Genomic DNA, 57671 nt, shown 5'->3' with positions numbered 1-57671 from the left:
TTCTAATTCCGGGTAATAGCTTTTCGCAGCCTTGGCAATGGCCTCAATGCGCTCTTTTCTGATGGTACCATTAATTCCAGAGAATTCCATAGTTCCGGAAAAACGGGTAAATCCCAGCATAGGTGTTACCGCTGCTTTGGCTTCCAAAAGTACGGCCGGAATGCTAATCCCTGTAGATTTTTTAACATTAATTGAATACCCTTTCCCGGCCTGCAATGGAATTTTAACAGCCAATTGTTTGGATATCTTGCCACTCCAGGAACCGGCCGCCAAAACAACTTCGTCGGCATTATAGGATGTTTTGGAGGTCCTTATTTCTGTGATTTTGCTGCCGGAAGTTGAAATCTCCTGCACTTCTTCATTGGTTTTTAGAATCACCCCGGCATCCTTGAGATGTTTTACCATTTTAGGCATAAATTCAGTTGGGGTTGTATGCCGGTCACATTCATAATGAATGGCCCCTTTTACATCTAATTTTACATTGGGTTCCAGTTTCTTCAATTCTGCCAGGTCCAGGGCTTTTACTTCCAGTTCGAGAGAACGAACTTTCTGTGCCACTTCCAATTCTTCTTCCCCGGCTTTATCTGTTTTGTAAAGCATTAGCAGACCTTTTCTTTCCAGTTGAAATTCACCTAAATCACCAGAAGCATGGAGTTCTTCGAATAGGCCACGGCTTAAAATATTAATATCCTTGATCACCGGAATGGCCATTGCCACTTTGGCTTGAGTGGAAGACTTGTGAAAATACCAGGACCATCTGAAAAAATCGGGGTCCCAACGTGGTTTCATATAAAACGGACTTGCCGAATTAAACATCCATTTAATGCCTTTAGTAATCATACCCGGAGAAGCCAATGGAATAATATGGCTGGGTATAATATAACCAGCGTTCACAAAAGAAGCCCCGGCAGTTATGTCTGATTTATCTATAACGGTCACCTGATGACCTGCCTTATTTAGATAATATGCAGAACTCAAACCGACAATCCCACCGCCAATAATAACTATGTGCTTACTCATATTAAATTACCTGAAACCCCTCTGCAAAAGGGTCGTCATCGTCAATGTTTATTTTATTGTATCCATAGACCCTTGCCCATCCTTTAATGCTGGGGATAATGGCTGTTTTGTTCCCTAAAGTAGTAACTTCTTCAATACGTCCTATAAACTGAGACCCGATAAAACTCTCGTGGATAAAATCTTCACCCAGTTTCAAGAGGCCTTTTGCATGCCATTGAGCCATGCGGGCTGAGGTGCCTGTGCCACATGGCGAACGATCAATAGCATTATCCCCATAAAAAACGGCATTCCGTGCCGAGGCATTTGACGCTATGGTCTTACCGGTCCACAGAATATGACTCACATCTCTGATAGTCTTATTTTTCGGATGTATAAATTCATCGGAGTATTTTGTATTGATAGCCTCCCGTATTTCCCGGCTAAAATGGATGAGCTCAGCGGCATTATAATCTTGTATCCCACTAAAGTTTTCCTGAGGATCTATGATGGCGTAAAAATTGCCTCCGTAAGAAACATCAAAAACTAAAGTGCCTAAATTAGCGCTTTCAATACTTAAATCACTGGCTGCAAGAAACGATTTTACGTTATTGAATTTTACCCAGTCTACTTTTTTATCCGTTTGCTGATATTCAACTTCCACCAAACCTGCAGGGGTTTCCAAACGTATTTTTCCCGGGATTTTTGGGTGTATTAATCCTTCTTCAATACCTATAGTGATGGAACCTATTGTACCATGTCCGCACATAGGTAAACAGCCACTGGTTTCAATAAATAAAATCCCCAGGTCGTTTGAAGGATCTGCCGGGGGGTAAAAAATACTACCGCTCATCATGTCATGGCCACGAGGCTCATACATAAGACCTTTGCGAATCCAATCATAGGACTCCAAAAAATGCTGCCTCTTTTCACTCATGTTGCGGCCATTCAAATCGGGGCCACCCTGAACAACAACCCGTACCGGATTGCCGCAAGTATGAGCATCAATACACTTAAAGGTAGTTATAGCCATTGGCCTGTGGTCTGTTAAATCGCAGCATTCGTGTAAACTCCATTTACCAATCGTAAAATTTGAAGGGGATTCTCATCTTTAAGGGCATCAGGCAGAAAATCCTGTGGCCAGCTCTGAAAGGCCACTGGCCTTACCCAACGTTTTATAGAATAAGGGCCCACTGCCGTAAACCTGCTATCTGTAGAAGCGGGGAAAGGTCCTCCATGCACCATTGAAGGGCAAACTTCCACCCCGGTAGGAACGCCGTTAAAAATAATCCGGCCCACCCGACTTCCAAGGGCAGCGACTACATTTGCATGTTCACCTATTTCTTGCTCGCTTCCTAAAATGGTGCCGGTAAGCTGACCTTCCAAATGATCGAGTATTGTGGTAAGCTCAAGGGCATCCTCACATTCAACAACAATAGAAAAGGGGCCAAATACTTCCTGGTGTAGTTTTGGGTTCTCCAGAAAATTTTTCCCTTCAGTAGTAAGTACAAGTTGTTGGGCAAAATAGGGTTGTGGTTCTGTTTCAAAACTTGTTATTGGGCTGGTACCGGCTTGGGCAGCAGCTGTTTGCTTACCTTTTTCGTAATTTCCGTAAATATTGGGATGCAACATACAGCTGGGTTCCAGCTTCGCAATTTCTTTTCCCAGGGAACTGATAAAAGTGTCTAAAGCTTCGCTTTTCAGACCTAAAATAAGTCCGGGATTAGTACAAAATTGCCCTGCGCCCAGCATAATGGATCCCGCGTATTGTTCTGACCAATAATTTCCCTTTTCTTCGAGGGCAGAAGGCAATACCACCACGGGGTTAATGCTTCCCATTTCTGCGAAAACTGGAATTGGTTCTGTACGTTCATTGGCTAATTTGTACAAGGCGGTTCCACCCCTGATACTTCCGGTAAATCCAACCGCTTTTATCACCGGATGTTTAACAAGTTGCTGACCCACTTCTATTCCGCTGCTATTCAAGTTAGAAAAGACCCCATTGGGCATATCTGTTTTTTTTGCTGCTTTTAGAATTGCTGAGGCTACCAGTTCCCCGGTTCCTGCATGCATGGGATGACTCTTTACAATAACCGGACAGCCTGCTGCAAGTGCACTGGCAGTATCACCACCTGCGGTGGAATAGGCTAGCGGAAAATTACTGGAGCCGAATACCGCAACTGGTCCCATAGGGAAAAGCATCTTTCTTATATCCGGTTTTGGAACAGGTGTTCTGTCTGGCAAGGCAGTATCAATACTGGCCTCTACCCAGGAACCATCTTCCAAAGTGCCGGCAAAAGTTCTTAACTGGCCCATGGTGCGTCCCCGTTCCCCTTTCGCCCTGCCTTCAGGCAGACCGCTTTCCTTGCAATAGGTTTCGATAAGTAAATCACCCAGGGCTTCTATCTCATCAGCAATAACTCTTAAAAATCCAGCTTTGCGTTCAGCGGTGAAATTTCTATAACTTTCAAAAGCTTCTGAGGCCAATTTTGTTGCTTCATTAAGTTCCTCTTTTGTGGCTTCATGAAAAGTCCATTCGTTCTCCAGATTTAGTTTGGGGTTAAAAGTTTTATAGGTCTTGCTACCATTGGCAGAGAGTTTATTTCCAATATAATTTTTTCCTGTGATCATAGTTTTGTTTGTTATGCAGAATGATAAGATGTTTTGTTCAAGGCCTTATAATCGGGTAATGTTGGTCTGGATTTCATTCCTTCTCCGATAATCTTTAGAACCCTTTTTCGTTCGTCTCCTTGCAGTTTCAGTCTGGGAGCTCTCACATTTTCTGTACCTATTCCGGTGGCAAGTTCGGCCAATTTAATATTCTGAACCAACTGTGGGCTAATATCCAGTTCCAATAGTGGTAAAAACCAGCGGTAAATTTGGAGAGCCTCGTCAGTTCTGCCAGCTTTAGCCAGTTCGTAAATGGCAACGGTTTCCTGTGGAAAAGCACAGACCAGACCGGCCACCCATCCATCGGCCCCCATTAATATACTTTCAAGTCCAAGGGTATCTACACCAGTAAGTACTTTTAACCGATCTCCAAATCTGTTTTTTATCCGGGTGATATTGGAAATATCACGGGTAGATTCTTTTACGGCTTGTATGTTATCGCATTGCAACATTTCCTCAAACATATCTAAAGTAACTTCAATTCCATAGTCTACGGGATTATTGTAGATCATGATGGGCAGGTCTGTACTTTGAGCAATAGCCTTAAAATAAGTAACCGTTTCAAAATCATTTGCTTTGTAACGCATTGGGGGTAGCATCATAAGTCCGCTCGCACCGTACTTCGCAGCATTATTTACAGCCTTAATAGCCCCTTTGGTGGATTGTTCTGCAATGTTTATGATAACAGGAATTTTCCCATCTACAATGCCAACAGTAGTCTCGATCAGGATTCTTTTTTCATCATCAGAAAGCGTACTGGCTTCACCCAGAGTGCCTCCCAGAATAATTCCGCTAACTCCTGCCTGGAGCTGTGCATTTATATTTACCTCAAACATCTTTAAATCCAAAGTATCGGACTCTGTGAATTTCGTTGTTACAGCGGGCATAACTCCCTTCCATTGTACTTGCATAATTATCAGGCTTTAGTTGTAAAATATAAAATTACTTATTTTACCACATCGAATTTATAAATAGTTGTGGATTTGTATTTATCTCCCGGTTCTAATAAAGTACTAGGGAAGTTTGATTGGTTTGGAGAATCTGGATAATGTTGTGTTTCCAGGCAAAAAGCGTTTCTTTTCATATAAGGATTTCCACTTTTACCAATACTGCTCCCATTTAAAAAATTACCACCGTAAAGTTGAACACCCGGTTCGGAGGTATATACTTCCATTATTCTACCACTTATGGGTTCTGTAACCCTGGCCGCCAGGACAAGTCCTTCACTATTTTTAGGAGATTCATTGAGTACAAAATTATGATCATAACCTCCTCCTATAACCATTTGAGCATTATTGCTATCCAGGTCTGTGAGAATTGTTTTCGGGCTGGTAAAATCAAAGGGTGTGCCTTTAACACTCTCAAGGGTACCGATAGGGATAAGTCCGGCATCTACCGGGGTATAAGCAGAGGCGTTGATCATCATTAGATGATCATTAACATCCCCCTTGCCTTCACCTTTAAGGTTAAAATAGGAGTGGTTGGTTAAATTAATAATAGTGGTTTTATCTGTGATGGCCTCGTAGCTGATTTTTAGTTCATTGTTATCTGAAAGAATGTAGGTAACCTTTACATCCAGGTTGCCGGGGTAACCTTCCTCCATATCCGAAGAAACACGGGTAAATTCAATTTTGTTGGGTGCGGTTTGTCTGGCTTTCCAGATCACAGCATCAAAACCAATATTGCCGCCGTGCAAATGGTTTTCCCCATTGTTTTTTGCCAGTTTATACTTAGTGTTTTTAATAGAAAATTTACCTTTAGCAATTCGGTTTCCATACCGGCCAATTACAGCTCCGAAGTTGTTTTTGGGCCCATTCATATATCCGTCGAGCGTAGGTAACCCAAGAACTATATCCCCCATTTTTCCATCTTTATCAGGCACATGTAAAGCTATTAATCGCTGCCCGTAATTTGTAAAGTCTGCTCTTAATCCGTTTTTATTAGTTAGAGTATATAGGTTAATACTATCACCATCAATAACTGCCTTAAAATCATCCGGATTTATTGTATTGGCATAGGAAATCTTCTGTTCTTCCATCCCGGGTTTTTTATTGCTATTATTATCCTTACAGCCAAAAAATACCAGGGAAATAAGAATAAAAGAAATTAAGGAATTGATCTTCATAAATGAATTACTTTTTGGGCCAATAAAAGTAGGGAAAAGTAATCAGGAAAAAGAGATACAGGAAATATTATTACGGCAATAAAGTATTTAATTCAAGAGAACAATATGTATTAGGCAAAAGGCACATTGTATTAAATAAAATATTTATATTTTAGGCTAATGAGACCAGTTTTCTCCGGAATTTTTGTGTTATTACTATTTATGCAATTTACCTTAAGAGGCCAAATTGAAGAAGACAAGGCCCTTCATTTTGCTGCCGGCGCAGTTTCGGGGGCAGCCGGGGCTTTAATAGCTTCAAAAATAAGTAAAAGAAATCGTTTTTGGACAGTTACCGGCTCTGTTGCAGCCAGCCTAATAGCGGGCCTAGCCAAGGAGGCTATTGATAAGGGTAATGGAGGTAAATGGGATAATGGCGATTTGGCAGCAACAGTCTTAGGAGGGGTAACCGTTGGAGTTAGTATAGAATTGTTTTCCAAAAAAAGTGGGAAGTACTATGTTAAAAGAAAAAAGTCTGCCAAAAAGAGGAAAAAGAATGATAAGTTAATGGCACTCTATTAATTGAATAATCTATTGGATTAGTATCTGCATTTTAAAGCCACTCTCTGCGTTTAAAGTAGTAGAGCATACCTAAAAATACTACAACCATAACTCCCAATAGCACAAAATACCCGTATTGAAATTTAAGTTCTGGAATATTTTCGAAATTCATTCCATAGACCCCGGCAATAAAAGTAAGTGGGATAAATATGGTAGCCATAATGGTTAGCACTTTCATTACTTCATTCATCCGGTTACTAATGGTGGTCATATACATATCCATCAGACTCCAGATCAATTCTCTCTGAATATCTATGCTTTCTGAGACCTGAATAACGTGGTCATACAAATCTCTTAAGTACAATTGGGTTTTTTCAGTAATAAGTGAGGTCTCAACTTTATCCATTCGGTTTACGACTTCTCTAAGTGGATAAACAGCACGACGTATTTTTAATATTTCTCTTTTAAGACTGTGAATTTCCTGAATCAGATCATTATTTGGTTTTTCTTCAAATAAATTTTCCTCCAATTCTTCTATTTTTTCACCCAATACTTCCATGAGATTAAAATAATTATCCACTATGGCATCCATGAGTGTATAAAGAAGGTAGTCTGCACCCTGGCTCCTAACTCTGCCTTTGCTATTGCGCAATCGCTCCCTGACCGAATCAAAAACATCACCATCCGATTCCTGAAAAGACAATAGATAATTAGAGCCCTGAACGAAACTTATATTTTCAAATATCAGATTCTGTTCCTTATCATAATAAAGCATTTTTAGGACTACGAAGACATATTCCTCATGTTCCTCCAATTTGGGTCTTTGTTTGGTATTTGCGATGTCTTCGATTATTAGTGGATGCAGTTCAAAGTTTTTTCCCAATTTTTCAATTTCATTAACGTGATTAAGCCCGTTGACATTGATCCAGGTTGTAGTCTCCTTATCTTCATAGGTAAAAGCTTCTTCTATATTTTTAAGTTGTTTTTCATCGAGACTATCCTTGTTGTAATCAAAGACATCTATAAACAAATCTTTTTTGGCCTTGTTCCCAACATAAACGATAGTACCGGGGGCTAATCCTGTTTTTATTGCGGTTTGTGAAGAGCTGGCTTTTTTCATGTTCTAAGCTTAGAATATTACAATGTAAGTTATTTAAAAAAGCTTTACAACTGAATGTTTGATCCCCCATGTATGAGTGACCATCTACAATTCAACCACAAGTTTCCCTTTGGCTGAATTACTTTCCATATAAACGTGGGCTTCAACGATTTGGTCGAGACTGAAAACCTTATCAATATTAAGGGTAATCTCCCCATCCGCAACTGCATCAATAAAATCTTGTAATAAGTCTTTCTTTAGATTGACCGCGTCTCCCATATAAACCGTCAATCGTCCCAAAGAAGGAATGTCGCCCATGGGCGTAAATTCTTTAAGTGTCCATTCGCCACCCAGTATTCCTGTCATACATACTATCCCCCGCCGTTTTATACACTTTAAAGAATCCTTTAATGTTTTTATACCAATTAATTCCAACACCTTGTTTACACCTTCGGGGAACAATTCTTTAAGTTCCACGGAAATTGTTCCATTATCAATAAGGACATAGTCTGCCCCATTTTCTATTAAGAACTTCTTTTTCGACTCGTTCCTGGTGGTAGATATAACTGTTAATCCCAAGTGCTTTGCTAACTGGCAGGAGAGCATTCCTATAGAAGATGTTCCACCTCTGATAAGTAAGGTCTCTCCATTTCTGACTTCCAACGCCTGAGTTAAAGACCCTGAAACAGTTTGAAACATTTCCGGGATGGCTCCAAGGGTACTCCAGGGCAAATTGCTCTCAAAAGGAAATACAATCTGCAAAGGCACTATGGTATACTCAGCATAACTTCCGTCAAAAACCCTACCCATACCACCCATAATAGCAGCAACTTTCTGGCTTATACGGTAGGTGCCGGACGGGTCTTCCTCTATGGTTCCTACACATTCTATTCCCTGGATTCTGGGAAAAACAACATTGGGGGAATGACCTTGGCGAGTAAATAATTCAGATCTGTTTAATCCAAAAGCTTTTATTTTAATTAATACCCACCCCTCTTTTATCTCGGGGATAGCTCTTTTTTGTATCTCAATGACCTCAGGTGAACCCGATTGTAAAGTTACCGCTGCTTTCATGTATTCCCTTTTATATAAACTTAATGATATTATCTGATTTGAAACTCAATACACAGTTAAAAAAAAGGAACACATATCCGTTAAACCTCGGGAATATAATCGTTGAAGACGTGTTCGTTGAATTTTATCATGCAAATGGAACGCTTGTTAGTAAAGGAAATTCTCTATTTGTATGGAAAAAAGAGGAGGATGAGTGGAGAATTTTCCGTGATGTATATATGCCAATTAAATAATAGAAAGAATCCGACTTACACAAATAAAAAGGAATTTAAAGAACAGCTTACAATAATGGCTCCTCTGAAAAGCCCTAGACCATCCCGATAGCTTCTCCTTCGTAATACTATGGAGAAGGAGCTATCGGGACTCTAAAGTTAATCAATAAGTTCTTTTTTACTTAAACCACCTTTTTTTATTTTAATATAACTTGAATGCTAAGAACAGTAAGCAACGTATCATTGTTTAAAACCCTGCTCGTAAAGATCAACCCAGAAGATTTTGGGTGTCGCTTAATAGTTTTTTTGTTTTTAGTAAATTAGAAAATGGTGCGGCTACTTCAATACACTTTTCGTGCATCTTTGTTTTCCAGTCTTCTTTAATAGCTTTGATAACTGCATCTGCCAGATTTTTACTAAAGATATGTATGTCATCACTTTCAGGCACTAAATAACCCACTTCTTCAGTCATAAAATCCCTTGGTCCACCAGAATCAGCACCAATTACAGGAACACCGCATGCCAAAGCCTCTATTAACACCATTCCAAACGGTTCTGCTTTAGATGGAAAAGTGCAAACACTTGCAGCAGCGAATAATTTGGCCAATTCCGGCTGCATCAACGGTCCTACAAAAAAGGTATTCTTGTTTCCGAGGCTATCATTTAAATTCTGCAATTCAATATTGTATTCCTTTTTTTGTTTTCCAATAATCAAGGTAAGAAGTTCGTCACCAAATTCCTCCTCCCAGATACTGGCAGCACGTAATACAGCATCAATTCGCTTCCAACCTACAAATTGTCCCACAAAAACAATCATGTGTTTGTAATCTGTTCTAATAGCAAAGGTATTTTCTTTAGTCAAACCAAGGTGCTTTAGCTTTGCTTCTTTTAAAACATCTTCCAATTTAACATGGGGACGGGGAATAAAACAATTATTAAAACCTGGATTTGCCAAAATGAACTTTTTCTTGTCAAACTGTGGGAATAAATTGGAAAATACGTCCATATTCTCTTCCGAAATGGCATAGGCAAGATTTGCATTACCAGGTTTGTTACAATCCTCAAACACCTTCAAATCGGTGAGTTGTTTATGGAATGAGGATGGCCATTTCCTGTTGGAAGGTTCCAGTTGGCCAGAACTAATGAGCGAGGTTTCCCGCAATTCGTTTTCCATCATTATCATAGCGGTGCCATGTAAAAAGATGACAATCGGAGGTACCGAATAGCCGTTTTCAGCTCTCTTTTCCATTACCTTTTTCGCGATAATACTGTTAATGCAGATGTGATGAGCTACAAAGAGTTGGATCTCAGAACCCGCTTCAAAGTTGTTTTCAATTTCCAACATGTATTCATAAACAAGTTTTACATTATCAGAAATAAATTTATTTACATAGTCATCACTTACGCCGCCCCAACGGTGCCCATCGGGATGGCTATATTCGGGCACTTCAGAATCCATTTCGTAGATCCTGACATCATTCCGGTTCAGGTCTTTGTTTTTTTGACGGGCAAAACCAGAAGGAAATATTGAATAACTGGCTACACCATCCATGGTATTAAAAACTTCGTGTTGAGCCTCGTGCAATATTCCGGATCCCGAGGTTGCTTCCTCTGGAGATTGCCAGGGATAGGAACCCAACTGAAAGATCACATAATTTTTGGAAGAGTGGGTTTTACCTTTTACTTTGGGTTCTTCATTCATAAATGCAGGTTTGAATATTACTTTATAAAATATGTTTGCACGGTGAAATTTGAATTGTTAAGAAGATGTTGTTCTATAGTTTTATGTTCTTTGCCCTCTTTTAAATAATCACTAGTCCTAAACCATTAACTATTAATTCTTGCCAAAAAGTAATCAAAATAAATTTCTGGAGCCTATAAATTATTGAAAAAAACTAATTTATGCGAATCGAGGGTTAAAAAATTAGCTTTGTAAAGACCGCCGCCCACCTTCTCTAAGGGGATAGAGTCAAGCCCTTCGCCAACTGCGTTGGCTGGTACTTTTTTAGTTCCTTCACTTAAAAAGTAAACTTTTACGTTTCGCAACTAAAAAAGCCCCTCACTTTCGTGAAGGGCTCTGCTTCTATGCGGTCTGGACGAGATTGATTTCCTCGCTTACTCGGAAATCGGCCTGGATATGGTCCTGTAGAGAAGTGTGCCCGAGCCCTCCTGTCTGCTTCGCAAACAGTGGTACTTCTCCATTTCTACGTACTTGAAAGCAAGCTTTCGCACTGCGAAATGAAAAAGCCCCTCACTTTCGTGAAGGGCTCTGCTTCTATGCGGTCTGGACGAGACTCGAACTCGCGACCCCCTGCGTGACAGGCAGGTATTCTAACCAACTGAACTACCAGACCAATTTTGTATTAAGCGTTTATAAAAAGTACGATTTTTTTGATTTTTTAAAAATCGTTCTCTCTTTATTGCTTCGGTTCTTGTATTGAACTCTTCAGTATACACCAATTTCCATGGTATTTTCTTTGAAGTGTATTTAGAAAGGCCTTCATTATGATATTGCACTCTTTTTATCAAATCTTTAGTTTGACCAATATAAAAAGAGTTATCTACGGCACTTTCAATCATATATACAAAAAACATACTTCTAAGAACGTGTTTGCCTTGCGACAGGCAGTCCCGAGTACTCGGGATAACCAACTGAACTACCAAACCGTAGCGTTTAGCGTGTGCAAATATACGTTGCTAAATGAATTCCACAAACAATTTTTTTTAAAATTCCGTTTGTGCTATAAAAAATTCTGTCGCTCTATCATGAAAGTATTCAACACCTTGGTAAAGGGTTCCCTGATATCTACCTCAACATATTTTATTCGATACTGTGCACATTTTAGTTTTAAGTCAGTCAGGTATTCACCAAACCCAATCTCGTAGGCCTCTTTAACAGTATCTGCATAAAGATCAATATGGCTTCCTGTTTCTACATCAATAAATCTTTTGGGAGTATTCTCAAAGTTAAAATGCAACTCGGTTTCATTATCCAGCAAATGGAATAAGACTACTTCATGTTTGTTGTATTTTAAATGCCGCAGGGCTTCAAAAAGCTTTTCATCTGAAGTCGCAGTCTGGAACATGTCTGTAAAAAGAAAAACAAGACTTCGCCTTTTTATCTTCTCTGCAATCTGATGTAAATAGGTATAGATCTCTGTTTGCCTGGCAGGCTTTTTATCCAGGCTTATTTCACTGAGTTTAGACAATAACATCTGATGATGTCTTTCACTCCCTTTCTCAGAGGCGTAAAAGCTATAACTATCCGAGAAAAGACTTAGACCCACGGCATCCCGCTGCTTTTTAAGAATGTTCATTAAGGCTGCAATAGCAAGAACGGCAAAACCAATTTTATTTAAATGATCTATGGAAAGTTTCTGCAATTCCGGATAATACATAGAAGCCGAATTGTCCAATATCATATGACATCTCAGATTGGTTTCTTCTTCATATCTCTTTGTATAAAGCTTGTCTGTCTTTGCAAACAATTTCCAATCTATGTGCTTTGTGCTCTCTCCGGTATTATAAATTTTATGCTCAGCAAATTCTGCAGAAAAACCGTGAAAGGGGCTTTTATGGATTCCGCTGATAAAGCCTTCCACTATCTGCTTCGCCAATAATTCAAGGTTTTGAAATAAAGGGGCTCTATTTAATTCTGACCGCAAATCCATAAGACCAAGATAAACTAAAAAAGGTTTAGCAAATGCTAAACCTTTTTTAAAATAGAAGTCTCTTTTTTAATTAAAGAACGGCTTCTATTGCATCGGTATATACTTTTTTTGGAGATACTCCAACCTGTCTGGTAACAATTTCACCATCCTTAAATACAAGAACCGTTGGAATATTTCGCACTCCGTATTTTGCGGCAAATTCCTGATTGGTATCCACATCAACTTTTCCTACTACGGCCTTACCTTCATATTCAGTACTTACCTCATCTATAATAGGTCCTACCATTCTACATGGACCGCACCATGCAGCCCAAAAATCAACCACTACGGGTTTATCACTTTTTAAAACTACTTCGTCAAAAGTAGCATCAGTTATCTCTAAAGCCATATCGTTTTTGTTTATAATTACGCAAATTTAGTCAATTATTCTACTTGTTCATTACTCCAATAGTATTCCTTTTTCTTATTTCCCTATCGAAAAAGCTTATTTAATTTAATTTATAGTGCACGTCCTTTTCTTCCAAAGTGTGCAATAGTTCACTGGTGATCTCAACTTTTTGTTTTCTGCTGGACAGGTTAACTTTAATTTCTTCCTTCATTTCGTAAATAACAAAATTTAGCGGATGCTTCCCTTTATAGGAGATAAGAGTATCTTTTAGTTCGCTAATAGTTTCTTCTTTGAGTTGGTCAATATTCAATTTTATCGTCAATTTTTTAGCAAAGTTTTCCATAGTTTCCTGCAACAACATAAAATTGACAAACTGCAGCCGTGCATCTCCTTTTTTGCCGGTTTCGCGGTTTGTCCATCCTTCGCGGACAAATACTTTTACAAATACAAACGAATTAATCATAAAAAAGTGTCGGAATTTTAAATATTCTTCTCCAAAAATGCGAAACTCAAAAGTGTCTGTATAATCCTCCATGGTAAATAAGGCCCATCCCTTACCATTTTTAGATACTCTGTGTTGAACATCCGTAATAACTCCGGCAAAGGAAAGCTCCCTGTTTACGTGGTCTTCCAAGTTATTAAAGAAAGAAACATTGGCATTGCAAAAGGCATTAATCTCTGATCTGAAATCATCCAGCGGATGCCCGGAGATATAAATTCCAACCACTTCTTTTTCTCTTCTCAGTTTTTCCATAGTACCCCATTCCGCACAGGGAGGTACTTCAGGTTCCGGAATCTGCACTTCACTGGTGTCACCAAACAAGCTTACCTGAGATGAGTTTTCGCTTTCCTGAAATTTTGAACCGTATTTTATAACCATTTCAAGGAAGGTGCTACCATCTCCTTCCTTGTGAAAATATTGTGCTCTGTGTGTGTCTCCAAATGAATCGAAACCACCGGCCAGAGCAAGGTTTTCAAAGGCTTTTTTATTGGCTGCTCTTAAATCTATACGTTTGGTTAAATCAAATACCGATTTATAGGGCCCATTCTCTTTACGGGTTTCAACAATCGTCTCTACAGCTGAACGTCCTACCCCTTTTATAGCACCCATACCAAAACGAACCGCATTGTCCTTATTTACCGCAAATTTGTAATAGGATTCGTTTACATCAGGACCCAGAACTTCCAACCCCATTCGTTTACATTCCTCCATAAAAAAAGTAACCTGCTTAATGTCGTTCATGTTGTTAGACAACACGGCAGCCATATATTCTGCGGGATAATGTGCTTTTAAATAAGCCGTTTGATATGCGATATACGCATAGCATGTAGAATGACTTTTATTAAATGCATAGGAAGCAAAAGCTTCCCAGTCTTTCCAGATCTTCTCCAAAATTTCTCTTGGATGGCCATTTTTTTCGCCCCCGTCAAGGAACTGTGGCTTAAGTTTTTGAAGCAGGGCAAATATTTTTTTACCCATTGCTTTTCTAAGAACATCGGCGTCGCCTTTAGAAAACCCAGCAAGCTTTTGTGATAATAACATCACCTGTTCCTGATAAACGGTTATTCCGTAGGTTTCTTTAAGGTTTTCCTCCATAACCGGGAGGTCATAGGCAATTTCCTCCTCGCCATTCTTCCGCGCTATAAAACTGGGGATGTATTCCATTGGACCAGGACGGTAGAGCGCATTCATGGCTATTAGGTCATCAAATACAGAGGGCTTCAGATCTTTCAGGTGTTTCTGCATTCCCACAGATTCATATTGAAAGATCCCAACTGTGTCCCCCCGCTGAAATAGCTCATATGTGGCTGTATCATCCAGGGGAAATTCATCCGGATCTAGTTGAATACCGTGTTTGGCTTTTACAATTTTAACGGTATCCTTAATTAGAGTTAAGGTTTTCAGACCCAGAAAATCCATTTTCAATAAGCCTGCATTCTCGACTACAGAATTATCGAACTGTGTCACATAAAGGTCAGAATCCTTGGCTGTAGCAACTGGAACAAAATTGGTTATATCATCCGGAGTAATAATAACCCCACAGGCATGGATACCTGTATTTCGCAAAGACCCTTCCAATACTCTGGCCATATTTACCGTCTGCGCCTCCAGGTCGTCCCCTTCGGAAATATTGAGCAGACTATTCACTTTTTCCAATTCATCTGACCGAAACCGTTTTTTAAGATCAGCCTCCGGAAGACCAAATATTTTACTCAATTTGGACATATTGGGAATCAATTTCGCAATCCGGTCCGCATCATTTAAGGGCAGGTCAAGAACTCTTGCAGTATCTCTGATAGAGGATTTTGCAGCCATTGTACCATAAGTGATAATCTGAGCTACCTGATTAGCACCATATTTATTGATGACATAATCCATAACTCTTCCCCGGCCTTCATCATCAAAGTCAATGTCAATATCGGGCATTGAAACTCTGTCAGGGTTTAGGAAACGCTCAAACAGGAGGTCGTATTTTAGAGGGTCAATATTGGTTATCCAAAGACAATAGGCTACGACAGAACCAGCGGCAGACCCTCTTCCCGGGCCTACAGAAACGTCCATATTTCTTGCTTCCCTGATAAAATCCTCTACGATCAAAAAATAGCCGGGATAGCCAGAGTTCTCTACAGTTGTTAATTCAAAATCAATGCGCTCCCTTATTTCATCTGTAATTTCGTCATATCTTTTTTTGGCCCCTTCATAAGTAAGATGTCTGAGGTAAGCATTTTCACCGCGTTTCCCACTATCTGCTTCATCCTCTTTAATCTTAAATTCGACAGGAATTTCAAATTCGGGTAAGAGTACATCCCTTGCCAGTTCAAAAGGCTCAATTTTGTTTACTATTTCCTGAATATTCAAAATAGATTCAGGAAGGTCTTTAAACAATTCCTTCATCTCAGCACCGCTCTTAAAGTAGTACTCCTGGTTGGGCAGGCCGTATCTGTAACCACGACCCCTGCCAATAGGGGTGGCTTGTTTTTCTCCATCCTTTACACATAGCAAAATATCGTGTGCATTTGCATCCTCCTTTGCACAATAATAAGTATTGTTGGTGGCTACTAATTTTACCTGATGTTTTTTGGCAAATTCAACCAATACTTTATTAGCTCTTTCTTCATCTTCCTGACCATGCCTCATTATTTCAAGATAGAAGTCATCTTTAAAAACAGATTTCCACCAAAGTAAGGACTCCTCAGCCTGATTTTCACCAATATTTAAAATTTTGGAAGCTACTTCGCCATAAAGGTTTCCGCTGAGGACAATAATATCGTCCTTGAATTGGGTTATAATTTTTTTATCAATTCTGGGAACATAGTAAAATCCCTCGGTGTAAGCAATAGAAGACATTTTTGCCAGATTGTGATAGCCGTTTTTATTTTTAGCCAGCAACACCATCTGATACCCATGATCCTTGACGTTCTTATTGGAATGGTCATCACAAACAAAAAATTCGCAACCAATAATGGGTTTTATGTAATTACCCGGGCTTGGTTTTCCATTTTCCGTAGCCGTAGTTTCTTCTACCATTTTATTGTGGGCCTTAACCTCTTTAACAAAATGAAAAGCTCCCATCATATTGGCATGATCTGTCATTGCTACGGCAGACATCTTGTTTTCTGCAGCACTTGCTACAAGATTCTTTATTTTAATGGTAGACTGCAGCACCGAAAACTGGGAGTGGTTATGCAGATGTATAAATTCAGCATCTTCAAGTGACTTTATATTTTGGCTCAGGTCCTCCTCGGAAACATCTATTATATCTAAAGTTTTCAGATGTTTGGCTATTTTTTCAGAAGACTTCTTTAAGTTGATATGTTTTAAACCTATTAATTGAATTTCCTGTGGGTTGGCTTCTGTAAATTTTTCAAAATAATCTGGTTGTACATCTAATTGTTTTTTAGTGTATTGCTTTCTTCTTATTAGTTCCAGAAAACAACGCGTAGTTGCTTCCACATCTGCTGTGGCATTGTGCGCTTCTGTAAAGGGAGTCTTAAACAAATATTGATGAAGTTCAGTAAGGGTAGGAAGCTTAAATTTACCACCACGCCCTCCCGGAAGTGCACAGAGTGTGGCCGTATGTTCCGTACATGTATCCAGAACGGGCAATTCCCCTAACAGCGTTTTTAGATCTGCCCGATAAAATTCAGCCCCCATAATATTAATATCAAAACCAACATTCTGACCGACTACAAATTTGGTTTTAGTAAGGGCGTCATTAAACTTATCCAATACTTCGGCCAAAGGAAGTCCATTCTCCTGGGCTAATTCGGTGGAAATGCCATGAATTTTTTCAGCATCATAGGGAATATTGAAGCCTTCAGGCTGAATCAGGTATTCCTGCCGGTCTAATAAACTTCCAAGTGCATCGTGCAATTGCCATGCAATTTGAACACAACGAGGCCAATTATCGGTATCACTTACCGGAGCATTCCACTTCCTTGGCAGACCAGTAGTTTCAGTATCAAAAATGAGGTACATATTAGTTTTGTTTCGGCGTAAAAAAAGTAGCTAAAAATAACTAAATACGTCCTTTTGAGAAAGTGTATTTGTTAGTAGTTATCAACGTTGATTAACCCTTGTGTAAATTTGCTGTTTGTTATTGGGTATTTATTAAAATAGTGTATATTTGCAGCCCTTTTAGAGGAGAATAATTATAGAATTAATAATCGAGGGTCGGGCACCCTACAAAATTAATGTGATATGCCAGTTAGAATTAGATTACAAAGACACGGAAAAAAAGGAAAACCATATTATTGGGTAGTAGCAGCGGATGCACGCTCAAAAAGAGATGGCAAGTTTCTTGAAAAGTTAGGGAGCTACAACCCAAACACCAATCCTGCTACCATTGAATTAAACATTGATAATGCTGTTCAATGGCTTGTAAACGGAGCTCAACCTTCAGATACAGCCAGAAGAATTTTATCTTATAAAGGTGTTTTATACAAGCATCACTTATTAGGTGGTGTTCGCAAAGGTGCTTTAACTGAAGAACAAGCAGAAGCAAAATTCAATGCCTGGGTTGAGGAAAAAACAAAAACTATTGCCAAAAAAGAGGCGGGATTAGATAAAGAAAAGGCTGAAGCAAAAGCTAAAGCGTTAGAAGCTGAAAAAGAAGTAAACGAAAAACGAGCTTTAGCTGCTGAAGAAGCATTAAATGAAGATGTTGAAGCAGAAATAACTGAAGAGGCTATTGTTGTAACTGAGGAGGCTGGAGCTGAAACAGAAGCAACTGAAAAAGCTAGTGCTGTTACTGAAGAGCCTGAAGCGGAAGTAGCTGTTGCTGAAGAAGTAGTAGAGGAAGCTGCACCTGTTGCCGAAGAAGTTGTGGAGGAAGCTCCTGCTGTTGCTGAAGAAGAAGTTGCCAAAGAGGGTGCTCCTGAAGAAGAAGTAGCCAAAGAGGCCGCTACCGCCAAAGCAGAAGATGCTGCTGCAGAAGGGGACACGGAAGAAAAGCCCGCTGCTTCTGATAAGAAAAAATAATTTTTAGAACGAGATGCAAAAGGAAGATTGTTTCTACCTGGGCAAAATCGTTTCAAAACATAGTTTTAAGGGTGAGGTACTTGTAAAACTCGATACCGATGAGCCCGGGATATACGAAAACATGGAATCAGTTTTTGTTTCATTAGGAAACAATCTGGTTCCATTTTTTATTGAAAAGTGTTACCTTCATAAATCGAATCTGCTACGTATTCGATTTGAAGAAATTTCCAGTGAGACAGATGCCAACCGGATCATAGGGTCTCATTTATATTTGCCTTTGAAATTTCTACCCAAACTTTCCGGAAATAAATTCTATTACCACGAAATTATAGGGTTTACGGTTATAGATAAACAACATGGAGATATTGGGGTTATTACAGGAGTAAATGACGCTGTTTCCCAAGCTCTTTTTGAAATAGAAAAGGATGATAAGCAATTGCTGATCCCGGTTACTGACAATATCATTGACAAAGTAGACAGGCCTAATAAAACCCTTTATGTAACAACCCCTGAAGGATTAGTAGAGCTATATTTCAATTAGCAGGGGATTTCGGCACCGACTTCCAAATTTGCAGTTTGTGTTATTCAGATAAAATTCGCGGGTACATCATCAAAAGATATGTAGACATTTTAATCCGCATGTAGATTTAGAACAAACTGATAATACCATTCCTGGTGAATGAAAATTAATTATATTAAGCCCAATTTACAAGTATTTAGTAAAACTATACAAAACAGAATTTAGAAAAATTCGCTTTATTAATGTATCGTAGCCTTTCCTTTTGTATCCTGATCCTTCTTATTGCCAGCTGTAAAAATAAAACAGAAGAGGTTGCTTCAAAGGAGGTGAAACCCCCTAATGTAATCTTAATTTTTACTGATGATCAGGGCTATCAGGACGTCGGCGTATTCGGAGCTGATGATATCTATACGCCTCACCTGGATCGGATGGCCAGGGAAGGTATAAAATTAAGTAGTTTTTATGCTGCCCAGGCGGTTTGCTCAGCCTCGAGGGCCGGGTTATTAACGGGTTGTTATCCTAATCGTATCGGGATTCACAATGCATTTATGCCTGATAGTAAAATTGGACTGCATCCTTCTGAAACCACCATCGCAGAAATGCTCAAAAAAAATGGATATAACACCGGCATTTTTGGGAAATGGCATTTAGGGGATCATCCGGATTTTTTACCAACCAAACACGGTTTTGATGAGTATTTTGGAATTCCGTATTCCAACGATATGTGGCCTTTTCACCCGCAACAGGGTCCTCTATTTAATTTTGGACCTTTGCCTTTATATGAGAATGAAAACGTTGTTGACACTTTAACCAACCAGTCTCAATTAACCACGCAAATTACCCAGCGAAGCGTAGATTTTATAAACAGGAATAAGGATCGTCCCTTCTTTCTTTATGTACCCCACCCACAACCCCATGTGCCCTTGTTTGTCTCGGATAAGTTCAGGGGAAAGTCGGGCAGAGGATTATATGGCGACGTCATTATGGAGATCGACTGGTCTGTAGGGCAGATTTTGAATGCCTTAAAAGCCAATAATTTAGATGAAAATACAATTGTAATTTTTACTTCGGATAATGGTCCCTGGCTATCATATGGGAATCATGCGGGTAGTGCTTTACCATTTCGTGAAGGTAAAGGCACAGCATGGGAAGGCGGCCATAGAGAGCCATTTATAATAAGATACCCAAAGGGATTAAAAGGAGGCCGGAATATTGACACCCCAGTAATGGCCATTGATATCCTGCCTACGCTGGCCGAAATAACGGGTTCGGAATTACCTGAAATTGTTATTGACGGTAAAAGTGTTTGGAAATTACTTAGCGGAGATAGAAAAGAGAGTCCACAGGAGGCTTATTATTTTTATTACAGGGTGAACGAACTTCACGGCGTGAGATACGGTAAATGGAAACTTTATTTCCCACATAATTACAGAACTATGGAAGGTCAGCAGCCAGGTAAGGATGGTCTTTCCGGAAATTATGTGCATTTAGACTTAAAAGAAATTGAACTTTATAATCTTTCCGAGGACTTAGGCGAAACCGCAAATGTAGCCGCGGAATATCCGGAGGTTGTGGAAAAAATAAAACGGCTGGCAGATTCTATGCGAAAAAAATTAGGAGATTCACTGAAGGAAATAGAAGGAACAGAAAACAGACTGGCAGGTACCATTGAATGAGAAAACCATTTAAATTTAAACAATTCACCATTTACCAGGATCGCTGCGCCATGAAGATAGGCACAGATGGTGTTTTATTGGGAGCCTGGTCTAACATCTCTAATTCACCCGAATCAATTTTGGATATTGGTACCGGTACAGGCATCATTGGGTTAATGCTGGCTCAAAGATGTTATTCAGAACCCATAGATGCCATTGAAATAGATGGGGATGCTTTTGAACAATGTGTGGAGAACTTCGAAGCTTCACCCTGGGCAGACCGTCTTTTTTGTTACCATGCCTCTCTTGATGAATTCCTCGATGAAGTAGATGATAAATATGATCTTATAATTTCTAATCCCCCTTTTTATTCTGAAGAAGTTTCCAGCGGGGATAGTGCAAGGGACCTGGCCCGGCAGAATAGGTCCCTTCCTTTTAATCTTCTTTTAAAAGGAGTGTCTGAGTTGCTCTCCGAGAATGGCATTTTTACCCTGGTAATTCCTTATAAAGAAGAAAAGAATGTACTCAAAGAAGCTTTAAAACACGGACTTTATCCTGCGCGTTTAATGCGTGTAAAAGGCAATCCGGATTCAGAAGTTAAGAGAAGCCTTATGGAATTCCATTTTAATAATTCCGAGGTTTTGATAAATGAACTGATTATCGAAAAGTCAAGACACGAGTATACTGAAGATTATATTAATCTGACGAAAGATTTCTATCTGAAGATGTGAGGTTTAATCCTTTCTGTGGATTGGCCGGGTAAGGCATGTAGGGCCACCTCCACCTTTATTACTGATTTCCTTCCCCTCATAAGTAAAGACAGTACATCCTTCACTGCGTAAAGCATTTTCGGTATAAGGATTTCCCGCTACCATTATGCATTGCCTTGGTGCAACGGCCAGCACATTGCAACCCATAGATTTAAATTCATGTTCAGGCACCTCAACAAAACTAAATCCACGATGCAGCAATTCATTTCTGAATGAAATGGGCATCAGCGGGGAATAAATGACTGCCAGATCTTTATCTACCGGACTTAATATAGACATTAAATGAAAGACATCTGTAGCGCCTTTATAATGCGGAAGTTCCGCCACCACTACTTCAATTTTATATGGGGCCAGCAGTTCTTTTAGTTGTGCAATTCCAGATGAATTAGTACGGTAGGTATGCCCAACGGCCAAAGTATTTTTGTCTAACCAGGCTACATCACCTCCCTCAAGCGTTCCAGGGGCTTTAATTGTCCCTAAAACCGGAATATCATTGGCTTTAAATATTCTATGTTGCGCCTCAGGCTCCAATCTTCTTCCCTCTTTTCCCATTGAACAGATGATCATTCCAAAATCAGTAGCAATTGACGCATCTCGACAATAAATAGAATCAATCTTCGTGTTAGAATCTTTAGGAAAGTGTTTTACTTCCGTATAATTGTTTAATAGTAATGTTTCAAATTTTTCATATTCACTTATGCATTCATCAAATTTAGGTTTTGATATATAATTTAATTCCTGCCATTGTTCGGCTAAAACCTTATCTGAAACAAATCCGTTGCGGACAGATTTCAGGTAAACTGTTTCTAGCTTTAAATATTCTGAATGAGAAGTCTGCATCGTTATTTCTCGCGTTTGTTCCATTTCATCAACACATAGAATGGAATTCCTACCAATAGTAATAGAAAACCATAAAAAACGGTAACTGACCCTGAGCCAAAAATAGCCCATATAGAATATGTCCCCCCCAAAGTTCCCAATGTAAAAGTTTTAACCGCATTGTTGAAATGTAAATTCTTTTCGATCAGCACAATTATGTATGCTGCCGCAACGAATAAATATGGAACTAGTGCTGTGAAAACGGTAATGTTCAATAAAAAAGTAAAAGCTTTTACTAGTCCATCAGAAAGGTTCATGAGCACCAACAGGGATGTTAAACTACTTCCGATCAATAACCCAATATAAGGAGCTCCAGAACTGTTTTCCCGTTTAAAGATTCTTGGAAACATATTATCTTGTGCTGTTGCCATAGGCAATTGTCCTGAGAGTAGAATCCAACCATTTAGACATCCTATGCCGGAAATGGCTGCCCCCGCAGCAATGAAGTATCCTGCAAAATCCCCCCCAATTATTTGACCTGCATCTGCAAAAGGTTTTGGTGAACTAGCCAATTCATCAACAGGTATAATTCCAAACAAAACAACAGAGCTCAATAAATAAACCAATGTGACAATGATGGTTCCTAGCATCGTTGCCTTTGGAATTGTTTTTTCCGGATTTTCAATATTTCCTGCAGGAATCGAGGCACTTTCAATACCCAAAAACGCAAATAAGGTAATTGCAGCAGCACTTGAAATTGCAGTCCAACTTGATTCCCCCGTTAAATTAAAAGATGGAAAATTATTTATGTCAAAAAAGAAAATCCCAACAATTATAACAAAAATCAAGGGTAGTAATTTAAGAACGGTTGTAATCACTTGTATTTTTCCTGAAGATTTCATCCCTTTTGAATTGATCCAGGTCAACAACCAAATCATCACCAACCCCACCGAAACGGCAATTACTGGATTGGTGTCCAATACCGGAAAAAAATGACTTAAAGCACCAATGATAGCAATTACAATAGCGGCGTTACTTACCCAGATGGCAATCCAATAACCCCAGGCTACCAAGAACCCTATAAAATCGCCAAACCCAGCTTTTGAATAGAAATAAGGCCCCCCACTTTTATTGATAAAAATCTTGCTCATATTGCTAAATATTTTTGCCAATACCAATGCTCCCATTGCTGTGAAAACCCAAGCCACTAGGCTTATACTTCCAAAACCAGCTAGTGATGCCGGAATGAGAAATATGCCAGCTCCAATCATATTTCCTATGACAAGCGAAGTAGCTGTAATCAAACCAATTTTTTGAGGTTTTGAATTCATATAAAATGTTTTACGGGAGTTTAATTTATTACGTAAATTAGAAGCATAACCAATATACAATTAATAATCAATGTCAACTAAATTCTTTATAGACCCTGATATTTCAAAAGCAGAGACGTTACCAGCATCTTTTTATCGAGATACTGTTTTTTTTGAGGCAGTTAGGGAACGCATTTTTTACAGGTCCTGGCAATGGATCGGACATGATGGTTTAGTGGATTCCGGGCAGAACGTATATCCATTTATTTTGCTTGATCACTTTTTAACTGAACCCATGCTTTTAACCCGGGATAAGGAAGACAGGGTTTCCTGTCTTACAAACGTGTGCACACATCGAGGGAATTTAGTTGTTGAAAGCACAAAGACGACTAAAAAACTTATCTGCGGCTACCACGGGCGAAGCTTCGATCTTCATGGGAAAATGGAGCATATGCCAGAATTTGAAGACGTTGAGAATTTTCCAAGGCCATGTGACAACCTCAATAAATTTCCATTGCGACATTGGGGACCTTTTTTATTTGTAGGCCTTAATCCTGCATTTGAGCTACAAAAAGTACTGGATGCCATGAATGAAAGAGTGGGATTTTTGCCATTACAGGAGTTCGTTCTGGATGAAAAGCGAGGCAATGACTATTTTATTGATGCAAATTGGGCTCTTTATTGCGATAATTATTTGGAAGGTTTTCATATCCCTTTTGTCCATGAGGACCTGAATGCAGTTTTAGATTACGGCAACTATGATACACTTCTTTATGACTATATGAATTTACAGATAGGCTACGCTGAAGGTACCGAGGAGGTCTTTGATCTTCCAGAAAATCATCCGGATTATGGAAAGAAAATAGCAGCGTATTATTATTGGGTGTTTCCAAATATGATGTTCAATTTTTATCCCTGGGGTGTTTCCGTAAATTTGATCCAACCCCTTGAAATGAATAAAACCAAAGTTTCCTTTTACAGTTATGTTTATGACGCTTCCAAATTGGATAAAGGGGCTGGTTCGCAATTAGATAAGGTAGAAATGGAAGATGAGGCTGTGGTTGAAGGAGTTCAGAAGGGTATACGCTCCCGTTTTTATAAGGCAGGAAGATTTTCACCATCACGTGAAAAAGGGGTGCATCATTTTCACCGGCTTTTGGCAGATTTTATTAATTTATAAATCTTCATTTCAGATCTATTTTCTGTTATAAAATCTACTTTCTCTTGATTGGTTTGTTATATTCCTTTAACTACCTTTGACAAAAATTTTACGGATGAGGCCAGACTTATTTGAAGCACCAGACTACTTTAACCTTGATGAGCTTTTAAGTGAAGAACACAAATTAGTGCGCGATGCCGCCCGTCAGTGGGTAAAGCGTGATGTCACTCCGATAATTGAAGAATTTGCACAAAAAGCGGAATTTCCTCAGCAAATTATAGGTGGACTTGCCGAAATCGGGGCCTTTGGTCCTTATATTCCGGTGGAGTATGGCGGAGCAGGCCTGGACCAGATAAGTTACGGACTAATTATGCAAGAAATTGAACGTGGAGACAGCGGGGTTCGTTCTACGGCTTCGGTGCAATCTTCCTTGGTGATGTATCCCATATTTGCATATGGCACAGAGGAGCAAAAGCAAAAATACTTACCTAAACTTGCTACTGGAGAATACATGGGTTGCTTTGGTCTAACCGAACCTGATCATGGATCTAACCCTAGTGGGATGGCAACCAATTTTAAAGATAAAGGAGATCATTTTTTATTGAATGGGGCCAAGCTTTGGATCTCAAATTCCCCATTTGCGGATATTGCTGTTGTTTGGGCTAAAAATGAAGAAGGAAGAATTCACGGATTAATTGTGGAGAGGGGAATGGAAGGGTTTTCTACTCCGGAAACCCATAATAAATGGTCCCTGAGGGCTTCTGCAACCGGTGAATTAATATTTGATAATGTTAGAGTTCCTAAAGAAAACTTGTTACCCGGCAAAAATGGGTTGGGAGCTCCTTTAGGTTGTCTCGACTCTGCTCGTTACGGCATTGCCTGGGGTGCTATTGGAGCCGCCATGGATTGTTATGATACTGCGCTTCGTTATGCCAGGGAACGAATCCAATTTGGAAAACCCATTGCGGCAACTCAATTGCAGCAAAAGAAATTAGCGGAGATGATTACCGAAATTACCAAGGCTCAACTCCTGGCATTCCGCCTGGGACAATTAAAAAATGAAGGGAGAGCTACTACAGCACAAATTTCTATGGCTAAACGGAACAATGTTGAAATGGCTATTAAAATAGCCCGGGAAGCGAGGCAGGTTCTGGGAGCTATGGGAATAACTGGAGAATATAGTATCATGCGTCATATGATGAACCTGGAAAGTGTAATCACCTATGAAGGTACACATGATATTCACTTACTAATTACAGGTGCCGATATTACAGGCCATAACGCCTTTAAGTAAAACGGGGCTTTAAAATTTCTTAGCTATTACCTCCTGCATATAATCCATATGCTCTGTAGCTTTTTTAGTAAAGGCAAACAGGCTAAGGCACCTATCCAGATTCTGGGTTTCATAAGTCACTTTATAGTAGATATTTCCTTTTAAATAATCTGTTAATGCCCTAATTCCATGTATAAAAGGCATTAATTTTACGCCAAAAGACAAATGCTGAATTTCTTCTTTAGTCAGGAAATCTGAGTTCTTGCTCAGGCCATCAATAAAAGCTTCAAAGAGCCCTTTGTTAAATGTTATTTTACTGAGATCTTTTTCGTCTTCTTTCACGGTATTGACGATAGTACGCACGGCATCACCAAAATCGAAATGAAAATATCCTTTCATTACGGTATCAAGATCTATAAGGCATAGTGCTTTTTTATCCTCCTTATGAAAAAGAATATTATTTAGTTTGGTATCATTATGACATATTCTAATGGGTAAGTTCCCGGGGTCATAAAAACGTACTTCCTCAAGGGTCATTTTTGCAAAAAGAATCGCCTTTTCAGCATCTTTTAATTTGTCTGGCGCAGCGCGGTCTGTGGCTTCTGTAAACTGCCGGGCCCTGAGATTAAGATCGTGAAACCCGGGGATGGAATCTTTAAAAATATCAAGAGGAGCCTCTTGCAGCAGGGAATGGAATTTACCAATAATTTTACCTGCTTCTAAAGCTATTCCTTCATCCTGCGTAGTATTAAAAGCAACACTATCAGGAACCATTGTCAGCATTCGCCAGTAGTCACTTTTATTAATTTTTAAATAAGGCTTGCCATCAATAGTCCTTATCAGGGATATTTGGTTATAGTTTTTGTCATATAAGTACGGTAGTGCATACTGAATGTTCTGCATTAATAGGTCAATATTGCTAAAGACCTGTGCATTAAGCCTTTGCAAAATATAGGTAGGTACATCATCTAGTAGGAGGGCGTAAGTGTCATTTATATACCCTTGACTTATGGGCTTTATTTCATAGTCTTTTCTCTCAATGGAAAAGTAAGGCAAAACAGCGTTGGGGCCATTGCTATCCATTGATACTTAGTCTATACAGATTCAACCGGCCATAGTGGCGTTCTGTATTCTCCGATATTTGTCATGTCCTGCAATTCCTGCATTGCTATTTCCTTGTCATCAGCATATGTAATGCCAAACCAATTACTGTCTGAAGGAATTACATCAACTGTGGTTTCATTTTGAACTAACATTTTCTGTATCACAAAAGGTATATAAACTTCCCCACTGGCTATGTTTTCCTTATTCTCAAGAAAAATCCGAATGTCATTTTCAATATGTTCAAAAATAGTAGGATTGCAGATCCAAAAATTCATACTTACCAGTTCATTTCCACTAAAGTGAAGTCCGGAATCTGTATCTGTGAGTCCTCCATCAACTTTTTGAATTTTTGTGCGTTCCACTACCGAGTGCAATTTATTTCCATCTCTTTTACAAACTCCCCTGGAAACCGAACCATGCTCTGAAAGTGTGTCCTGAAGGGTATATGCCACCAATGCATATGCATCTTTGTTCTCGTTTGATTTTATGAATTCTGATGCATTTTTATATGCTCCCTTTCCATAGTAGTCGTCTGCATTTATAATTGCAAAAGGATTTTTAATGACATGTCTCGCAGTCCAAACTGCATGCGCAGTACCCCAGGGTTTACTCCTTTCTCCATTAAATTCAGTTCCGTCAGGCAGGTCTGTAAGTTCCTGTGATAGGACATCGAGCTTTATATTCTCGGGTAATTTTGGAGACAAGTAATTCTTTAAAAATTCAACATTGTCTTTTTGAGTAATTACAACTATATGATTAAAACCATTTTCCATAGCGTCGTAAATACTGAATTCCATAAGAAATTCACCTTTGGGACCTAAGCCGTCGAATTGTTTAAGTTTTCCATATCGGCTACCTCTTCCGGCTGCCATAAGTAAGAGAGTCATAGTTCTGCTATTATGGCCGCAAAAATAAGTTTTTATACGGGAACTAGTAAACTCGATTACGATTTTGCCTAAAATTAAACCTGATTTATGTCATATTATATTGAGCTTAAATCGAATAGATTTGTTTAAACACTTTTTCAGATGTGTAACTTAGTACGTAAATACAATATCCCGGGTCCGCGATATACCAGTTATCCTACAGTTCCCTACTGGAATATGGAAACATTTTCCGGAAAAGCCTGGAAAGCTACAATAAAGAGAAGTTTTGATGAAAGCAATTCCAATGAGGGAATTAGTCTTTATATTCATTTGCCATTTTGTGAACAAATGTGTACGTTTTGCGGTTGTCATAAGCGTATTACAAAAAGGCATGAGGTAGAAAAACCTTATATACACACCTTATTGAAGGAGTGGAGTTTATATTGCGAACTTTTTGATGCCAAGCCCAAAATTAAGGAATTACATTTGGGAGGAGGTACCCCGACTTTCTTTTCTCCTGAACACCTTAAAATATTAATCAACGGAATATTCAGGTTTGCCGAAAGAGCCCAAAACTATGAATTTAGTTTTGAAGGACATCCCAATAACACAACAAGGAAACATTTACAGGTACTATATGATCTAGGGTTTAGAAGAGTGAGTTATGGCGTACAAGATTATAACGTTACAGTACAAAAAGCAATACACCGTATTCAGCCTTTTGAGAATGTAAGAGATGTTACGGAATGGTCTCGTGAAATTGGATTTACATCTGTAGGCCATGATCTAATTTTTGGACTCCCACATCAAACTTTGGAACATGTTAAGGATACAATTTTAAAAACCAAATTGTTAATGCCTGATCGTTTGGCATTTTATAGTTATGCTCATGTGCCCTGGCTTAAAGGGAATGGCCAAAGAGGATATAATGATATAGATCTGCCCACTGCTGAAGAAAAGCGTAACCAGTATGAGAATGGAAAAGCCTTACTAGCTGAGGTAGGTTACCACGAAATTGGAATGGATCATTTTGCTCTGGAAAGCGATTCTTTGTACACTGCAATGGCTTCTGGAAAACTTCATAGAAATTTTATGGGATATACCGCCTCCAAAACGCAATTGATGATTGGCCTTGGAGTTTCTAGTATTGGTGATAGCTGGTATAGTTTTGCACAGAATGTTAAAAGCCTGGAGGAATATGAACACCTGGTTGGGAATAATATTATGCCTATTTACAGAGGACATATTTTAACAGATGAAGATCAATTTATAAGAAGACAAATATTAAATTTAATGTGTAGCTTTGAGTCAAGTTGGGATCAGGAAAGTGAAAATATGGATCTTTTTGAACAGATCCTGAACAGACTAAGGGAAATGGAAAAAGACGAATTAATTGAAATTAGCGTTAATAAAGTTAGAGTTACTGAAAAGGGAAGACCTTTTATAAGAAACATATGTATGGCATTTGATTTGTTGTTACATAGGAAAGCTCCTGAAACCAGGCTTTTTTCCATGACCATTTAATAGTGTTTTATTCACCTTAAAATCTAAGAACATGAAAACAATCATAGTACCTATTGACTTCTCCGAGCAATCTGAATACGCCTTAAAAGCTGCAGCCTCCCTCTCCAAAAAACATGGAGCAGAGATTATTGCACTTCATATGCTGGAATTAAATGAGGCAATGATTTCATCTTCGGAAGGATTTCATCCTGAACAAACCGTGTTTCTCATTAAAATGGCTGAAAAACGAATTACTGAGTTTTTAGACAAGCCTTACTTAAAGGATGTAAAAAAAGTAATTCCTATTATAAAACATTTTAAGGTATTTAGTGAAGTAAATGATGTTGCCGAAAAACATGGGGCCGATATGATTATAATGGGTTCTCATGGTAGTGATGGGCTTAAGGAAATATTTGTAGGTTCCAATGCGGAAAAAGTAGTGAGAAATTCTAAAATTCCGGTTCTTGTTATTAAAGATGAAATGGAAGATTTTAAAGCTGAAAATTTTGTATTTGCCTGCGCATTTAAAGATGAAAGTCTTATTGCATTTAAAAAAGCCAAGGAATTTGCTGATAAATTATCGGCAAAACTGCATTTGGTCTATATAAATACTCCTGGAGATAATTTTTTAAGTACGCAGGATGCTTATGAAAAAGTAAACAAGTATTTGCTAAAAGCTGGTGCAGGCAAAGAAGTGAATATTTATAATGATTATAGCGTAGAGAAGGGCGTTTTAAATTTTAGTGAAAGTATCCATGCCGATGTAATCGGAATCCCTACTCATGGCAGAAAAGGGCTATCACATTTCTTTATGGGCAGTATTGGGGAGGATATTACCAATCATTCCAAAATTCCTGTAATCACATTCAAATTATAGTTTTAGGTTAAATAATTAATTGATAGTTAAGGGAGAATCAAATAAAGATTCTCCCTTATTTATTTGCGACGTCATTTGAATTAGATAAAATAATAGTTTGGGACAGACCACGGAGCTTATTGAGTATTGAGCATCGGAAACAGCTTTTTTAATTCCTCATCTGTAGGTTGTTTTCCGTATTCACAAATTTCAAAACTCTCTGTATGCTTTACTTCAGAAGCTTTTTCTCCATACCATTTTTGTAAAGTCGCTATCGCAGTTTTATTGGGTGCAGATGATCGCCAGTTAGCCAGCATTACCAATCGTTCTTTTTCGTCCTTAGGAACCTTATCCAGATTTCCTGAAGTCCATGGAAGCCATTCGAAGAATTGGGATTCATGTGCGGCCATAGCGTATATCTTCTGATCGAATACCGTATCAATATTTATGACTATATCAGGACTAAAAGGATTAGGGCGTTGAAAGCTATCTTCAGAATATAAAAAAACAGGATTCTTTTTTAGCGGAGGTGTATCTGCGGCAATATTAGGTACGATAACCATATATGCCGCATCCTGAATTAATATACCCGTGTATCGGTGATCAGGGTGGTAATCATTAGGCCTGGGAGCAATAACAACATCTGCATTCCATTTTCTTATCTCACGGATGACCTTTAATCTGTTTTCCAGCGTAGGCATAAGTTCTCCGTCGTGATTATCTAAAACTGTATATTCTACCCCAAATCGCTGCCCTGCTTCTTTTGCTTCGGCAATCCTGACTTTGGCCAATGCTCCACCCCCTTTGTTATAGTGACCGGCATCGCCATTAGTAAGGGAAACAAATTTTACCCTATGGCCCATCCTGGCTAATAGTATAGCCGTTCCTCCTGTATCTATATCACAATCATCTGGATGTGCGCCAAAAACAATTACATTTATTGGATCAGTTTGGGAATTACTAAAATGTACAGTGAAAACAATTAAAAGGCAGAAAATCAGATTTTTCATAATTCATAAATTAGGTTAATTTCATACCACTTGGATCCCAGTTAACCGGCTTATTTTTGTAATAACTTTCATTTGCTAGTAAGGCGGCCCCTGCTGCCCTAAGGCCAAAATTAGGATCCTGAATTATTGTGTTCTTGCCACGAATGGCCTGAAAGAAATTGTAAAAATGGTCATAATGACCTCCTTTGTAATCATCTGGTGCCTCCCAAAGTGTTTCCCCGAGATTCAGAGCAGATTCTCTGCTTTCCAGGTTTTTGGATTCATATTCTTTCTTGATTTTCGCTTGTGTTGCTTCTGTATAAGCAACCAGGGAATATCTGCTGGGTGTCATTCCTAATTTGGTACGCACAAGTTTTACAGAATCGGAACTTACCTCCATTGCTCCTTCTGTTCCGACAAGCTTAAAACCTCCACCTCCACCTGATCCAGCAATAAAATTGACCCTGAATGAGGCATTAAATGCAGCATGTGTCTCAGATTCCGGATAATCATAAAAAGTCAATGTTACGTCCGGAACATCACGCCCGTCCTTCCAGTAGCGCAGACCACCAGTGGATAAGGCCCTGGAAGGCCCTTGTGAACTGATTATATAATTTAATGTTGAAAATGCATGAACAAAGAGATCTCCGGCAACCCCGGTTCCATAATCCCTGTAATTTCGCCATCTAAAAAAACGAGTGCTATCAAAGGGAACTTGAGGAGCGGTTCCCAGGAAGGTATCAAAATCTACCGTAGTTGGATCAGCATCGGGAGGAATGGGATACTGCCATGCTCCTTCTGAAGAATAGCGATCGTTATACATATCCAGCATCACCAGGTCCCCAATTGCACCATCCTCATAAAGAAGCCTTGCCTTTTCGTTTCCCAAAGAAGACATCCCCTGACTTCCTATCTGGCATAACATCCCGGTATCTTTTTGAGCCTTAATTATTTCATGGCCTTCTTTAAAATTTTGTACCATGGGCTTTTCACAGTAGACGGCCTTGCCGGCTTTCATTGCCTCAATAGTGATTTTTTTATGCCAGTGATCAGGGACGGCCACAATAACGGCATCTACATCACTGCGGTTAAGGATCTCACGATAATCTCTGGTAACAGTAATATCTTCTCCCCAAAGCTCTTTAGCCCTGTCTAACCTGCCAAGGTACAGATCACAGGCGGCTACAAGTTTAACGCCCTGTACTTTTAATGCAGCAGTAGTGTCGTATATCCCCTGGATACCGGATCCTATTAGTGCCAGATTAATCTGATCATTTATGCCATAGGTGTTTTCGGTATATGTTCTTTTTAGTAATAATTTTTGTTTATAGGAAGAGGCTAAAATTTGTGGTGCTGTAGAAATTGCAGCTGCACCTAAACCGGCCCGTTTTAAAAATAATCTTCTTGATTGCTTCTTTTTCATGTTGGAGTACTAAGGTTAATACTTTCTTTTTAAAGAAGCTTAAATTACAATTTTTTTAAGAAGTACTCCAAGAAGTTAATCAGACAGGTAAAAAGGTTTTGTTTAATTCTAAATCAGTGGCCAGGTCATTTATTGTTTTAGTTTCCAGAAGTGTAATCATTTTTGATCTTGAAGGGCTTATTAATCTGTGGATCGGACATGGTTTTTGCTCATTGCAGTCTTCTAAACCCAGTATACAGGATTCCAATTTTTTCTTGCCATCAATCACTTCTATAATTTGCATTATGGTTTCATTTCTATTGGATGCATTAAGATAAAATCCACCTTTAGGGCCTTTTGTGGAGGAGATGATTTTACGTTTGGAAAGTTCTTGTAATAGTTTGGCTATATAGGCTTTTGGTACGTTTATTCTTTCACTAATATCTTTTACCATTATTTTATTAATCTCATCGGTATGTAGCGCGAGATACAATACGGCTTTTAGGGCATATTTCGAAGAATTTGAAAGCATAATTCGTATTTAAAATTCAATTACAAGGATAATAAGATATTTTTATCTTAAATATGATTAATATCATGTTTTTATTGCCTTACCACTCCTATTTTTGGGCAATAATTAACAAAAATAAAAGAATGAAACAACTAATTAAGAATATCGTATTCCTGCTTGCACTTTTATTGATAGGTTGCGGTGAAAAAGAAGAAAAGAAAAAAGAAGGATTTAGTGTCACCAGACAAAAGACTGAAACGGAGAAGCCTGCCAGCACTCCTGCTACTGAAGTGACAAAAGCATCAGAGCGTATCGATCTAACTAACAAAGGTTTAGGGCCTGTGACTTCAGTCACCTTAAATCCGGAAATTGATCAGGCAATGGCAAGCACAGGAAAAGAAGTATATGACAAAATGTGCCTTGCATGCCATAGAATAGGCAAAAAATTCATTGGTCCTGCCCCTAACGGTATCCTTGAGAGACGTACACCGGAATGGGTTATGAACATGATTCTTAATCCGGAACAGATGGTAAAAGAAGATCCCTTAGCCAAAGATTTGTTGGTAGAGTTTAACGGTTCACCAATGGCGAATCAAGGTCTTACTGAAGAACAGGCAAGGGCTGTCCTGGAGTATTTTAGAACTTTATAATAAACAATCATATGAAAACAATAACTAAATTAAGATTGCTTGTGGGTTCATTTTTTATGCTGATTTTATTTGTCGGTTGTAAAAATGAAGCTAAACCAGAAGGAACAACTTCATCAACAACAACACCAACTGAAGTAAATAAAGAACGAGGCCAGGCCTTTATTGAAGATGACGGATCAACGCCCAATGTACTACAGATTGCTATTGGTTCTCCGGATCATACAACGCTGGTTGCAGCAGTACAAGCTGCCGACCTTGAAAATGTTCTGGTAAATGCCGGGCCATTAATGGTATTTGCCCCTACAAATGAGGCCTTTGACGCACTACCTGAAGGAACCGTAGATAATTTATTAAAACCTGAAAACAAGGAGGCTTTGGCAAATATCTTAAAGTATCATGTTACGCCTGGAAATTATTCTAAAGATTTTCTAAAGAAGTTTAAAAAATTAGGGCAGGCCAATGATCAAAGTGTAATGATTGTTGTTGAAGGGGATGATGTTTTTGTTGGAGGCGCTAAAATAATAGGGAGTGTCAAAGGAGGTAATGGTATTGTCCATGTAGTAGACAAGGTAATGTTGCCGCCGGAGGAATAGAAAACATTAATCAATTAAAACTAAAAATAAAACAATGAAAAATTTAAACTATTTAATTTGTATCCTCTTTGGGTTAGGAATTACCTTTAGCAGTTGCAACAATCAATCTCAGAAATCCAATGGGGCTTTATCCTCAAGCGCTGCTGAAAAGGTATACGTAGCTCCTGGTGAACAAGACGAATTCTACGCTTTCCTTTCTGGAGGCTATAGCGGTAACCTTACTGTTTATGGACTTCCCTCAGGACGATTGTTCAAGGAAATCCCGGTATTCTCACAATTCCCAACCTCAGGATATGGTTATTCGGAAGAAACCAAACCAATGTTGAATACTTCCTTTGGATTTATTCCTTGGGATGATTTACACCACCCTGATATTTCACAAACCAATGGTGAATTGGATGGTCGATGGATTTTTGTAAACGGTAACAATACTCCGCGTATAGCAAGGGTAAGTTTGAGTACTTTTGAGACTGAAGAGATTATCGAGGTTCCGAACAGTGCAGGTAACCACAGTTCGTCATTCATTACGGAAAACACCGAGTATGTGGTGGCTGGAACACGATTTTCGGTACCTGTACCACAGCGCGATATGCCTATTAATGAATACAAAGGAAATTTTAAAGGCGCTTTGTCTTTTATTAGTGTAGCGCCTGATAACGGGCGATTAAATCTGGAATTCCAGGTGTTGATGCCAGGGTTCAATTATGATCTTTCGCATCCAGGTCGTGGAAAATCTCATGGGTGGTTCTTTTTTACAACTTATAATACCGAAGAGGCCAGTTCTTTATTGGAAGTCAATGCCTCGCAAAATGACAAGGATTTTATCGCCGCTGTAAACTGGAAAAAAATAGAGGAGTATGTTAAAAATGGAGGAGGAACTAAGATGCCCGCTGACTATGCCCACAATGTATACGACGAGGAGACTCATACCGGAACTTCTACCATGAAAAAAGAGGTAATTACTGTAGATCCCACCCAAGTACCGGGATCTTTGTACTTTTTACCTACTCCTAAATCGCCACATGGTTGTGATGTAGATCCAACAGGACAATATATTATCGGTAATGGAAAATTATCTGCAGACCTAACTGTGCACTCGTTTGATAAAATGTTGGCCGCGATCGAAGGCGAAAAATTCGATGGTGATGCTTATGGCATTCCTATTTTGAAATTTGAAGATGTCTTGGCTGGTACTGTTAAAAGTGGAGGATTGGGCCCACTTCATACCGAATTCGATGACAAGGGCAATGCTTATACGACCTTCTTTATTTCTTCGGAAGTTGTAAAATGGAAAGTTGGCACATGGGAGGTTATCGATAGAAAACCAACCTATTATTCCGTAGGACATTTAATGATTCCTGGTGGAAATTCAAGGAAGCCTTTCGGGAAATATGTGGTAGCTATGAACAAGATTACGAAAGACCGGTATCTTCCTACTGGTCCTGAAATGGAGCACTCTGCTCAGCTTTACGATATTTCAGGAGAAAAAATGGAATTGTTATTAGATTTCCCAACGCACGGGGAACCACATTATGCTGCTGGTTGTCCTGCCGAGTTGTTAGCATCAAATTCGAAAAAGATCTATCGACTGGATGACAACAAACATAAATATGCTACGATAGGTGTTGATGATGCGCGTGTTGAACGGAATGGGAATGAAGTGCATGTTTATATGTCTACCATCCGAAGTCATTTTACACCTGACAATATTGAGGGTGTTAAAGTAGGGGATAAGGTTTATTTCCATATCACCAACCACGAGCAAGATTTTGACGTGCCACATGGTTTCTCCATTATTGGTCAGGGGACTTCCGAAATTTTAGTAATGCCAGGGCAAACCAAGACCTCGTTATGGGAACCTAAAAAGGTTGGGGTATGGCCATTCTACTGTACCGATTTTTGTTCTGCCTTACACCAGGAAATGCAAGGTTATGTTAGAGTATCTCCTGCTAATTCAAATATTGACCTTTCTTGGTCTTTAGGCGAATGAAAGTACTCTGGTAGATAATTTTATTTCACACATAAAAGCGGGCTGGGTCCTAGACCTGCCCGCTTTATTCACAAATTAAAGTATCCTTCCAAAGCCATGTTTGATTTGTAAACAATCAAAAAGTAGAAATGATGAAAAAAGCAAGTATCCTGATGATCATTGGTCCTTTGTTTCTTTTGGGATTGTACGTATTCCCGCTCTGGAACATAATGCTGGGAGCACCTCAATATCCAGAACCTTTGGGAATGAATATTTATATTGATGGTATTAGGGGAGTTGATGAATTTGATATTCAGAACATTGACGGTCTTAACCACTACATTGGCATGCGTAAACTACCAAAACCTGAAGAAATGTGGGAATTCAGCACCTTTCCATTGGTAATTGGAGGGATGGTGATCCTTGGCGTTCTGATAGGTCTGCTGGGATTCTTTGAAAAAATTAGTTATAATTGGTTTATGGGATGGTTCGTACTCATGAGTATTTTAGGAGTACTGGGCATGTATGATTTTAATGCCTGGATGGTAGATTACGGTACCAACCTGGATCCAAATGCTATAATGAAACTCACCAACGCAGATGGGACTCCTGTTAGTTACAAACCTCCACTTTTTGGTCATGTAAAAATGTTAAATTTTGACGTGACCTCCTTGCCTTCTACCGGTGCATGGTTGATGTTTGTTGGTATGATGCTGACTGTAATGGCATTTTTTGTGGGTAAAAAAGCATGGAAACCCGAAAGCAGTGCCAAGTCGGTAAGACCGATTAAAGTAAAAACAAATGAAAAGTAGATTCATTTTAGTAACTATTTCACTTTTGACATTTGTATCGTGCGAGGTTAATCCAAAACCAATTAATTATGGTTCTGATGGATGTCATTTTTGTTCGATGATCATTGTTGATAAACAACATGCTGCTCAAATAGTAACTAAAAAAGGTAAGGCATTTAAATTTGACGCGGTGGAGTGTATGGTGAATCATTTAAAGGACATTGATGTGACATCTATTGAACTTTTTTTGGTTAATGATTACCAAGCTCCTGGCAACTTAATCGATGCCACAAAAACTACTTTTTTAATAAGCAAGGAAATTCCTAGTCCTATGGGCGAATACTTGTCAGCATTTCAATCCAGAGTTGAAGCTGAGAAAATTGAGGCCGAAAATAATGGGGAATTGTACTCTTGGAACGAGTTGTTGACAAGATTTAATGTACAATAATTAGATTCAATTTAATGGTTAGTGGTATTGGGTCATTTTATGCCCGACAAATTCTGTTAACCATTATTTTTTTAAATAAAATTTTTAAATAATGTACAATATAAGCAATCAAATAGCTGATCAGCGATTCGATAATTTACAAATCCAAAAAATAGTAAAGACTAATGCTTTGGAGATTCTCAGTATTAGTTTGGAAAAAGGGGCAACCTTTCCTGAACACACGTCTCCCTCAGATGCACAATTGATTGTATTGGAAGGGGCTGTGATTTTTAATATAAATCAGGAAGAGTACGTTCTTTTGAAACATCAACTTTTTTGCTTTCCTAAAGAAACACCACATTGGGTAAAAGCCAATGAAAATTCTAAATTTTTAATCATTAGATAAAAAGTAATATGAAACATAGCTTATGTATTTCTATATTATTTCTATGCCTAATTTTGACTAAAGTATCTTTTGCACAATCTCATGAGCAATGTATTCATTGCAGTATGGCTGTCAAAAGTCTGCAGTTTAAAGCACAGGCACAAACCCAGTCAGGAAAATTAATTTGGTTCGATGCTATTGAATGTTTAGTAAATTATTTGAAATCCAAAAATGAAAATGACTTTCAAAAAATCCAGGTAACCGATTATAATAGCGGGAAAGTTATTGATGCGGCTAATGCATATTATCTTAAGTCTAAAGCTATTCCAAGCCCCATGGGTGCTAACCTTTCTGCCTATATGCTTCAATCAGAAGCAATAAGTGTGCAAAAAGAAAAGGGAGGAGATGTATATAACTGGGAAACCTTAAAAGAAAGATTTATTGATTCGGAATTTGGCGCATACGACTCGCATCATGACCATCACAACAGACCAGATGCCTATGCACCAAGTGGTATCATGGGAGATCACCTGCATCCCAAAGGTGGCTTCATGCTTTCGCTTAGATATATGAATATGTATATGAATGGAAATCGAGAAGGAAGTTCTAAAATTTCCGATGAAAGTATATATGAAAGGTACATGGTTGCGCCCCAAAATATGACCATGCAAATGTTTATGCTGGGAGTGATGTACGCCCCTTCTGATAAACTAACCTTGATTCTTATGCAGAATTTTGCAACAAAAAACATGGACCTTACAGCGCGTATGACCATGGCAAACGGGATGCAAATGCTAAATTCTTTTTCCACCTATTCAAGTGGAGTTGGGGATATGAAAGTGGGGGCATTATTTGGACTGTATAACCGAAATGAAGCCTCATTTCATTTGAATGGGGGTTTAAATATACCTTTGGGTGATATCACAAACAGAGATAATACCCCAATGATGAATGATGTAAAATTGCCCTATGCCATGCAATTGGGTTCGGGAACATGGGATATCACTCTGGGAATTACATTCAAAAAACTATATGATAAATTTTCTTTGGGGATACAACAATTAAACACTCTAAGGACAGGTACAAATAGCGAGGGTTATCGTTTTGGAAATTTGTACAAGCTTCATACCTGGGGTGCTTATGCTATAAGCCAATATGTGAGTACTTCATTGCGCTTGAGTGGTAGCATTGAAGGTAAACTAAATGGAGAAGATAGTGAGTTAAACCCAATGATGGTGACCACTGCTGATCCAAATAATTATGGAGGTGATTTAGTACATGGTACATTAGGTTTTAATTTTTTGCTTGCAGGAAGTAAGCTAATTTTGGGAGCTGAAATTGGAATACCTTTGCATCAGAATTACAACGGCATCTTTATGAATGAAAAATTTGTATTTAACGCATCTGCAAAATATAATGTATTTTAAGGGCTTCTTATGATGAGATACGGAGCTTTTCTATTTTTTTTATTTAGTATATTTTCTGGCTTCGCTCAAGTGCCAAAGACAATAGAAATCTGCCCATCTTGTAAAATTAAAACTATAAAGGATGGGATTTCTAATGCTTCAGAATTTGATACACTTCTCATTAAAAAAGGCATTTACAATGAGTTCAATATCCTTGTCGACAAACCCTTAACCTTAAAGGGTGAAAACTTCCCGGTAATCGACGGTGAAGAACGCGGTGAAATCTTACGCATTGTTTCCGATAATGTTACTATTGATGGACTATATATTATCAACGTCGGCACCAGTTACACTACAGATTACGCGGCCATACGGGTAGTCAAAAGTGAAAACTTCCTGATACAGAACGTAGTATTGGAAAGGCTGTTTTTTGGTATATATCTTGAAAAATCGAACAACGGTAAGGTGTATCACAACAAGATTATAGGCGATGCCGTAGATGAGTATAATTCTGGCAACGGTATTCAATTATGGTATTCCCACAATGTTCAGGTAGACCGAAATATCGTGCAAGGCGTACGTGATGGTATTTACCTGGAGTTTTCTGATAATGTTACCATCAATAACAATGTGAGCGCAAATAATCTTAGGTATGGCCTTCATTTTATGTTTTCGAACGATGATGTGTACACAAATAATACCTTTGAGAACAATGGTGCTGGTGTTGCCGTAATGTTTTCCAAACGTATCAAAATGGTAGACAATATATTCAGAAAGAATTGGGGTACGGCCGCATTTGGTATGTTGCTCAAGGAAATCAATGATGCTGAAATTGTTGGCAACACCTTTCAGGAAAACACAGTTGGTATCAGTATCGAAGGTTCAAATCGCATAGAATATAATAACAATAACTTTATTAGCAACGGGTGGGCAGTGAAAGTATTGGGAGCCTGTTATGCTAATTCATTTGTCAATAATAATTTCCTTTACAACTCTTTTGATATTTCGTATAACAGTAAATTGAACGACAATGTTTTTGAGAGAAATTATTGGAGTGATTACACGGGATATGATTTAGATAAAGACGGAATCGGTGATGTGCCCTATCGACCTGTGAAATTGTTTTCATACGTTGTGAACCGAACACCCGAAACGATAGTACTATTGCGCAGCATGTTTATGGATATAATTGATTTTTCCGAAAAAGTGTCACCCGTTTTTACACCAGATAACTTATTGGATGCAATGCCGTTAATGAAAAAATCAGAATGATACAGATAGAAAATCTACATAAAAAATTTGGAAGAAACCAGGTACTATTCAATTTGGATTTAGATATTCCTGGTGGTGGAATATTTGCCGTACTGGGTCCCAATGGATCTGGTAAAACCACATTAATCAAATGTATTTTAGGAATGGTAATTCCTTCATCAGGCGAAATTGAAGTAAAGGACAACACAATCAAAAATAATTGGAAATACAGGCAGGATATAAATTACCTCCCTCAAATTGCGAACTTTCCGGGCAATCTCAAGGTGAAAGAACTAATTCGTATGATCAAGGACCTTCGCCAAAAAGAAAGTAATGAAGAAGAGTTGGTAAAGCTTTTTGGTTTAGAACCTTTTTTGGATAAAAAATTAGGAACACTTTCTGGCGGTACTAAACAAAAGGTGAACATAGTATTAACTTTCATGTTCGATAGTCCCTTGATTATTCTTGATGAACCTACTACAGGATTGGATCCGGCGTCGCTGATAAAGTTAAAGGAATTGATCCTTCAAGAAAAAAACAAGGGCAAGACCATATTGATCACCACACATATAATGCAGTTTGTTGAAGAAATGGCCGATGAAATTGTATATCTTTTAGAAGGCAACATTTTTTTCAAAGGTAGTGTTGAACAATTGATGACCAAGACCAAACAAACAGATTTTGAACATGCCATAGCGGCCATATCAATACAGACAGCTGATGCTTAAGATTTTAAAATATAGCTTTTATGATTTAATGCGAAGTAGATGGAACTATGTGTATTTTCTATTCTATTTAGCATTAGGCTTTGTACTTTTATTTCTTAACAATGACCTTTCAAAAGCTGTAATTACTTTAATGAACGTTATCATTGTTCTTGTTCCGCTTATAAGTACCATTTTTGGGGTCATGTATTTTTATAATTCAAAAGAATTCACTGAGTTACTACTGGCCCAACCTTTAAAAAGGAGTTCCATATTCCTTGGGCAATATCTGGGCGTGGCCGGTTCTTTAACAATGAGTCTCGTATTGGGATTGGGAATACCTTTTATTCTTTATGGTTTGTTTAGGAGTGATACAATATGGAATTTTTCCTTATTATTGATAACCGGGGCATTTCTCACGCTAATCTTTACTGCTTTAGCCTTCAATATTTCCCTATCGAATGAAAACAAGATCAAAGGTTTTGGATATGCCGTATTGTTGTGGCTCTTTTTAGCAGTTATCTATGACGGCTTGTTCCTATTGTCATTGATCATCTTTGAAGAATATCCCTTAGATTCTTTTTCTTTGGCAGCAACCATGTTCAACCCAATCGACCTTTCCAGAACCTTGATCCTTTTAAAATTGGATATTTCAGCACTTTTAGGCTATACTGGCGCAATATTTAGGCAGTTCTTTGGCACGGATAAGGGTTTGATCGTTTCTATATTGATGCTGATCCTTTGGACCGTTTTGCCCATTGGGCGATTGACATACAAGGCAAAAAGGAAGGATTTTTAATTTGAAAAAGGCATTATAAAATCTTGATAAGTGCCCCGGGAAGGATGTTTCTTTGTCATCAACACCTTTTTACCCTTAAACGAATAAACAATCCTGAGGATGTCCTTTTGCCGTTTTAAAAACGGGTTGGTTTTGCCCCAGGCAACAATTACCATATTGGAATCCTTTATAGATTGCCTGATGAAACGGTCATTCTCTTTCCCAATTTTATTAGAAGAACCAATAAAACCATTGGTCTGTACATAAGCAAACTGATTAACTACTGTAATAGTTTTTACGTTTCTAAATTGCTCAACTTCTTTTTCAAAAATTAGTTTTTCCAGAAATTGAACAGATTTGTCCGCAAACTTTGCACTGGCAACACTGGGATTTTGCATAATAACACAGAGGGTGTTGCCGCTTGTTTTTGCTGTATTTTCTATAGTAAGCTGATATCGGAATTTTTTACAATTAGAAAATTCGGCTTTTACTATTACCTCGGGAATGTGTTTATAAATCATGGTTCAACTCGTGCTCAATTGTAATTAGCAAATGTTTAATGCTATTCGAACCATTTCTTCAAATGTACTTTCTCTTTCTTCAAAACTACATTTCTCTTTGGTTACCAAAGAGTCAGAAATAGTTAGAATTGTTAGCGCTTCAATATTATACTTTGCTGCAATAGTGTAAAGTCCGGCGCTTTCCATTTCAACACAAAGTACGCCATAATCAGCCCATTTTTCGTAAGCCCTTGCATCGTGCTCGTAATAGAGATCTGAGGAAAGTACATTACCAGCTATAAAAGGAATGTTATTATCATTCATATATGAAGCAGCTTTTATGATCAGATTAAAGTTGGCTGTAGGAGCATAAGTAACATCATTAAAAATGGCATTATTTATGCTCGAATTATGTGAAGCTGAAAGCGCTAATACAATGTCCCGGATCTTAATATTTTCTTGATAGGACCCGGCAGTACCTACCCTGATTATGCGTTTCACATCGAAATCTTTAATAAGTTCGTGATAATATATCAATGATGAAGGGATACCCATACCACTGCCCTGGACAGAGATACGCTGCCCTTTATATTCCCCTGTATAACCTAGCATACCGCGAATATTTGAGTAACAATAAGCTTTATCCAAAAATGTCTCAGCAATCCATTTGGCACGTAACGGATCACCCGGCATTAAAACTGTATCGGCAATCTCATTCTTTTTTGCATTGATGTGGGCACTCATAGATTATGAATTAGAGTCAGTAACTATTGCAATTCCTGAGGAGGTTCCTAAACGAGAAACTCCCATGTCTAAATAACGTTTGGCGGTTATTCTATCTTTAATACCTCCTGAGGCTTTGATCTGTATTTTGTTTTGAATTACACGTTTTATTAATTCAATATCTTCAAATGTAGCTCCGCCTGATCCAAATCCGGTTGAAGTCTTCACAAAATCTGCCTTTCCCTCAACAACCAGCATACTGGCTATTTTTTTTTCTTCAGCAGTTAAATAACAGGTCTCAATTATTACTTTCAATTTCCTGGACCCAATGGCCTGTTTTATTTTAGTTATTTCATCTTTTACCAGACGGTATTCTTCGAATTTTAACCAACCGATATTAATAACCATATCTATCTCATCTGCTCCATGTTCAATGCAGAATTGAGCCTCGTATAATTTAGATTCGGTAGACATGGCCCCTAATGGAAAACCTATTACCGCGGCTATTTTAATACCCGAATCCTTCAATTCCTCCTTTGCCAATGCAACGTAACAACTGTTGACACAAACAGCATAAAAATTAAATTCACGGGCTTCAGCGCATAACTGTCTTATTGCCATAGGCGTTGCTGTAGGCTTTAATATGGTATGGTCAATATATCGCTCTAGTTGCATTAATATTTCTTAAGATCGTTCAAAACGTTCATATGCGGCTTTTATCAACATTTCACGATGGTCCGGATGTGAAATAGATATCAAGGCTTTTGCCCTTTCATATAAATTTTGACCAAAAAGATTTACCACACCATACTCAGTTACCACGTAGTGAACATGAGCTCTGGTAGTAGTAACTCCTGCGCCATCTTTAAGGGTAGGGGTAATCTTGCTTACTCCCTTTGCCGTGGCTGCGGAAAGGGCAAAAATTGGTTTTCCTCCTTCTGAAATAGTGGCACCTCTTATAAAATCCATTTGACCTCCAACACCGGAAAAGTGTCGTTGTCCAATACTGTCGGCACAGACCTGTCCGGTAAGATCTATTTCAATGGCACTGTTTATTGCCGTTACTTTAGGATTTTGTGAAATTAAACTAGTATCATTAGTATATCCTGCTTCTTTGAAATGCACCAGTGGATTGTCATCTACAAAATCGTATAAATTTTTAGTTCCTGCGGCGAAACAAGTAACAATTTTACCGGTTTTAATCTCTTTTTCCTCACCCGTAATAATGCCTTTCTCAACTAAAGGTAAGAGACCATCGGAAAACATTTCTGTATGTACGCCTAATCTTTTATGGTCGTGTAAATTGCTTAAAACAGCATTGGGAATATTTCCGATACCCAATTGTAAAGTGGCACCATCTTCAATTAGTCCGGCAACATTTTTGCCTATTTTGTGTTCCAAATCTGTAATTTGGGTAATTGGTGCAACATGGATGGGCTCGTCAACTTCTATGGCCAGATCAATACTGTTTTTATGAATAATACCATCTCCGTGAGTTCTTGGTACCTGCGGATTAATCTGAGCAATTACTTTTTTTGCTGTCTGAACTGCGGGCAAGGCAATATCCACAGAAACTCCTAAAGAACAATACCCATGCCGGTCCGGGGGAGATACCTGAACCACCGCTACATCAAGGGGTAAAATATTTCGCCTGAACAGTAAATGTATTTCACTCAGAAAAATAGGGATATAATCACCTTTATTTGTGTTCACTGCCTTTCTGACATTGCCTCCAACAAAACAACTATTTATATTAAAGGCCTGATTATAAGGAGGTATTGCATATTTCACCTCACCTTCAGTATGTATTGAAATAATCTCTACTTGTTCTAATTCCTCATATCTTTCACAAATACTATTAATTAAGGTATTAGGAGTCATAGCGGCTCCTTGAAGAAATATCCGATCCCCGGATTTTACAATGGCGGCAGCTTCCGCTGCGGTAACAATTTTCATGTTGGTATTTTTACTTGATTTATAAAATGCCTCATTTAAATAATTTAAGGCTAATGACATTCTAATTCTGTAGAAACCACTTTAACCATAGGTTTTGGCGATACATATGGTATTCCCAAACCCATTCCTCTTAGAATAAAGAGTAACCCTATGATAACTACAAAAACTGGTATTAATTTACGTATTCGCTGCTTTGCAGAATCCTTTAATATCCCACTCAGGTAAACGGCTGTTGTCATTAATGGAACTGTTCCTAAACCAAACAAAACCATATATAACGAACCTTCAGCGGCTGTGCCCATGGCGATTGCCCCCAATAGAGCCATATAAACCAGTCCGCAGGGCAGGAAGCCATTTAGAAACCCAATAGTGAGAAAAGTATCTGCCGTTTTCTTCTTTAATGCTTTACCTAAACTGCTTTTAATTTTACCAATAATCCGATACACAGGTTTTGAAAGGCTAAGCCTACTCATATATCTATAGGGAATTATTACAGCTAATATCATGAGTACACCAACCAGAATTGATAGTTTTTGCTGTATTCCAAAGATGTAAAGTCCCTTACCTAATAGTCCAAATAATAAGCCAATAATACCATATGCCATTAGTCTTCCAAAATGGTAAATGAAGACCTGACCTGCTTTTTTATATTTATTATTATGACTTACAGGCAACATAAATGCAATGGGTCCGCACATACCTATGCAGTGCAAACTTCCCATAAGACCCAGGATTAAGGCAGACAATAACATATCATTAATTAATAGGTGATACTTTTTTTTACCAAGAGCTCTTTGCCTTGATAATTCCAGTAAATTTTTATGTCCCAACGACCATCCAACAAACGTTTGTCAGGTATGAGCAAATGTTTATTGGATAAACTTATAGGAAAGTCAAAATCCAAGTGTTTATTGGATGGCCTGTATAGGGACACTTTACCTTTTATTTTTTTATAATTCATTTTTGGTGGGAAAGTAATTGCCAACCCATCTTCCTGGTTTACAAAACTAAACTGGTTAGCATAATCTTTGGCATTGGTAAGCGCATCAATCTCATTCTGATAAGCTAGTTCTTCCTTGTAATACTCCTCCGTGACCAAATCGTGATTGGCACGGTTATATGTACTGGCAAGAATGACGAAATACATTATAAATGCAATAAATGCAACAAAAGCCAACACTATTCCTGTTCCCCAATTAAACTTCATACGCTTTGTTTCATATTAATGAATACTCCTAATTATAACTTCTTGGTGCCAGAAACCTGGTTGTTGTTGTTTCAATTAATAAATCCCCGCTGTATACACCTATCTTCAGTTTGTCTTTATCCCCATTTAAAGCAGCGTTATTAATTTCTATAAACAAAGTGCCTTCTGCCAATTCCTGTGCAGGGACCTGAAAACTACGATTTGATACCAAATCTATTTTTCCTTTATGTGAGAGAAGTTTAAAACTTACATCATCAATATCGTTGGATGTTTTATTTATCAGTTTGTAGGTGTACACATTGCTGATAATGTTTCCTTCCTTATGTTCATATAGTTGTCCGGGTAATCTTAAAATATTGGCTTCCAGATCATTACGCAAGAAAAGCATTCCAATAAATACTCCAATTAATATAGTAAGTACGGCAGCGTACCCTTTTAATCTGGGATTAAAAGTAAATTTCGCCTTTCTTTCTATATTGTCCTCACTGGCATAGCGAATAAGACCTTTTGGAAGATCTATTTTTTCCATAATCGTATCACACTCATCTATACAAGCCGTACAATTCACACATTCCAGTTGAGTTCCATTTCGGATATCAATTCCTGTAGGACACACATTCACACATTGAAAACAGTCTATACAATCTCCATGGCCAAGTGCATTTCTATCTTCATTTTTTCGAAATTTCTTTCGGCCATTTTCAGCTTCACCCCGCTTATGGTCATAAGCAACAACGATAGACTTATTGTCCAATAATACCCCTTGCATTCTTCCATAAGGACAGGCAATAATACAGACCTGCTCTCGGAACCATGCAAAAACAAAATAGAATACTGCCGTAAAAATGAGAAGAGATATCAATGTACTTACATGGGTGAGCGGACCATCTGTGATGTATTGTATTAATTTATCACTCCCAATAAGATAGGCGAGGAATACATTTGCAATTAAAAAGGATATTACAAAGAAGACAAACCATTTTAGCAATCTTTTCCTAATTTTTTCTGCATTCCACGATTGCTTTGCCAATCGAATCTGAGCACCGCGATCTCCATCTATCCAATATTCAATTCGCCTGAAGACCATTTCCATAAATATAGTTTGCGGACACATCCATCCGCAAAAAATACGTCCAAATGCCACTGTAAAAAGGGCAATAAAAATCACCCCAATGATCATGGAAATAACAAAAAGATGGAAATCCTGAGGCCAGAAAGGAAATCCAAAAATATTGAACCTACGCTCCAAAACATTAAACATCAGGAACTGGTTGCCATTTATCTTAATAAATGGAGAAGCAAAGAGAAAAATCAATAATCCGTAACTAACCCATTTTCGATATTTATAATACCTTCCACTAGGTTTTTTGGGAAATATCCAGGCCCGTTTTCCTTCTTCGTCAATGGTCCCAATACTATCCCTGAAATTCTCTCCCATAGCTTTATCTTCTAGGCCCTATTCATACCTTTGTATGAATTAGTCACTCAAAACAACCGAAGTAGAATCCGTTTCTTGTTTCGGAGCCTCTTCTTCGGTAGCACCTTCTGGTTGCGTAGCATTCTCGTCCACCCATAAATCACCTTCAGCAGCCTTAGGATTGGCAGGTGTAGTGCCCTGGAAAGTGAGTAAATAGCTTGAAACCTGCGCCATTTCTGCCGGTTTTAGTGTTTGCTTCCAGGAAACCATGCCTTTGCCTGCGCGACCACCTTCCGATATTGTATTGAATACATTTTTAATTCCGCCCCCCTGGATCCAATATTCGTCTGTAAGATTGGGCCCAATTCCTCCTCCACCATCTGCCATATGGCAGACAACACAATTGGCTTCAAAAATAGATTTACCTGCGCTAATATCAGAGGCCTCCGTTAATAATTCAACGCTATTAACATCTACCAGATCCTTAGCAGTTTTTTTATAAGCTTCTATTTCGGCCTGTGCTGCCGCTACCTCCATTTCATATTCCAAATCCTGGTCATAATCGCCATAAATTTCAAACCTTATAAGGTATATAACACCAAAAATAATAGTTGCATAAAAAAGATAAACCCACCATGGTGGTAACTTGTTGTCAAGCTCTTTTATGCCGTCATAGTTATGGTCTATAATGATTTCACCTTCAGCTTCTATGGGTTTGGAGCCTAATAGTTTTTGGTACATTTTCTTACCCCAACTCCATTCCAATTGTTTAGATTTAGATTCCAAATACCTTTCTTTACCTTCTGCAGAAAGAGTTTGAAACATAACATTTTCAATAGACTTTAAAATAAGTTCAATTGCAATTAAAATCAATAACACCATCAATAGAAAGAACTGTGTTATTGGATATTCAATAAATGCGGGTTTTTCTCCGGAGTCAATAAAGTACTCCATAAGTCCGAAAATGATAAAGAATATTACCGGGATTCTGATCCACCAGGGTGACATATTTTTCATAACTCTTATTGTTTTGGTTGATTATCTTCTAAGGGTAATTCACTTACTTCTTTTATATGCTCTTTGGAGGCGGTAAATACCCACCAAAAAAGGATGGCAAAAAATACAAAGAAGATAAGTAGTGATATCATGGGATATGTGGCAATGCCTTCCATACTTTCCATGTGATTTTTTACAAATTTTAGCATGATTTACTTGTTTTCTGACAATAATTCGTCGGTTTGCTTAACTTTTATATCCGTACCTAAGCGCTGTAAGTAAGCGATTAGTGAAACGATCTCACGATCACGCATTTCCACAAATTCCAATCCGTTTTCGTCGGCGTATTTTTTATCTGCTTCATAAGATTTTACAAAATCGGGATCAGCATAAAGGTTTTCTTCTATTTGTATGGACTGTTCTTCCATAGAAATGGCTGCATTCGCAATTTCCTCTTCTGTATAGGGTACGCCAAGACTTACCATAGCTTCCATTTTCCCCTGTATACCACTGCGATCATGTTCGTTGCGGACCATCCACTGATATGCCGGCATTATGGAACCTGATGAGGTGCTTTGCGGATCATACATATGATTAAGGTGCCAACTATCAGAATATTTACCCCCAATTCTTAATAAATCGGGCCCAGTTCGTTTACTACCCCAAAGGAATGGGTGATCATAAACAAATTCCCCGGCTTTGGCATATTCCCCATAGCGTTCCACCTCGCTTCTGAAAGGACGGACCATTTGAGAATGACAACCTACGCAACCTTCACGTATATAAAGATCTCTTCCTTCCAATTCTAAAGGAGTATATGGTTTTACACTTGAAATAGTTGGTATATTGGATTTTACCAGGATGGTTGGGACTATCTGGACAATCCCTCCAATAAGAATGGCTATCGTTGCAAATATTGTCAATTTAATAGGTTTACGTTCCAACCAGGTATGATAGGTTTCTCCTGCTGTTCTTTTCTTAGACACCCTTGTTAGGGCCGCTGCCTCTGCAAGTTCATCCTCCACCTTGCTACCCGAGCGAACAGTAACCACTATGTTGTACAACATTACAATAAACCCAACAATATAGAGACTACCACCAATTGCTCGCATCCAGTACATTGGCATAATTTCATTTACTGTCTCTAAGAAGTTCCCGTAAACAAGGGAGCCATCCGGGTTAAAATCCTTCCACATTAAGGCTTGTGTAAAGCCGGCCACATACATTGGCAATGCGTACAAAATAATCCCTAATGTCCCAATCCAAAAGTGAAAATTCGCCATAGGCACTGAATGCAATCTTGTTTTAAACATTTTAGGTACCATCCAGTAAATCATTCCAAAGGCCAGAAAACCGTTCCAGGCAAGAGCACCAACATGTACATGCGCAATAATCCAATCACTAAAATGTGCAATGGCGTTTACATTTTTTAAGGATAACATGGGACCTTCAAAAGTGGCCATCCCGTATCCTGTTATTGCAACCACCATAAATTTAAGGGTTGGGTCTGTACGCACTTTATCCCAGGCACCTCTGAGGGTTAATAACCCGTTTATCATACCACCCCAGGAAGGCGCAATAAGCATAACTGAAAATGCCACACCTAAATTTTGTGCCCATTCTGGTAAGGCCGTATAGAGTAAATGGTGAGGTCCGGCCCAGATGTAAATAAAAATCAATGACCAGAAATGGACTATAGAAAGTCTATACGAGTAAACGGGCCTGTTGGCTGCTTTAGGAACAAAATAGTACATCAATCCTAAAAAAGGAGTAGTGAGGAAAAAAGCCACAGCATTATGGCCGTACCACCATTGAACCAGAGCATCCTGAACCCCGGCATATACGGAGTAGCTTTTTAAAGCACTAACCGGTAACTCTAAACTATTGAAGATATGAAGTACAGCAACTGTTACAAATGTTGCCAAATAGAACCAAATGGCTACATAAAGGTGACGTTGTCTTCTTTTCACCATTGTTCCAATCAGGTTCCATCCAAATGCCACCCATACAAGCGCAATTGCAATATCAATTGGCCACTCCAACTCAGCATATTCTTTAGAAGTACTATATCCAAGAGGAAGCGTGATTGCTGCCGCGACTATTATGGCTTGCCACCCCCAGAAGTTAAACTCACTGAGGAAGTCACTAAACATACGGGCTTTGAGTAAACGCTGGGTGGAGTAATAAACCCCGGCAAAGATAGCGTTCCCTACAAATGCAAAGATTACGGCATTGGTGTGCAGCGGGCGAAGTCGCCCAAAACTAAGGAATGATATCCCATCTGTAATATTAGGGAAAAGAAACATAAATGCCAGCAATAAGCCTACCAGCATACCAATGATTCCCCAAAACAAGGTAGCGTAGAGGAATTTTTTTACGATTTTATTATCGTAATAGAATTGTTGTACTTCCATAATTACAATTTTTGCTTTTTATTTAGTTGGATTGATTTTTAATATCAGGTTCTGCGGTTGTATTTTTTACAACTTCATCTTCAAATAAGATTCTTACTGATGGAGTATACGAATCATCATATTGCCCACTTCGTACAGAAATGATAAAAGCAGCAAAGAAGATCAGCGCTACAATAATACTAATCGCTAGCAATAAATAAATAACACTCATACCTACCTGAATTCTCGCGTAAAACTACATTTGTTAAAAATTTCAAAAAATGACATATGTCAGGTTTATAAATTAATTTAATTTTTTTCCTACCACATTTGTGGCAAGGGTCGCAAAAGCCACAATGCTAATTGAACTCAATGGCATTAAGATAGCTGCAATTACGGGTTCTAATTGCCCTGTGACTGCAAAATAAAGCCCTATTACATTGTACATCAATGAGAGGACAAAACACAATTTAATAATTTTTATGGCTTTTTTTGAGGCCAGAACATAATCGTTAAAATATTTAAATTTTGTGGCGTCAAGAATTCCATCACAGGCAGGGGAGAAAACGTTTATGTTTTCTGATATTGCAATACCCACATTACTCTGTGCCAGAGCACCCGCATCATTTAAACCATCACCCACCATTAGGACCTTTTTGTCATTGGCCTGTAATTCACTTATAAACTCCAACTTATCTGTCGGTTTTTGATTAAAATATAAAGGTGTCAATTTTGGTAATAACATTTCCAATCTTGTTTTTTCACCTGGATTATCTCCGGATAAAACAGCTAAATCCATATAGCGCCCCATTTGTTTAAAAACTTCCGCAACTCCTTCCCGGTAATTATTATGAAAAACAAAGCGCCCCTTGTAGGCGTCATTTGTACTTATGTGAACAGACGTGTTATTATAATCACTTTGTTGTTGATGTCCCACAAAATCTGCTGAACCAACCTTGATATCACTTTTATCCTTAACACCTTGCACTCCTTTGCCGGTATATTCTTTGTAATCATCAAGGGTTTCAATATTGTGCTCTTTTAACAAAGTATAGAGCGATCTGCTTAGTGGATGGTTTGATGCTCTGAGGGTATTTTTTAAAAGTGATTCCTCCTCAAAAGTTAGTTCCATACCTTCATAGGAGATTGAGCTTGACTGAGTTGTCGTTATTGTACCGGTTTTATCAAATATCGCTGTATCTATTTGAGCCAGTTGCTCTATAACACTGCTGTCCTTCAGATAGAGCTTTTTACGTCCGAAAATCCGCAACATATTACCCAGAGTAAAAGGAGCTGCAAGGGCAATGGCGCACGGACAGGCTATTATGAGTACAGCTGTAAAAACATTCATTACTTTACTGCTGTCCTGGTACATCCAAAATGATGCTGCAATAAAAGCGATAGCTAAAACAGCAATTGTAAAGCGTTTACCAATGCTGTCCGTTAAAGTCTGAAAAGTGGTTGTCTTGTCTTTTTGGAAAACAGAATTACTCCACAATTGTGTAAGATAACTCTGAGAAACACTATTTAAAGTTTCTATTTCAATTGCGCCATAACACTGTCTTCCTCCGGCAAAAACTTTATCGCCGGAAATTTTTTGGACAGGTTCAGATTCTCCGGTTACAAAGCTATAATCTATTTGTGCCCTTTCGCTCATAAGGATTCCATCAACCGGAATTAGTTCCTCATTTCTTATTAGTAGTCTATCACCACTTTTAATATCATATACCTGAACTGTTTCTTCTATCTTTTTGTCAATTAATCTGGTAACTGCAATAGGGAAATACGACTTGTAGTCCCGTTCAAAAGAAAGGAATGAATACGTTTTTTGTTGAAAGAACCTCCCCACCAGCAGAAAGAAAATTAAACCTGTAAGACTGTCAAAGAAACCGGAGCCCAGATCAAAGAATATTTCGTAACTACTGCGAATAAAAAGAACCAAAACTCCCAATGCAATAGGTACGTCAATATTTAAAAGTCCCGATCGCAATCCTTTATATGCTGAAATCAGATAATCACTGCCTGCATAGAATACTACAGGTAGTGAAAAAGCAAACGTCAGCCATCTGAATAGACCCTTGTATTGATCAAGCCAAAATTCCCCAACTTCAAAATACTCAGGAAAAGACAAAAACATTATGTTCCCAAAGGCAAAACCTGCAACACCCAGTTTATAAAGTAAACTTCTGTCTGTTTTATTCTTACCCTTATCATAATCATCAAGGGAGATATAGGGCTCATACCCAATTCTTGCCAGTAATATTACCAGTTCTTTTAATGAAACCAGTTCCATGTTAAAAGTAACTCTAACTGTTTTTTTTGGGAAGTCTACCAGTGAATTCGTAATTCCGGGATGTAATTTTTTTAAATTCTCCAATACCCATATACATGAACTGCAATGTATCCCAGGAACAAAAAGATTTACAATTTGAACTGTTCCATCATCAAATTCAATTAACCTCTGAGTAATGCCATCCGAATCGAGAAAATCATATTTGCCTTCAATAGCTAAGGGAGTAGTGCCTGCGGCTGATTGAAGATCATAGTAATAGGAGAGATCATTAGTTTTAAAAATCTCATATACCGTTTTACAACCGTTACAACAGAAGTCTTTATCATCAAATACTATCGCTGTAGTGTTACAATCATCACCACAGTGGTAACATTTAGTCATATTCTAAAACATTTGCTTAATACCTGAACGCGAAATTGTAGTAATTTACTTAAAATATATATGATATTTGTCACCTTTTCGATAATTTTGCATAAGTCTAAATTAAAATCAATGAGTTCTGAAAGCAGGTGCGAGAATTGCATAATTCGTCAATTTAATTCTTTGCGTGCGATGAGTAAGGAAGAATTAAAGCAGGTATCAGATTCAAAGACTTCCAAAAGCTATAAAAGGGGTGAGGCAATTTTCGAAGAAGGTGAAAAACTGAATGGTGTTTTTTGTGTTCGGGATGGGGTTTCAAAGCTTTCCAAGTTAAGCTCCAATGGAAAAGATCAAATAGTGAAGTTGGCTACGAAAGGAGAAGTTATGGGCCAGCGTTGTGTTATTGCAGAGGAGACTTCAAATTTAAGTGCAGTAGCTGTAAACGACATGGAACTTTGCTTTATTCCCAAAGAAGTTATCATTAATACCCTACATAAGAATCCCGATTTTACATTTGAAGTCCTTCGTCTTATGGCTCATGACTTAAGAGAAGCAGATGATGTGATTGTAAATATTTCGCAAAAAACTGTAAAACAACGAATCGCAGAAGCATTCCTTTATCTTAAATCTAACTATGGTGAGGATGCAGACGGATATTTAGTTCTTACCCTTTCAAGGGAGGATATTGCTAATGTTGTAGGCACAGCAACGGAATCCTGTATCCGGATTATTTCAGAATTTAAAAAGAAGGGCTTGCTGAAGAGTTCCGGTAAGAAACTTGGAATTTTGGATGAAAAGAAGTTAAGAGAACTTGCTGAAGGATTTTAGTTCAACGCATATCATAGTTCCGGCCTTAAGTAAATAGGCACTTATCATTAATTATAAGGGATTTAAAAACCTGACATATATCATTGTTTCCATCTAATCCCAGAGGTATTTTTACACCATCATTTCTTTAATCAGGTGTATGAAAAACATATTATTACCTACAGATTTTTCCAAAACTTCCTTAAATGCTGCAAAGTTTGCAATTGAATTTTTTAAAGAAGAAGAATGCGTTTTTCATCTTTTAAACACATATACCCCGGCTATTGTACATAGTCGTTTTATGGCCACTACCATTCATGGTGGCATTCTGGAAGATAATGTTCGATCTGAGTCTGAGAGCGGATTGGATGAGTTGTTGAATCAAATCAATACTTATTATAAATACCCAAAACACAGTTTTAAATGCGTTTCTTCATTTAATCTTCTTACCGATGAAATCAAGGAGATTGTGCAATCAGAGAAAATAGATTTTATAGTAACAGGTACAAAGGGCGCATCTGGCCTTGAGGAGGTATTTTTGGGAAGTAACACAGTAAGAATAATTAAGGCGGTAAGATCATGTCCGATCCTTGCTGTTCCAGAAGATTTTAAGTATGACAAACCTGTTAGAATTGGTTTACCGACGGATTTTAAGAGAAATTTTAGCGCAGAAGTAATCAAGCCTCTTATTCAGCTGACTGCCACATTTGGTGCTACCATAAATATAATGCATATTAGTGAGGAGGAACAATTGAACAAGCACCAGCAATCAAATAAAGATATACTACTGGAGTATTTTTCATCAGTCTCACATAAATTACATAGTATGCCTTATTTTGCCAGTAAATCAGATGTAATTGAATTCTTCATAAAGGAGTTTGGCATACAATTGCTCACCCTGGTTCATTACCGACATGGATTTTTGGAAGAATTGGTTAGAGAACCTGTTGTCAAACGCATTGCGTTTCACACCCCAATACCTCTTCTGGTATTATCCGACTAGTTCAGATATTAAGGAAAGAAAAATTTGTCCTTCGAATAGAAGAGGGTTATTTATTTGCTTATAGGGTAATCCTCATAGAAATCTTCAAATGTTTTTGAAGTTTTGTAGTTGTCTGTAAGTACTTTATAGACCATATAAACAATCATTATCTGACCCAGTACAGTGAGGTAAAAGACCCAGCTAAAAGCGAAATTCATAGTGGCCATTATGGTCACTATTATTAGAAGTATAGTGGTTGCTCCAACCCAGAACATAGCTGAATTCATTTTTTATTTTAAAGTTATTTAAAATTATAAAACGACTATGTTAATACAATTATAAATCCACAAAGTATCAGAGATTCCAAAATTTATCTTCATTTGGAATGTTCTTTTGTTTACCAATATCTAAAGGGTTAAAGCTAAGCATGTTAAACAAATACCAAATGCTTGATGAAAGTGCAGGAGTGCTCGGGGCATCTTCCCACAACAATGAAGAACCATAGCTGGTCCCTGCATTTGTTACATACGGAATGCCTGGTAAATTTTCTTGAGCTGAATTATTCATTTGCGCTTTTTGTAGTTGTCCTATAAATTCATTTGCTTCATTGCCCATATTTGCTTGTTTAAAAGCAAGTGCCATTTGCGCAGTACCTTCTAACCAAATTACATCTTTATCCTCATCAAAACAATAACCGGTAATTACCTCTCCGTTAAAACTGGCCACCCGGGTATTTTTGTAACGGTCAGCCTTATAAAGTACATCTTCCGGGAAATTCTCAAAAATTAAATAACCCAGGGAATGAAGGTCCATAGCATAATAATGGGTCTCATTTTCCGGCCATGCAACCAAAAGCCTGTCGGTTATGTTCCAACGTTCTTGTTTAAGATAATTTAAAATACCCTTATGAAAATCATCGTAACCCTTAACAGCATTGAACGCCATTATAATGCCTTCTGTAACTTTATGTATTTGTGTCCCATCTTCATTAAATCCGCCCCAAAGGCCGCCATCTTCATCCTGTAAACTCCTGATCCAGTTTTCTAATAATACAGTCAGTTCATTATACTTATCATTTCCTGTTATTTGGTGATAATTATTCAGAGCTATCAATAACCAGGCATTATCTCCCATCCAGGTTCGCCTGCCGTTAGAACCATCACTATTTCTTAACTGGTAGAACCCTCCGTTATTCTGAGCGAATTCTGAATCGATCCGTTCATTAAAATAATCAAAGACTCCTTCCGCTTTTTCAATTTCTCCTTCGGCCATAAATGCCAAGGCAGCCAGGGAATTATCATATAAAGATACATAGTCTGTTTTTTCAGAACTTGTCAGTAGCCCATTGGAAAGCTGCATATTGTCGATCCATTGTGATATTTGAAGTGCTTGACTTTCAAAAATTTCTTCTGAATTATTTTGAGGTAAATCGGGAAGTACGTTTTCAATATAAATTAGATCCTCATATTCTTCAGTTGTATCAAGGGTACAGGAGAGGATTAAAAAACCTAGGATTGTAAAAACAAGTAACTTTTTAAGCATGATGTAGGTGGTTTTAGAACTTTGGGAATCTTTTATAAAATTAACAATGAAAGACAGGCCAGCCTAAAGTTTACGACTAACGCTAGGTATGTCCGACTAAAACCATTACTATTAGCAGATTATCCCAGAAATGAGTTTTTAACTGAAATCTGATCTAATCAACTCAGTTAAAAAACATCGATGAACGGTAAGAGTTTCCTTATTTTAGCTTTAAATTATTTTATGAATCTTCCGGAGACCACAAGAAAAAGAGTAGTAATTATAGGAGCTGGTTTCGCAGGAATTTCACTAGCCAAGAAACTGAGGAGACTTCCGGTTCAGGTTGTTGTTATAGATAAGCACAATTACCATACATTTCAACCCCTTTTGTACCAGGTTTCCACTGGAGGCTTAGAACCAGATTCTATAGCCTATCCCATTAGGAAGATCTTAAATAGGCTTCATAATTTTTATTTCAGGCTGGCTACGGTGGCTAAAATAGACCCTGAACTTAAAGAAGTACATACAGATATAGGTAAAATTTCCTACGACTATTTGGTTATTGCAACCG

General features: G+C 38.2%; 55 protein-coding genes and 1 tRNA gene (2 of these 56 cut by a window edge). 22 read left to right on the top strand and 34 right to left on the bottom strand.

Features of this window, described 5'->3' with window-relative positions; all coding sequences use genetic code 11:
- The 5 genes in view from Q0X66_RS03190 to Q0X66_RS03170 are tightly spaced (at most 35 nt apart) and all read right to left on the bottom strand, a layout consistent with a single transcriptional unit that may run on beyond the window.
- Positions 1-1020: the 5' portion of an FAD-dependent oxidoreductase gene (locus Q0X66_RS03190; protein ID WP_297703098.1), read on the bottom strand. 231 nt of this gene lie to the left of the window's left edge; 1020 of the gene's 1251 nt are visible here — the first part of the coding sequence; the start codon lies at positions 1018-1020; its stop codon lies beyond the left edge, outside the window.
- Between the two features lies 1 nt (position 1021).
- Positions 1022-2029, bottom strand: coding sequence for a 4-hydroxyproline epimerase (locus Q0X66_RS03185; protein ID WP_297703096.1), 1008 nt, complete (start codon positions 2027-2029; stop codon positions 1022-1024).
- A gap of 14 nt (positions 2030-2043) precedes the next feature.
- Complete coding sequence (locus Q0X66_RS03180) at positions 2044-3627, bottom strand: aldehyde dehydrogenase (NADP(+)) (protein ID WP_297703094.1); 1584 nt, start codon at positions 3625-3627, stop codon at positions 2044-2046.
- A gap of 11 nt (positions 3628-3638) precedes the next feature.
- Positions 3639-4577, bottom strand: a complete 939-nt coding sequence (locus Q0X66_RS03175) for a dihydrodipicolinate synthase family protein (protein WP_297703092.1) — start codon at positions 4575-4577, stop codon at positions 3639-3641.
- A gap of 35 nt (positions 4578-4612) precedes the next feature.
- A complete protein-coding gene (locus Q0X66_RS03170) occupies positions 4613-5791 on the bottom strand; it encodes an aldose epimerase family protein (RefSeq protein WP_297703090.1) in 1179 nt (392 codons plus the stop codon).
- 159 nt (positions 5792-5950) lie between these two features.
- Between Q0X66_RS03170 and Q0X66_RS03165 the strand changes: the two genes are divergently transcribed.
- Positions 5951-6349 (top strand): hypothetical protein, encoded by a 399-nt coding sequence (locus tag Q0X66_RS03165; protein ID WP_297703088.1) that lies wholly within the window; start codon positions 5951-5953, stop codon positions 6347-6349.
- A 31-nt stretch (positions 6350-6380) separates the two neighbouring features.
- Here the strand turns inward: Q0X66_RS03165 and corA are convergent, their stop codons facing one another.
- From corA to dnaE, 8 genes are all read right to left on the bottom strand, one after another.
- Complete coding sequence (gene corA, locus Q0X66_RS03160) at positions 6381-7448, bottom strand: magnesium/cobalt transporter CorA (protein WP_297703086.1); 1068 nt, start codon at positions 7446-7448, stop codon at positions 6381-6383.
- Between the two features lie 84 nt (positions 7449-7532).
- Positions 7533-8501 carry a zinc-binding alcohol dehydrogenase family protein gene (locus Q0X66_RS03155; RefSeq protein WP_297703084.1) on the bottom strand — a complete coding sequence of 323 codons (969 nt, stop codon included), beginning with the start codon at positions 8499-8501 and terminating at the stop codon, positions 7533-7535.
- 480 nt (positions 8502-8981) lie between these two features.
- The gene (locus tag Q0X66_RS03150; RefSeq protein ID WP_297703082.1) at positions 8982-10415 is read right to left on the bottom strand and encodes a glycosyltransferase family 4 protein; all 1434 of its coding nucleotides are present in this window, start codon (positions 10413-10415) and stop codon (positions 8982-8984) included.
- A 578-nt stretch (positions 10416-10993) separates the two neighbouring features.
- Positions 10994-11067, bottom strand: a tRNA-Asp gene (locus tag Q0X66_RS03145).
- On the bottom strand, positions 11045-11377 hold the full coding sequence (locus tag Q0X66_RS03140; RefSeq protein ID WP_297703080.1) for a GIY-YIG nuclease family protein: 333 nt from the start codon (positions 11375-11377) through the stop codon (positions 11045-11047). The genes Q0X66_RS03145 and Q0X66_RS03140 overlap by 23 nt, the downstream gene beginning before the upstream one ends.
- A gap of 77 nt (positions 11378-11454) precedes the next feature.
- The gene (locus Q0X66_RS03135) at positions 11455-12384 is read right to left on the bottom strand and encodes a DUF58 domain-containing protein (RefSeq protein WP_297703078.1); all 930 of its coding nucleotides are present in this window, start codon (positions 12382-12384) and stop codon (positions 11455-11457) included.
- A 70-nt stretch (positions 12385-12454) separates the two neighbouring features.
- Positions 12455-12772 (bottom strand): thioredoxin, encoded by a 318-nt coding sequence (trxA, locus tag Q0X66_RS03130; RefSeq protein ID WP_297703076.1) that lies wholly within the window; start codon positions 12770-12772, stop codon positions 12455-12457.
- A gap of 100 nt (positions 12773-12872) precedes the next feature.
- Positions 12873-17252, bottom strand: a complete 4380-nt coding sequence (gene dnaE / locus Q0X66_RS03125) for a DNA polymerase III subunit alpha (RefSeq protein ID WP_297703074.1) — start codon at positions 17250-17252, stop codon at positions 12873-12875.
- Positions 17253-17474: 222 nt separating this feature from the next.
- On the opposite strand from dnaE, the gene Q0X66_RS03120 reads away from it, so the two are divergent.
- The 4 genes from Q0X66_RS03120 (at position 17475) to Q0X66_RS03105 (ending at position 21160) form a co-directional block, all read left to right on the top strand.
- The gene (locus Q0X66_RS03120) at positions 17475-18254 is read left to right on the top strand and encodes a 30S ribosomal protein S16 (RefSeq protein WP_297703072.1); all 780 of its coding nucleotides are present in this window, start codon (positions 17475-17477) and stop codon (positions 18252-18254) included.
- A 13-nt stretch (positions 18255-18267) separates the two neighbouring features.
- Positions 18268-18795: a ribosome maturation factor RimM gene (gene rimM, locus Q0X66_RS03115; RefSeq protein ID WP_297703070.1), complete on the top strand. Its 528-nt coding sequence runs from the start codon at positions 18268-18270 to the stop codon at positions 18793-18795.
- Positions 18796-19016: 221 nt separating this feature from the next.
- Complete coding sequence (locus Q0X66_RS03110; protein WP_297703068.1) at positions 19017-20450, top strand: sulfatase; 1434 nt, start codon at positions 19017-19019, stop codon at positions 20448-20450.
- The gene (locus Q0X66_RS03105) at positions 20447-21160 is read left to right on the top strand and encodes a methyltransferase (protein WP_297703066.1); all 714 of its coding nucleotides are present in this window, start codon (positions 20447-20449) and stop codon (positions 21158-21160) included. The genes Q0X66_RS03110 and Q0X66_RS03105 overlap by 4 nt, the downstream gene beginning before the upstream one ends.
- A 3-nt stretch (positions 21161-21163) precedes the next feature.
- On the opposite strand, the gene Q0X66_RS03100 is transcribed toward Q0X66_RS03105, so the two are convergent.
- Complete coding sequence (locus tag Q0X66_RS03100; RefSeq protein WP_297703064.1) at positions 21164-22063, bottom strand: dimethylarginine dimethylaminohydrolase family protein; 900 nt, start codon at positions 22061-22063, stop codon at positions 21164-21166.
- Positions 22042-23349 (bottom strand): amino acid permease, encoded by a 1308-nt coding sequence (locus tag Q0X66_RS03095; RefSeq protein ID WP_297703062.1) that lies wholly within the window; start codon positions 23347-23349, stop codon positions 22042-22044. The genes Q0X66_RS03100 and Q0X66_RS03095 overlap by 22 nt, the downstream gene beginning before the upstream one ends.
- A 70-nt stretch (positions 23350-23419) precedes the next feature.
- On the opposite strand from Q0X66_RS03095, the gene Q0X66_RS03090 reads away from it, so the two are divergent.
- Positions 23420-24508 (top strand): SRPBCC family protein, encoded by a 1089-nt coding sequence (locus Q0X66_RS03090; protein WP_297703060.1) that lies wholly within the window; start codon positions 23420-23422, stop codon positions 24506-24508.
- A gap of 94 nt (positions 24509-24602) precedes the next feature.
- Positions 24603-25781 (top strand): acyl-CoA dehydrogenase family protein, encoded by a 1179-nt coding sequence (locus tag Q0X66_RS03085; protein WP_297703058.1) that lies wholly within the window; start codon positions 24603-24605, stop codon positions 25779-25781.
- A 9-nt stretch (positions 25782-25790) separates the two neighbouring features.
- Here the strand turns inward: Q0X66_RS03085 and Q0X66_RS03080 are convergent, their stop codons facing one another.
- Both Q0X66_RS03080 and Q0X66_RS03075 read right to left on the bottom strand, forming a co-directional pair.
- Entirely contained in the window at positions 25791-26843 is a 1053-nt protein-coding gene (locus Q0X66_RS03080) for an aminoglycoside phosphotransferase family protein (RefSeq protein WP_297703056.1), read from the bottom strand.
- 11 nt (positions 26844-26854) lie between these two features.
- Entirely contained in the window at positions 26855-27751 is an 897-nt protein-coding gene (locus Q0X66_RS03075; RefSeq protein WP_297703054.1) for a sugar phosphate nucleotidyltransferase, read from the bottom strand.
- Positions 27752-27892: 141 nt separating this feature from the next.
- On the opposite strand from Q0X66_RS03075, the gene hemN reads away from it, so the two are divergent.
- Positions 27893-29254 (top strand): oxygen-independent coproporphyrinogen III oxidase, encoded by a 1362-nt coding sequence (hemN, locus tag Q0X66_RS03070; RefSeq protein WP_297703052.1) that lies wholly within the window; start codon positions 27893-27895, stop codon positions 29252-29254.
- A gap of 31 nt (positions 29255-29285) precedes the next feature.
- Positions 29286-30110 carry a universal stress protein gene (locus tag Q0X66_RS03065; protein ID WP_297703050.1) on the top strand — a complete coding sequence of 275 codons (825 nt, stop codon included), beginning with the start codon at positions 29286-29288 and terminating at the stop codon, positions 30108-30110.
- A 116-nt stretch (positions 30111-30226) separates the two neighbouring features.
- On the opposite strand, the gene Q0X66_RS03060 is transcribed toward Q0X66_RS03065, so the two are convergent.
- The 3 genes from Q0X66_RS03060 to Q0X66_RS03050 all read right to left on the bottom strand — a co-directional run bounded on the left by Q0X66_RS03060 (position 30227) and on the right by Q0X66_RS03050 (position 33012).
- Positions 30227-31099, bottom strand: coding sequence for a PIG-L family deacetylase (locus tag Q0X66_RS03060; RefSeq protein WP_297703048.1), 873 nt, complete (start codon positions 31097-31099; stop codon positions 30227-30229).
- A gap of 10 nt (positions 31100-31109) precedes the next feature.
- Entirely contained in the window at positions 31110-32501 is a 1392-nt protein-coding gene (locus Q0X66_RS03055; RefSeq protein WP_297703046.1) for a Gfo/Idh/MocA family oxidoreductase, read from the bottom strand.
- A gap of 79 nt (positions 32502-32580) precedes the next feature.
- Positions 32581-33012, bottom strand: a complete 432-nt coding sequence (locus Q0X66_RS03050) for an Rrf2 family transcriptional regulator (protein WP_297703044.1) — start codon at positions 33010-33012, stop codon at positions 32581-32583.
- 122 nt (positions 33013-33134) lie between these two features.
- Between Q0X66_RS03050 and Q0X66_RS03045 the strand changes: the two genes are divergently transcribed.
- The 10 genes from Q0X66_RS03045 to Q0X66_RS03000 all read left to right on the top strand — a co-directional run bounded on the left by Q0X66_RS03045 (position 33135) and on the right by Q0X66_RS03000 (position 41966).
- Complete coding sequence (locus Q0X66_RS03045; protein ID WP_297703042.1) at positions 33135-33641, top strand: cytochrome c; 507 nt, start codon at positions 33135-33137, stop codon at positions 33639-33641.
- An 11-nt stretch (positions 33642-33652) separates the two neighbouring features.
- The gene (locus Q0X66_RS03040; RefSeq protein ID WP_297703040.1) at positions 33653-34234 is read left to right on the top strand and encodes a fasciclin domain-containing protein; all 582 of its coding nucleotides are present in this window, start codon (positions 33653-33655) and stop codon (positions 34232-34234) included.
- Between the two features lie 34 nt (positions 34235-34268).
- Positions 34269-36224 (top strand): Sec-dependent nitrous-oxide reductase, encoded by a 1956-nt coding sequence (nosZ, locus tag Q0X66_RS03035; protein WP_297703038.1) that lies wholly within the window; start codon positions 34269-34271, stop codon positions 36222-36224.
- A 131-nt stretch (positions 36225-36355) separates the two neighbouring features.
- Entirely contained in the window at positions 36356-37015 is a 660-nt protein-coding gene (locus tag Q0X66_RS03030) for a hypothetical protein (RefSeq protein ID WP_297703136.1), read from the top strand.
- Entirely contained in the window at positions 37005-37442 is a 438-nt protein-coding gene (locus Q0X66_RS03025) for a nitrous oxide reductase accessory protein NosL (protein WP_297703036.1), read from the top strand. The genes Q0X66_RS03030 and Q0X66_RS03025 overlap by 11 nt, the downstream gene beginning before the upstream one ends.
- 91 nt (positions 37443-37533) lie before the next feature.
- Positions 37534-37827, top strand: a complete 294-nt coding sequence (locus Q0X66_RS03020; protein WP_297703033.1) for a cupin domain-containing protein — start codon at positions 37534-37536, stop codon at positions 37825-37827.
- Between the two features lie 53 nt (positions 37828-37880).
- Positions 37881-39233 (top strand): nitrous oxide reductase accessory protein NosL, encoded by a 1353-nt coding sequence (locus Q0X66_RS03015; protein ID WP_297703031.1) that lies wholly within the window; start codon positions 37881-37883, stop codon positions 39231-39233.
- 9 nt (positions 39234-39242) lie between these two features.
- Positions 39243-40484 (top strand): nitrous oxide reductase family maturation protein NosD, encoded by a 1242-nt coding sequence (locus Q0X66_RS03010; RefSeq protein WP_297703029.1) that lies wholly within the window; start codon positions 39243-39245, stop codon positions 40482-40484.
- On the top strand, positions 40481-41191 hold the full coding sequence (locus Q0X66_RS03005) for an ABC transporter ATP-binding protein (protein ID WP_297703027.1): 711 nt from the start codon (positions 40481-40483) through the stop codon (positions 41189-41191). Before Q0X66_RS03010 ends, Q0X66_RS03005 begins: the two co-directional genes overlap by 4 nt.
- On the top strand, positions 41184-41966 hold the full coding sequence (locus Q0X66_RS03000) for an ABC transporter permease (RefSeq protein WP_297703025.1): 783 nt from the start codon (positions 41184-41186) through the stop codon (positions 41964-41966). The genes Q0X66_RS03005 and Q0X66_RS03000 overlap by 8 nt, the downstream gene beginning before the upstream one ends.
- Here Q0X66_RS03000 and Q0X66_RS02995 read toward each other — a convergent pair.
- From Q0X66_RS02995 to Q0X66_RS02940, 12 genes are all read right to left on the bottom strand, one after another.
- Positions 41963-42466, bottom strand: a complete 504-nt coding sequence (locus Q0X66_RS02995) for a DUF1643 domain-containing protein (RefSeq protein ID WP_297703023.1) — start codon at positions 42464-42466, stop codon at positions 41963-41965. The genes Q0X66_RS03000 and Q0X66_RS02995 overlap by 4 nt on opposite strands.
- A gap of 24 nt (positions 42467-42490) precedes the next feature.
- Positions 42491-43189, bottom strand: a complete 699-nt coding sequence (gene deoD / locus Q0X66_RS02990) for a purine-nucleoside phosphorylase (protein ID WP_297703021.1) — start codon at positions 43187-43189, stop codon at positions 42491-42493.
- Positions 43190-43192: 3 nt separating this feature from the next.
- The gene (deoC, locus tag Q0X66_RS02985; RefSeq protein WP_297703019.1) at positions 43193-43843 is read right to left on the bottom strand and encodes a deoxyribose-phosphate aldolase; all 651 of its coding nucleotides are present in this window, start codon (positions 43841-43843) and stop codon (positions 43193-43195) included.
- 9 nt (positions 43844-43852) lie between these two features.
- The gene (locus tag Q0X66_RS02980; protein ID WP_297703017.1) at positions 43853-45124 is read right to left on the bottom strand and encodes an acetyl-CoA hydrolase/transferase C-terminal domain-containing protein; all 1272 of its coding nucleotides are present in this window, start codon (positions 45122-45124) and stop codon (positions 43853-43855) included.
- Between the two features lie 50 nt (positions 45125-45174).
- Positions 45175-45876: a sulfite exporter TauE/SafE family protein gene (locus tag Q0X66_RS02975; protein ID WP_297703015.1), complete on the bottom strand. Its 702-nt coding sequence runs from the start codon at positions 45874-45876 to the stop codon at positions 45175-45177.
- 8 nt (positions 45877-45884) lie between these two features.
- A complete protein-coding gene (locus Q0X66_RS02970; protein WP_297703013.1) occupies positions 45885-46331 on the bottom strand; it encodes a FixH family protein in 447 nt (148 codons plus the stop codon).
- A gap of 28 nt (positions 46332-46359) precedes the next feature.
- On the bottom strand, positions 46360-47769 hold the full coding sequence (ccoG, locus tag Q0X66_RS02965; RefSeq protein ID WP_297703011.1) for a cytochrome c oxidase accessory protein CcoG: 1410 nt from the start codon (positions 47767-47769) through the stop codon (positions 46360-46362).
- A gap of 39 nt (positions 47770-47808) precedes the next feature.
- Positions 47809-48765, bottom strand: coding sequence for a cbb3-type cytochrome c oxidase N-terminal domain-containing protein (locus tag Q0X66_RS02960; protein WP_297703009.1), 957 nt, complete (start codon positions 48763-48765; stop codon positions 47809-47811).
- A gap of 5 nt (positions 48766-48770) precedes the next feature.
- Positions 48771-48953: a CcoQ/FixQ family Cbb3-type cytochrome c oxidase assembly chaperone gene (locus Q0X66_RS02955; RefSeq protein ID WP_297703007.1), complete on the bottom strand. Its 183-nt coding sequence runs from the start codon at positions 48951-48953 to the stop codon at positions 48771-48773.
- 3 nt (positions 48954-48956) lie between these two features.
- Positions 48957-51158, bottom strand: a complete 2202-nt coding sequence (ccoN, locus tag Q0X66_RS02950) for a cytochrome-c oxidase, cbb3-type subunit I (protein WP_297703005.1) — start codon at positions 51156-51158, stop codon at positions 48957-48959.
- Between the two features lie 22 nt (positions 51159-51180).
- On the bottom strand, positions 51181-51369 hold the full coding sequence (gene ccoS, locus Q0X66_RS02945; protein WP_297703003.1) for a cbb3-type cytochrome oxidase assembly protein CcoS: 189 nt from the start codon (positions 51367-51369) through the stop codon (positions 51181-51183).
- A gap of 72 nt (positions 51370-51441) precedes the next feature.
- Entirely contained in the window at positions 51442-53811 is a 2370-nt protein-coding gene (locus Q0X66_RS02940; protein WP_297703001.1) for a heavy metal translocating P-type ATPase metal-binding domain-containing protein, read from the bottom strand.
- A gap of 111 nt (positions 53812-53922) precedes the next feature.
- Here Q0X66_RS02940 and Q0X66_RS02935 point away from each other — a divergent pair, with 111 nt between their 5' ends.
- Both Q0X66_RS02935 and Q0X66_RS02930 read left to right on the top strand, forming a co-directional pair.
- The gene (locus Q0X66_RS02935; protein ID WP_297702999.1) at positions 53923-54618 is read left to right on the top strand and encodes a Crp/Fnr family transcriptional regulator; all 696 of its coding nucleotides are present in this window, start codon (positions 53923-53925) and stop codon (positions 54616-54618) included.
- A 139-nt stretch (positions 54619-54757) separates the two neighbouring features.
- The gene (locus Q0X66_RS02930) at positions 54758-55600 is read left to right on the top strand and encodes a universal stress protein (protein WP_297702998.1); all 843 of its coding nucleotides are present in this window, start codon (positions 54758-54760) and stop codon (positions 55598-55600) included.
- Between the two features lie 50 nt (positions 55601-55650).
- Here the strand turns inward: Q0X66_RS02930 and Q0X66_RS02925 are convergent, their stop codons facing one another.
- On the bottom strand, positions 55651-55866 hold the full coding sequence (locus tag Q0X66_RS02925) for a hypothetical protein (RefSeq protein WP_297702996.1): 216 nt from the start codon (positions 55864-55866) through the stop codon (positions 55651-55653).
- Between the two features lie 67 nt (positions 55867-55933).
- Positions 55934-57121 carry a hypothetical protein gene (locus Q0X66_RS02920; protein ID WP_297702994.1) on the bottom strand — a complete coding sequence of 396 codons (1188 nt, stop codon included), beginning with the start codon at positions 57119-57121 and terminating at the stop codon, positions 55934-55936.
- 222 nt (positions 57122-57343) lie between these two features.
- On the opposite strand from Q0X66_RS02920, the gene Q0X66_RS02915 reads away from it, so the two are divergent.
- A protein-coding gene (locus tag Q0X66_RS02915; RefSeq protein WP_297703134.1) for an NAD(P)/FAD-dependent oxidoreductase crosses the window boundary here: on the top strand, positions 57344-57671 show its start. Its footprint extends 950 nt past the window's final position; 328 of the gene's 1278 nt are visible here — the first part of the coding sequence; it begins with the start codon at positions 57344-57346; the stop codon falls past the right edge of the window.

The organism is uncultured Eudoraea sp. (genome assembly GCF_947260015.1).
GTDB lineage: Bacteria > Bacteroidota > Bacteroidia > Flavobacteriales > Flavobacteriaceae > Eudoraea.
The sequence above is the reverse complement of the archived record's forward strand: the minus strand, read 5'-3'. Positions and strand labels throughout refer to the sequence as shown.

What these genes read in the sequence shown, in the direction of transcription:
- Q0X66_RS03185 (WP_297703096.1), bottom strand. Translation starts at nt 2,029, where the DNA reads ATGGCTATAACTACCTTTAAGTGTATTGATGCTCATACTTGCGGCAAT.
- Q0X66_RS03180 (WP_297703094.1), bottom strand. Translation starts at nt 3,627, where the DNA reads ATGATCACAGGAAAAAATTATATTGGAAATAAACTCTCTGCCAATGGT.
- Q0X66_RS03175 (WP_297703092.1), bottom strand. Translation starts at nt 4,577, where the DNA reads ATGCAAGTACAATGGAAGGGAGTTATGCCCGCTGTAACAACGAAATTC.
- Q0X66_RS03170 (WP_297703090.1), bottom strand. Translation starts at nt 5,791, where the DNA reads ATGAAGATCAATTCCTTAATTTCTTTTATTCTTATTTCCCTGGTATTT.
- Q0X66_RS03165 (WP_297703088.1), top strand. Translation starts at nt 5,951, where the DNA reads ATGAGACCAGTTTTCTCCGGAATTTTTGTGTTATTACTATTTATGCAA.
- corA (WP_297703086.1), bottom strand. Translation starts at nt 7,448, where the DNA reads ATGAAAAAAGCCAGCTCTTCACAAACCGCAATAAAAACAGGATTAGCC.
- Q0X66_RS03155 (WP_297703084.1), bottom strand. Translation starts at nt 8,501, where the DNA reads ATGAAAGCAGCGGTAACTTTACAATCGGGTTCACCTGAGGTCATTGAG.
- Q0X66_RS03150 (WP_297703082.1), bottom strand. Translation starts at nt 10,415, where the DNA reads ATGAATGAAGAACCCAAAGTAAAAGGTAAAACCCACTCTTCCAAAAAT.
- Q0X66_RS03135 (WP_297703078.1), bottom strand. Translation starts at nt 12,384, where the DNA reads ATGGATTTGCGGTCAGAATTAAATAGAGCCCCTTTATTTCAAAACCTT.
- trxA (WP_297703076.1), bottom strand. Translation starts at nt 12,772, where the DNA reads ATGGCTTTAGAGATAACTGATGCTACTTTTGACGAAGTAGTTTTAAAA.
- dnaE (WP_297703074.1), bottom strand. Translation starts at nt 17,252, where the DNA reads ATGTACCTCATTTTTGATACTGAAACTACTGGTCTGCCAAGGAAGTGG.
- Q0X66_RS03120 (WP_297703072.1), top strand. Translation starts at nt 17,475, where the DNA reads ATGCCAGTTAGAATTAGATTACAAAGACACGGAAAAAAAGGAAAACCA.
- rimM (WP_297703070.1), top strand. Translation starts at nt 18,268, where the DNA reads ATGCAAAAGGAAGATTGTTTCTACCTGGGCAAAATCGTTTCAAAACAT.
- Q0X66_RS03110 (WP_297703068.1), top strand. Translation starts at nt 19,017, where the DNA reads ATGTATCGTAGCCTTTCCTTTTGTATCCTGATCCTTCTTATTGCCAGC.
- Q0X66_RS03105 (WP_297703066.1), top strand. Translation starts at nt 20,447, where the DNA reads ATGAGAAAACCATTTAAATTTAAACAATTCACCATTTACCAGGATCGC.
- Q0X66_RS03100 (WP_297703064.1), bottom strand. Translation starts at nt 22,063, where the DNA reads ATGGAACAAACGCGAGAAATAACGATGCAGACTTCTCATTCAGAATAT.
- Q0X66_RS03095 (WP_297703062.1), bottom strand. Translation starts at nt 23,349, where the DNA reads ATGAATTCAAAACCTCAAAAAATTGGTTTGATTACAGCTACTTCGCTT.
- Q0X66_RS03090 (WP_297703060.1), top strand. Translation starts at nt 23,420, where the DNA reads ATGTCAACTAAATTCTTTATAGACCCTGATATTTCAAAAGCAGAGACG.
- Q0X66_RS03085 (WP_297703058.1), top strand. Translation starts at nt 24,603, where the DNA reads ATGAGGCCAGACTTATTTGAAGCACCAGACTACTTTAACCTTGATGAG.
- Q0X66_RS03080 (WP_297703056.1), bottom strand. Translation starts at nt 26,843, where the DNA reads ATGGATAGCAATGGCCCCAACGCTGTTTTGCCTTACTTTTCCATTGAG.
- Q0X66_RS03075 (WP_297703054.1), bottom strand. Translation starts at nt 27,751, where the DNA reads ATGACTCTCTTACTTATGGCAGCCGGAAGAGGTAGCCGATATGGAAAA.
- hemN (WP_297703052.1), top strand. Translation starts at nt 27,893, where the DNA reads ATGTGTAACTTAGTACGTAAATACAATATCCCGGGTCCGCGATATACC.
- Q0X66_RS03065 (WP_297703050.1), top strand. Translation starts at nt 29,286, where the DNA reads ATGAAAACAATCATAGTACCTATTGACTTCTCCGAGCAATCTGAATAC.
- Q0X66_RS03060 (WP_297703048.1), bottom strand. Translation starts at nt 31,099, where the DNA reads ATGAAAAATCTGATTTTCTGCCTTTTAATTGTTTTCACTGTACATTTT.
- Q0X66_RS03055 (WP_297703046.1), bottom strand. Translation starts at nt 32,501, where the DNA reads ATGAAAAAGAAGCAATCAAGAAGATTATTTTTAAAACGGGCCGGTTTA.
- Q0X66_RS03050 (WP_297703044.1), bottom strand. Translation starts at nt 33,012, where the DNA reads ATGCTTTCAAATTCTTCGAAATATGCCCTAAAAGCCGTATTGTATCTC.
- Q0X66_RS03045 (WP_297703042.1), top strand. Translation starts at nt 33,135, where the DNA reads ATGAAACAACTAATTAAGAATATCGTATTCCTGCTTGCACTTTTATTG.
- Q0X66_RS03040 (WP_297703040.1), top strand. Translation starts at nt 33,653, where the DNA reads ATGAAAACAATAACTAAATTAAGATTGCTTGTGGGTTCATTTTTTATG.
- nosZ (WP_297703038.1), top strand. Translation starts at nt 34,269, where the DNA reads ATGAAAAATTTAAACTATTTAATTTGTATCCTCTTTGGGTTAGGAATT.
- Q0X66_RS03030 (WP_297703136.1), top strand. Translation starts at nt 36,356, where the DNA reads ATGAAAAAAGCAAGTATCCTGATGATCATTGGTCCTTTGTTTCTTTTG.
- Q0X66_RS03025 (WP_297703036.1), top strand. Translation starts at nt 37,005, where the DNA reads ATGAAAAGTAGATTCATTTTAGTAACTATTTCACTTTTGACATTTGTA.
- Q0X66_RS03020 (WP_297703033.1), top strand. Translation starts at nt 37,534, where the DNA reads ATGTACAATATAAGCAATCAAATAGCTGATCAGCGATTCGATAATTTA.
- Q0X66_RS03010 (WP_297703029.1), top strand. Translation starts at nt 39,243, where the DNA reads ATGATGAGATACGGAGCTTTTCTATTTTTTTTATTTAGTATATTTTCT.
- Q0X66_RS03005 (WP_297703027.1), top strand. Translation starts at nt 40,481, where the DNA reads ATGATACAGATAGAAAATCTACATAAAAAATTTGGAAGAAACCAGGTA.
- Q0X66_RS03000 (WP_297703025.1), top strand. Translation starts at nt 41,184, where the DNA reads ATGCTTAAGATTTTAAAATATAGCTTTTATGATTTAATGCGAAGTAGA.
- Q0X66_RS02995 (WP_297703023.1), bottom strand. Translation starts at nt 42,466, where the DNA reads ATGATTTATAAACACATTCCCGAGGTAATAGTAAAAGCCGAATTTTCT.
- deoD (WP_297703021.1), bottom strand. Translation starts at nt 43,189, where the DNA reads ATGAGTGCCCACATCAATGCAAAAAAGAATGAGATTGCCGATACAGTT.
- deoC (WP_297703019.1), bottom strand. Translation starts at nt 43,843, where the DNA reads ATGCAACTAGAGCGATATATTGACCATACCATATTAAAGCCTACAGCA.
- Q0X66_RS02980 (WP_297703017.1), bottom strand. Translation starts at nt 45,124, where the DNA reads ATGAAAATTGTTACCGCAGCGGAAGCTGCCGCCATTGTAAAATCCGGG.
- Q0X66_RS02975 (WP_297703015.1), bottom strand. Translation starts at nt 45,876, where the DNA reads ATGTTATTGTCTGCCTTAATCCTGGGTCTTATGGGAAGTTTGCACTGC.
- Q0X66_RS02970 (WP_297703013.1), bottom strand. Translation starts at nt 46,331, where the DNA reads ATGAAGTTTAATTGGGGAACAGGAATAGTGTTGGCTTTTGTTGCATTT.
- ccoG (WP_297703011.1), bottom strand. Translation starts at nt 47,769, where the DNA reads ATGGGAGAGAATTTCAGGGATAGTATTGGGACCATTGACGAAGAAGGA.
- Q0X66_RS02960 (WP_297703009.1), bottom strand. Translation starts at nt 48,765, where the DNA reads ATGAAAAATATGTCACCCTGGTGGATCAGAATCCCGGTAATATTCTTT.
- Q0X66_RS02955 (WP_297703007.1), bottom strand. Translation starts at nt 48,953, where the DNA reads ATGCTAAAATTTGTAAAAAATCACATGGAAAGTATGGAAGGCATTGCC.
- ccoN (WP_297703005.1), bottom strand. Translation starts at nt 51,158, where the DNA reads ATGGAAGTACAACAATTCTATTACGATAATAAAATCGTAAAAAAATTC.
- ccoS (WP_297703003.1), bottom strand. Translation starts at nt 51,369, where the DNA reads ATGAGTGTTATTTATTTATTGCTAGCGATTAGTATTATTGTAGCGCTG.
- Q0X66_RS02940 (WP_297703001.1), bottom strand. Translation starts at nt 53,811, where the DNA reads ATGACTAAATGTTACCACTGTGGTGATGATTGTAACACTACAGCGATA.
- Q0X66_RS02935 (WP_297702999.1), top strand. Translation starts at nt 53,923, where the DNA reads ATGAGTTCTGAAAGCAGGTGCGAGAATTGCATAATTCGTCAATTTAAT.
- Q0X66_RS02930 (WP_297702998.1), top strand. Translation starts at nt 54,758, where the DNA reads ATGAAAAACATATTATTACCTACAGATTTTTCCAAAACTTCCTTAAAT.
- Q0X66_RS02925 (WP_297702996.1), bottom strand. Translation starts at nt 55,866, where the DNA reads ATGAATTCAGCTATGTTCTGGGTTGGAGCAACCACTATACTTCTAATA.
- Q0X66_RS02920 (WP_297702994.1), bottom strand. Translation starts at nt 57,121, where the DNA reads ATGCTTAAAAAGTTACTTGTTTTTACAATCCTAGGTTTTTTAATCCTC.